The following is a 51,473-nucleotide window of genomic DNA, read 5'->3' as shown; positions in this document are numbered from 1 at the left end:
AGGAAGCTGACAGGTTGGTTTTGAGAGACTCATCGCCAGCAGGCTGGCGATGCTGTCAGATCAGAATGAACACCGCCAGCAAACCGCCGAAGATCGCCCACTTTTCCATGTAGTAACGCGTGCGATTGCGCTTTTTCAGCTCTTTGCCACGCAGTCGGACTTTGTAGATTTTGGTAAACAGTCGGTTGATCCCACCGACACGATCGCCCGCATCGTTTGGCGCACCTGCCGCCGACATCACGGTGCGGCTGAACCAGGCATTGAACGCCGCTGCCCAGCGATACTTCATCGGCCGCTCGATGTCGCAGAACAGAATAATGCGGTTTTTGTCGGTGGTGTTTTCGGCGTAGTGAATGTAGGTCTCATCGAACATCACCGCCTCACCGTCGCGCCAGTGATAGCTCTCACCGTCGACATTGATGTAGCAACCCGCGTCGTTCGGCGTGTCGAGACCCAGATGGTAGCGATACGAACCGGCGTAAGGATCACGGTGACGGACCAGTTTCGAACCCGGCGGCAGCTCGGCGAACATCGCTGCCTTGATCGAACCGATGCTCTGCACCAGCTCGGTGGTGCGCGGGCACAACTTCATGGCCGACGGATGGCTCTCGCCATACCACTTGAGGTAGAAACGCTTCCAGCCACTTTTGAAGAACGAGTTGAAACCGACGTCATCGTATTGATTCGAGCGTTTGATCTCACCGGCGCGTAGCAGATTCTGCCCTTCCTGGCGAATTTCTTCCCAGTGCGCCTGCAAAGGGCTCAGATCAGGAAATTCGGAAGGATCGAGATACGGCTTGTTCGGCTTCTTCGAAAACAGGTACAGGAAGCAGTTGATCGGCGCCAGGAACGTCGAGTGATCGCTCAACTGACGGCCCAGTTTGTGACGCACGCGCCCACGAAGGTGAACGTATGCAATCGAAATGACATAAATAGCAGCAATGATGAGTTTCACGGAAATCGTCACACGTCAAAAGTGAACAAACTGCGCGCCTGCCGGCCGGTGGCCCAGGGTCTGATGCAGTGGCATGAATACAAATACTATCCCGGTGGCACTTCCTTGAGCCCTTGCCGTTAGCGGCTATTGGGTAACTGGCTGGCATTTTAGCCATACTTTGTAACCAATGGTGAACCTGATCTGTGAAAAACTGTCCGCTGAATCTGCCAAACGACAGACGCGGCGTCATCGCCCTATCGTTTAAAGAGCCAGACCAGTACAATCGCCGCCAAACTTTACGCGCCCCCTTGGTTGATGACGGGAATGTCCCGCCTCAGCGCACTTTGACTCGGGCCAAGCGCTCCAGCCGCACCCTCGCTACTCAGAATGCTTCGCAGGAAAAACCTTTGATTTCTACAGCTAACATCACGATGCAGTATTGATCGGGGTTTTCTGAGGGTTAAAGCCAGCATTTACAGGGGGTTGCGCCCGCACCAACCCCCATCATTTCGCACTATTGGCCCAAAAATTGGCCCAAGCCTCCGGCGTTCTGCCGAACTAAAATACCATCCCTGCTAATCTGGGGTCTTCCACTGAGGACGCCAAATGCAAAACTCTGATCTGCTCCCTTCCCTGCTCTTCAAGATCAACGAAAACCAGCTCGCCCTCGAAGCCGCCATCATGGAGCTGTCCAACTGGGTCGAGCAGCGCGGATCGGCAGATGTCGCCGAGAACGTGCGCGGAGCACTCTGGACGATCGACAAGAACGAGGAGTTCATCAAGATGACCTTGGCCGTTTTGATGGCGCCCGAGTGACCGCTTTCGGCCAATAGCCGCCATTCATGAAAAGCCGCTTTCGACCACAGCAGATGCTCAACGGTGTCCAGGAAATCCGGAGCGATTCAGCTGGCGTATTAGCGGCACCCTAGGCGGTTATGCCGCGAAAGCGATCAGTGCTCGTAATTCTGAGATATCGGGGGCCATCCCATTTGGCAGATAGATCATTAGTACAGACAGTGAAGAAGGTTCTCTGGCCAATTAGGACTCTGTGATTCGTTATAGGGTGTACTATCAAAGATTACCCATCAGAAATCAGCTAGCCATGTCCGCGCAAAACGAAGAGAGCCGCCAGATCGTAGCTGCTCTGGCGCACCGGGTTGGCCCCAATGCTGATACTGCAAGCATCGCGCAAGCGACTGTCTCGATTTTGGGGACTATGCACGCAGCACTTACCCCCATCATTGGTCAGCAGGGGGTCGCAGCGCTTTATCGACGCAGCCTTCATCTCTGCGCCTCCCGCCAGCCGCACCTGGCCCGCATATCTGATCGTGTGCAAACCGCGCCGGACCTCAACGCTCTTAATTCTGAACTCGTTACAGAAAGCGAAGCAGACGCCTTGTTGTTTGGTGAGGTGATGCTGACCACCTTCTACGAACTGCTCACTACGCTGATCGGGCCCTCGCTCACCGCACGCTTGCTTCGTGACGTGTGGAATCCTTCTTTGAGCGACACATCTGCGCAGGAAAATTCGCCATGAACACCAAAGTGACTATCAACCGCTTGGCCACCGGGGTGCCAGGATTAGACGAGGTGCTGGGCGGGGGGTTGCCGGAGTTTTCGTTCAACCTTATCGCCGGCCCGCCGGGCTGTGGCAAAACCACCCTGGCGCATCAAATGATGTTCGCCCTGGCGACACCCGAGCGTCCGGCATTGTTCTTTACCGTGCTCGGCGAGCCTCCGTTGAAGATGCTGCGTTACCAACAGCAATTCGACTTTTTCGACGACGAAGCAATCAATCAATCGATCCGTTACATCAACCTGGCCAGTGACACCCTGGCGGGGGATTTGGATGAAGTGTTACGTCGAATCGTCGCGGAGGTAGAGGCATACTCTCCGGCGCTGGTGTTCGTCGACTCGTTTCGTTCAGTGGTGCTAGCGAGTCAGACTCAGGACAACCCCAATAACAACTTGCCGCAGTTCGTTCAGCAACTGGGCATGTTGATGACCACTTGGCAAGCAACAACCTTCCTGATTGGCGAATACTTTAGCGAAACTGACACCAACCCAATATTCACCGTAGCCGACGGCCTGATCTGGCTACGCCAGAGCGTGCAGCGCAATTCCATGGTGCGCAAGATGGAAATCATGAAGATGCGCGGCCAGCCCACGCTGCCGGGGCTGCACACCTTCCGTATCTCCACGTCAGGCATAAAGGTTTTCGCGCCGGCACCGCTTAGCCACGTTAAGCCTCTTCCGACGTTACCGATGCAGCGCCTGAAAATGGGTGTGCCACAACTCGACGAAATGCTTGGTGGTGGCTTGCCCCGTGGATACTCTTTACTGGTGGCAGGTCCGTCAGGTTCGGGCAAAAGTATTCTCGCTGCGACGTTCCTCGCCGAGGGGGTGCGCAATGGCGAGACCGGCGTGATTGCGGTATTTGAACAACGTCCCAATCACGCCCAGAACGCCACTCTCGCGAGGTTGATTGAGGATGGAAAAGTCGGTCTGGTTGATAGTCGCGCACCGGACTTGTCCATCGACGAAATCGTCCAGTTGCTGTTGAGCGAGATAAGCCGAGTAAGCGCCACGCGCGTCGTGATCGACTCCCTGTCAGGTTTCGAGTTGGCGCTGGCCCCGACATTTCGTGAAGACTTCCGTGAGTCGCTGTCGAGCATGGTGACGGCTCTCACTAGTGCAGGGGTCAGCGTATTGATGACTTCCGAGCTGGAAGACCGATACACCGACCTGCGCTTCAGTCCTTACGGCACGGCATTTCTTACCGATGCAATCATCGTCCAGCGCTACATTGAAGTACAGAGTCGCTTGTTACGGATCATGGCTGTGGTCAAGGTGCGGGCCAGCGCTCATTCCGATGAGCTGCGGTTGTACCAGATAGACGATGATGGATTGCAAATCGGCGAAATGTTGCCAGATAAGGAAGGACTGTTAGGGGGACGACCTACCCAACAGCGTACGGTCACATTCGAAGGATGAGCGAAATATAATGAGCGAGGCCGACGGCAAGAATGACCAAGCTATAGCTACTGCAGCACGCGAACTGTTCCTTCTCGGCCAGAAAACGGTCGCGGCGCGTGCGGTGCTAGCAGCGGTTCATAAGGAACTCAATCAAGCCAATACTCAACTCGTCGATAGTCTCCATGTCGAGCAATTGATTGAGGCCAACCAGCAGTTGGTGCTGTCAATTCTATCCGCGCAATCGGATGCGGAAAATCCGACAAGCTCCCAGACAGAACAGCAAATGTACCTCGAGATGCGCGAGGCAAATGAGCAATTGGTGATAGCCGCGCTTAGCGCACAAGACCTGCAGGTTGCAGCGGAACATGCGCTGGAGCAGCAACGCAATTTCCTAAACCAGGTGGCCCACGAACTGCGAAATCCTCTGACGCCCATTAGCTTGATTGCTGGCAGGCTGGTACGTGTCCCTCGCGAAGAATTACCCCGCATGCAGATGTTGATTGAGGGCCAGGTGAAGCAGATGTCCCGACTGGTCGAAGACTTACTCGACATTGCACGCGCCAGCACCGGCAAATTTCGTCTTGATTGCCACATTGTCGATATGGCTCAAATCATCCATGAGGCAATAGACATCTGCACCCCGATCATGCTCGCTAATAACCTCCATTTCAGTTCGCAACTGCCGGATTGCACTTTGATGGTTAAGGGCGATCCAGCGCGCCTTACTCAAATCCTTGGCAATCTACTGGGCAACGCAGCGAAGTATACGCCTGCGGATGGTACGGTCATTCTGACAGCAACAACTCAAGCCGAATATTTGGAAATACTTATTCGCGATAACGGTATTGGTATAACTCCCAACGCACTACCGTTTATTTTTGAGCCCTTTGTACAGGACGTTCACGCGGTGGGTTTCAACGGGGCGGGCCTGGGCATTGGTCTGACGGTCGTGCGTGAGTTGATCGAGGCCCATGGTGGTACGGTGACTGGTACTAGTGAGGGAGAAGGGAAGGGAAGCGAGTTTGTAATGAGACTACCCCTAGCAAGCCATTGACGGCGTCCAGACGGAAAAAAGGCTTTCCAAAGGCCTAACTGTAGAGCATTGAATGACTGCTTTTGGCCGAAAGCCGCCGCCCGAGTAATCCAAATCAAACGGCCGCGACCCGCATGGTTAAACCTCTCCAGCAACACGCACTTCGATTTCAGTAATTCCAACCAGGCTGGCCTGCTCTAGAATTTCTACAGCAGTCGAATCGGCTGTCGGCATGATCAAGCTGTTCTCGCCATCTCCAAAATGTAGCTCTAGGAGATGCATAGCAGCATCGTGAACGGCAAGCTCAGACTGGTTCAGCTCAATCTCTTGTGTACGGGACTCGCCGTTGAACAGGTATTGGATCGTGTAGTTGCGCATGAATTGCCCTCGATGAGTTGAGACCTATAGTCAACCTGACTTTCCAGTCAGCTTTTAGTTCAAATAGACGACTGGCGCGCAACTCGTCGCCTCACCCTCGCCCACCTACCTCGCCTCAATTACTGTATATGCAACCAGTAATCAGCAAGGCATGCCCGTGGACTCCCTCTATATAGAAGACACCGACGATTGGCTCGGATGCCCGACGCCGCTCGAAACCTGCCGGCATCAGCTCCGGATGTATGAGAACGAATTCGAAGCGCTTACCCTCAAGCTCGAGCGCGCGCTGGAAAATGTTCAGGGTTTGGTGCGTGACAATGATGCGCTCACGCTCGAGAGGAGTTCTCTCAGGGTCGAGTTGATCGAAGCCAAGGCTGAAGCCGCGGAAGCGAACAGTCGCGCCAGCAACATCGAAATTCTCAGCAACTGGGAGCTGATGGCGAAGAACAGGCACATCAGCGAACTGAACGCGCAGATCTTGGCCCTGCAGGGCAAGAGCGTATTTCAAAAATCACCTGACCCAACACCAATGGACTGAGCGACCTCTATTCGAGATGCATTGGAGTCAACGTTCGGATATAAGCCTGGCACGCCTGCAGCGCGATCAGCCCCCGGTCGCCTTCGTCGGTGATGGCGATAATTCGTTGAGCATGCGCTGGGTCAAGTCGGGCTCGTACGGCTGCATGATCCACGCCGCCGGGGCCGGCGGTGGCTGGCACCCCGCAGCCTTTGGCAGCGTCGGTTGCGTCAAGGAGGACTGACAGCCGCAGATCAGAAGTGGCAAGGCGATCGCGCAGGCGATCTTGGTCACGTTGGGCATCCGTCATTTTCCTGAAGTGGGTTTGCTCACTGGCCGCCAGCCGCTGCTCGAACGCCAGACGCTTGTCCTGCTCGGCCTGCTGCGAGGTTGCCGCAGCCTGAGTCAGTTGATTGAGAGTTTCGGCGTGCTGCCGCGCTTGCTCGGCCAGTTCGCTGCCGTAGCGCCAGTTCTGAAACTGCCAGGCACTGCCGGCGCCGATCAGCATCAGTGCCATCGCGCCCACCGCTTTCCACGGAACGACCATCACGGCACATCCTTGAAGAAGACGTGGCCGCCCAACTTGAGCGTCTGCTTTGCCTTCGCCGCCCAGGCCGGCGCCTTGATGCTGGTGGCGTAGTAGTGCGTGGCGCCGCCAGTTGGATCCTGCACCTTGCCGTCGATCACCTGGTCAGCAGCGATTCGGCATTGCGCCAGCTCGCGGAACGGGATTTCCTTCACGCCGATCAGGAACTGATAGTTCGGATCGGTCTTGTTCCAGCAGCTGAACTGATACGGCTTCTGGCACACGCCGGCGTAGCCCTCGCCCCACCACGAATTGGGCTTGCCGTCGAACACTCGGTTGCGGATCGTCCACGCCACGGCCACTTGGCCAGCCGTGCCTTCGCCGCGGGCTTCGCCCCACAGTGTGCGAGCGAGTATGTCGCGGTCTTTTTCGGTTACAGGCATCACTTTTCTCCAGGCAAAAAAATACCCGCTCGATGGCGGGCTGCGGATGTCACGACAATCAGTGCGGGGTGACAGGCCAGCTGATGTTGCTCGGGTAGCCGGGGTCGTCAGGGAGACGATTCAGCGCAACGCGGTATTTCTTCCACGCTTTCAGCAGTACGACGTCGGCGTCGGTGGCATCGTCGATGTCTACTGCGTCCTGCAGCGGGGCGATTGCTTTGTCAGCAATGACGCGGCGGCGGTCGATTTCTGCCACCACGATAGACAGGGCTTGATCAGCTGCGACTTGTTCTTTCATGGCCTTTGTAATCAGGCGAGACCAGTCGATATTCATGCTTGCGGCTCCTCGCTCACTTGATCGAAGGTGACCGGCACCAAAGGTTCAGGCAATGGCTGCGGTAGCAGAACCGGTCCATCAGGGATATTGACGAGGGGCACCGGGAACGCCTGCTCCTGGCTGTATTTCACCGGATTGGGCAAAAACAGTGTGATCACCAGGTCGCCGTCGACTTTCTCCACGTCACCGGCAAACCATTCGCAATCGATAGCGTCTTTCGGAAGCGTGTCTCCGTCATTCATCGACGAAAAGTCGAAGTCCTCGCCATTGATTGTCAGCACAGCTCCAGCGCGCCCCAAGGTAAGCGTGTCATCACGGCGCTGTGGGCTTAAAAGGATTTTCATCAAAACCACCTCCCTACGGCCATCGCGTAAATCGTCAGTGAACCCGCCGTGCTGAACGGGTGATAGAAAGCAAAGGTGCCATTCGTGAAGTTTGCCGTCAGTGTGCAAACGATCAGTTGGACAGTATTCGCCGTGCTCGCTGTCAGAGCTGGTACCGATCCAACGAACGCGGCCGGGTATGCCCATGCGATCGGCGCGGGCGAGATGAACAAAGCGCCGAACGCCGCCGTCGGTCCAGGACACAGCAATTGGGGAGAAATGCATACCATCGTGCCGTCAGCGAACTTGATAGCCCGACCGTTGGCGTTGACCAGGTTCTCGATTATCGCTCCAGTGGGCACTCCACTCGACTGAGAAACGGTACCCAAGATGTTCGAGCGCTTGTAGTTGACGGCGTCGGCGGCGTATAGCTCGTCGAAGTTGCTCTGGGTTTTTGTAAACGCACTACGGGGCGTATCTCCGCCCACGCCGGTAGGAGCAGTGCCGAGATTGATCGTCTGCTTGGCCATTAAAAAATCCTGATTTTGAGTGAGTAATTGCGCGTGCTCACGCGCTCATCTTGGCAAACACAGCCGGGAGGAAAAACGCGAACGGGTTGTTGGCGGCAACGGTTAAGGCGTAGAGCGTGCCGGTTGAGAAATCCCAAGTGCAATAAAGCTGCCTTGGGATCGCGCCCCCCGAAACCATTGTCATTCCGAAGTTATTGATGAGCATGAATTCGTTTTGGGGAAAGCTGAACGGCACCGAATAATAGTTTCGGTACAGGCCCTGATCAGTCTGATCCGACTTCACATACGTCCAATTCTGGAAAGCTCGCGTGAATGTGGCGTTCGGCGTTCCGGAATCGAAAAGCATTTTTCCCGCGCCGTCCCAAAGCCGCATGCCGTACTTCGCGACAGCTTGTGCTGCGAACGCTCCCACAAAATAGCGTCCGTTCGGCTGAGCAGTGGCGCTGCTATATGTCCGAACGTAGAACCCAGTCCAGTTTCCGGCGGATCCTATCAACCGCATATTGCTCAGACCCGCAATCAGAGTGCTGGTGTCCGGGCGGACAAAAACCAGCGGCGGCTCCTGTGACGTCACCGGTCTTTCGAAGTAGGTCGTTGAGCCCATTCCTGCCTCTTCAGTGGGCGCGTATCTACCACTCGCGATGACCATCAACCGGGAAAATTCCGAATCAATAGTGACCACGTTGCTGTTGTTTGTGAATTGAAGGCCGTATCCCGCCATCAGTTAAACCTCATCACAATCAGTCTCATTGTTCCTGAAGCGATCGTACTGGCGTACCCACGCGTGTGGTTGTAGACCCTCGCCACGTTGTCGACGAGTTCGGTTTCAAACTGCTGTTGTTGATCGGTGTACGCTCCTATCGGCACGACAATCGCGCAACCGTTAGCGGGTCCAACGCCGGGTACCGAAAAGTCCTGGTTGGTCTTTGCCGCGTTACTGAAAGTCACCAGCGTCGAAAGCACTACGCGGATGGTGAAAGAGTTCTCGTCGACCTGGAGCACGCCGTCGGCGCCCCATATCCGCATTCCATGTGCCATTAATCACCCCAAATAACCGAGACGCACACGCAACACATTGTTGGCGTCGTAGACCGAGACGTTCAGCGAGTTGATCACCAGCCGCCCCTGCCCTGGCACGATGCCGTTGATCTCCAGCGTTCCGTCTTTGTTGAGAATCCAGCCTTGCTGGCCGGGGATGTAGTTGGTTGAGCTGATGTAACTGCCGATTTTTGCGTTGGTGATGGTGCCGTCCAGGATGAAAGCCGAATTGAGAAACACCTGACCACCCTGCACCGCGAACGGCACCGACGTAGCTCCGCCTGCAATCGAGTTGACGATGGCGAAGCGATCAGCGCTGACCAGAAACTGGCTCTGCAGGCCGGCGCCGGTGTTTTCAATCCCAAGACCGATGCCGGCGGCGACGTATTGCCCGCCGGCGGTGACCTGCATCTTCACCGACCACATCGTTGAGGCCTTTCCGTCAAGCGTGGCCACAGCCTGGCTGACCGTCTGCACTGTGGCGCTGTTCTTGTTCACGTCCGCCTGTACGGTATCGATCCGCTTGGCAGTGGCCACACCGTCCTCAATGCGAGCCGACTGCTCCGACCACACCCCGACATAAACTTGGTCAGAGCCAGCAAACCCACCAGTGTCCCCCGCCAGTGCGGGATTTACCTGCACGTAGACGCCATCGAGCTTTGACGCTTGCGCGATCAGCTGGTCTCCCTGATGCTCGATATCCAGCGTGTTTTTCGAGACCTGTGCCGCCAGCGCATTGGCCTCCTCCAAGACCTGCCCGATGTCATCCCAGTACGTCGGGTTCGGCGGTGACGTGTTGACTGGAACTGCCTGCGCAGCCTGGTACAAGCGCCGTCCCACTCGAACGGTGTCGCCTTTCAGATAGGTTGACGCAGGGTCGTACTCGAGCGCATCGGCGATATTGTCGATCTGCTCTTGAAGCCCCGGAATCTTGTCGATCTCGTCGAGGATGTCCTGGCCAAGTTCCGTGCGGCCAATCTCTCCAGCGATCATCTCAAGAATGTCGCCAGCGTTCGCGCTCGACTGCCCCTGCACACCCATACCGATCGGATACCAAGGCCCTATGTTGCCGATCTTGTCGACGATGCGACCCCAGAAATAAAAGGTCACACCGGCGCGCAGGCCGAGCATTGAGAAGTCACTTTGCGGATAGGCCAGGTCTGTCAGCTTCGTGGCCGCATCAAGCTGCGTCGTAGGTCCATACCAGATCTCCGTCCGCTGGCTGTCCTCGGCGCCAGCAGGGAATCCCCACTTCAGGTAGATGCCGAACAGCAGCGGCGTGGCCGTCAAGTACGACAATGCTGGCGGCAGCCCCTGCTTACCCTTCAAGTTGGTCAGGATCGAATTGCGCCATTGCGACGAGATATCGAACGCACTCACCGCGCGCACCCGGGCCACGTAGGCGCCAGCGTAAATGCCGACCACGTCCACGTTGGTCATGCCGGTACGCTGGACCTTGATCCAGTTGCCGCTGTCCTTGCGCCATTCCACGTCATAGCCGACTGCGCCATCCACGGCGGGCCAACTGATAGTCATCGTGGCCACCGCCAGCCCCTGCACCACCGACGACGTCGATGTGAGGCTCACGCTCGCCGGCGCCGGTACGACGGTGATCGGGATCACGCTGATCGGCCGCTCTTCCAGGCGCGCACCGGTATCGATGTGAGCGAATTTGCTCGGCTCGAACTGCAGCGCGCTGATCTCGAAGTCGCCTTCGGTCGTGCGCTTGGTGCGCAGCACGCGGTATAGCGGGATCGCCAAATCATCGGCGTCGAGCGCCCATTGCAGCTGCGCGACCGGTGGCTCGCTGTAAGCGACAGTCACGGTAACGGCACGGCCATTGACGCTCTGCACGGTGCGTCCCTCGGCGCGGCCGCCCGGCAGGTTGATGATCAACCGGTCGCCGGCCTTGGCCTGGGTATCGCGATCAAGCGTCACCACGCGGCCAGCCGCTGACGAGATCCGCCCACCGACCTCCCGCCCGGCCAGAAGCGAGTCAGCCACCGGAATGATGTGGCCCGGCAGCGGAATAACGCCCTCCATGCCGGTCTTGAACGAGACGGTGCGGTCTTGGTTGTTGCTCAAGATCGCCCACTTGCCACGGCGCTGGGCCTCGGAGGCGCGGGTGCAGCCAATGGCGCTCAGCTCGGTCGGCCGGTCGCCGTAGCGGCGCTGCAGGTCCAGGTCAGCGAACGGAATGACGTCGGTGTCGTAGTTGTTCGCCGGGTTGTCGTAGCTGACCAGTGCCCGGGTGTACCGGGTCTTTGCCGAGGCGCTGCCGTAAGAAAATTTGCCGTCGATCACGTTGGCCCGGGTGAAGACGTAGTCGAAGTCCTGCGCGCGCGGCATGTCGGCCTGCATCACCAGCTGGCCCTGCGCCCAGTAGGTCATGCCCCGGTAAATCGCCGAGATATCGCGCAGCAGCGACCAGGCATCAGCCTTGCCTTGTAGGTTCATGTCGCAGAGAAAGCGCGGTTCCTGACCGCCCAGCCCGTTCGGCACCAATTGGTCGCAGTACTGGGCAATCCGGTACAGCTCCCACTTGTCGACCATGAACGGCTTGATGCGCTTGCCCAGGCCGAAGCGGTCTTCAGTGCAGATGCCGTAGGTGATCCACGCCGGGTTGTTGGTCCAGGCCGATTTCATCGAGCCGTCCCACGCCCCGGTGTAGGTCCGGGAGATCGGCTCGTAGTTGCTCGGCACCATCCAGCGCCGGGCTTTGCACTTCACCGTCACGGCCGGAATGTTGGTGAACTGCTCGGCGTCGAATTCGATGTAGAGCAGCGCGGTGTTTGGGTAGCGCAGTTTGGCGTCGATCACTTCCGTGTAGCCGGCCACCAGCATGGTGTCGGCGACCTTGTTGCTGTTCTGATTCGGCGTCAGGCGGCGCACGCGGATCTGCCAGCCCGTGGTGGCGGTCGGCAGATCGATACGGCGCGAACGCTCGTAACGCGTAGTGGTCTTGCCGTCGACGGCGTCCACCAGCACCTGCTGATAGGCGCCGCCATCCGTGGCGACGTCGATCGCGTACTCGATACGGTAGCCGCCGACATTTCCTTCATCATCGGACCGTTGCAGCGCCGGCCACGCCAGGCGCATGCGCACCGCCGACAACTGGGTGTTGCTAATCGAGCGCACCCACGGCGCATCACTGCGCAACTCGATGTTCAGCGAAGTCTCGTTCTCCACGGACGGAATGCCAGGGATGTAGGTCTGATCCACCGAGCCCGGGCGCCAGTCCCACTTCACGTTCGGGAAGTTGTAGTTGCCGCTGGCATCGCGGATCGGCGTGTTGTCCAGGTAGATGTCGTAATCGGTCGGGACGCTGTCGAACTCGCCCTCGCCCACGGCGATCAGCAGCTTCGCCAGGTTGGTCGAGCGCAGGCTGTCGCTGGCTTCGACCGGCGACTTCGGCTTGCTGCTGCCGCCCTTCTCGCCGTGGATCTCGATCTGTTGCGCTGCGCCCATGCTTTCCTCCAGGCATAAAAAAACCGCCTCATGGGCGGTGTGGGTGTCCATACAGCGTGGATGAAATGCCAGTAGCGACCACGCGCTGTGGAGTAGTAATTTCCTGACCTCTCACAACCAAGGAGCGGTCATGTCAATCAGAAGTCTTGCGAAGAATTTGCCGAAAGATCCCGACAACTCTGGCTGGGTGCTTGGCTGGGGCGTTATTCAATCAGCGCCTTGGAAGTTCATCGACATTTACGCATCGAAGGACGCTGCTGAGTCTGAAGCCGCGAATCGCGGAACTGGATATCAGGTGGAGTACGGCTCTCACGAACTTGGCACCGACAACTTCATGGGCGGAATTCAGCCATAGCGCCAGGCTGCTGCACGCTGAATTCGATCTTGCAGTTACCAGAAATCAGCGAGGCGGTTAGCCCGGGCTTGCCCCAGTAGTTGCGCGAGAAGCCGTCTGCCGAAGAGCATTTCCCAGCGAACCGAAGGCGGTCGATCTCCTGTCCCTGAGATGTAATGGCGACGATCGCTTCGTCGCCGCAAACAGCCCCATTCTCGATCCGATACAGGTCGCGAACGGTGATCTGGTAGGTCGAATTGTTGGTCATACTTTGTCCTCCGCCAGGATCGAGGCCGAGATGATCATCCCACCCCACCGGCGCTCACCGATGCAGATCGGGACCGGGTTGCCGCTGGCCGTGGTGTTCTTCGCGCTGCCGAAGGCGTAGGACGGGGCGTTTTCAGGGGATGCGCTCTGTTTCAGGCCCGACGCCTGGGGGCTGAGCATTTGGATCACGCCGCCGGCGGTCATTGCCAGACCAGCCGAGAACAGAGATGGACCAGCGCCACCGGCAAAAAATGAAGCGGCAATCAGCACGACGCCGATGATTGTTTGAAGTACGCCAGCGCGCTTGCTTCCTGAAATCACTGGAACAATTCGAATTTCCTGAGCACCCCCGAGTGCAAAATCTTTTTCGCCCACATTTTTCCGATTTCGGAAAATCGCGAATCGCATACCGCGCCGATCCAGATCCTTGATCGCCCCTTCAAACCCGTCGATTGTGCATTTCAATGCCTGGAACGCTTCGCCAACCGATTTACTGTCAAGCTCTCGATAATGCACGCGTCCGAATAGCCTTGCCAGCGGGCCAGATAGGAGAATAGTGGTCATTGATGGTTTAGAAATTGCTGCGGCCGCCATGTGTTATCTCCTGACGAAAAAAAACCGCCAATTGGCGGTTTTGATAAATTGCTCGGTTTACAGACACTCGCGAACTGCTGCCTCAAGTGCCGCGCGGCCCCACATTTTTGACCACGGCAACCGCTGGTACAGTGCGACTTTACTGCCCGTTCCAGCGCTGGAAACTTCAAGCACCTCATCAGTCATCATGTCAGTAGCAACGACCAGCCGATAGCCGTTCTCTGTCTCAGACATGGTCGAAGTCGATCGCTGCTCCTGCCACTTCGGGAATACGCACAGAGCGTACTTCTTGGCTGATTTATTGGTGGATGCGCTGATCGTCGGATCGTTCTTCTTCACATCTCCGGGCGACGAGCACCCCGCCAACAGCGCTACCGCCACAGCCCCTATGAACAGTTTCATATCGTTCCCTCGTTGAGATTTGGCGAAACTTTATCACCAACGGGGGGGGGCAACACGAAAGCCCCGCATAGGCGGGGTTCTTCGGGTTCGTGAGAGGTCAGTTCAATTGAAGCGTGTGCTGGCCATCGTGCTGGATCGCGAGAATCTTTCCTTCAAGGCCGGGCTTCTTGATTTGCCAGCGGCGTAGGGTCTTTCCGGCGAAGCTGGCAATGCCGCGCTCCTGTTGATACTCAAGCATCAGGTGATTACGGAGCTGCTCATAGGAAAGGCTTCTGCTCTGCAACTCCTCAGTCATCCAGTTGAACGCGTCAATGAACGCCTCTTTCCAGATTGCCGCCTTTTCACCCGTGAAGCCCATGACCAAGAACATGCACCTCCGCACACAATGCGCTTGGAGCGCCCGAGCCCTTGGCTTGGATATCAACAAAGTACTGAGAGCCCTCAGTAAATACCGTACATCCGGTGTCGCCCCCCCTATGCAGTTTGCCGCCGTATGGTCAGGATCGCCGCACCGAAACCGATAAATGTCGCCCCTACCACCCGATTGACCCAACGGGACAGCGCAGGCCGGATTAGTAGTCCCTTGGCTCGGGAGGCGAGCGCGGCATAGATGCTCAGAGACGACACCGACAATGCCATGAAGATCGAGGTAAGGATCAGAAACTGCGGCAGCAATGCCGCGCTCTGATCGATGAACTGCGGAAACAGAGCGGTGAAGAACATCGTCGCCTTGGGGTTGGTTACCGCCGTCAGGAAGGCTGATTTGAAAAGCTTGGAACGAGTCGGCCGGCCTTTATTCAAGTCATCTTGAACTCCGTCGGGAAGCATCGGGCTTTTTCTGAACAATTGTCTGAAGCCCAGATAGAACAAATAACCGGCACCGAGTAACTTCACCGCGTTGAACAGCCATTCGGAACTGGCAAGCAGCGCACCAAGCCCTAGCATGGCAGCGGACGATAGGCAGAACAAGCCACTGGCGTTGCCGAGGGATGACCACATGGCGCTGCGCTGCCCATGGGCCAGGCTATTGTTGATCGCCATCAAGATAGCAGGCCCTGGGCTGGCGATGGCAATCGCGGCGACCATTGTAAAAGTGAGAATCGAGTGAGAATCCATTTTCAGAACTCGTGGTAGTGAGGAATGAAATGTTACAGGAACGAAGGGGGCAATTTTCCTGGCTTTGTCATGTCTAGTAGGAGAGCTCTGCTAAGCGCTTCAAATACACCTCCAAGCTATTTTTAGTCGACCACTGCCCTAGAGTTCTCGCAAGCCAATCTCAGCCTCTCATGAGCCCTGGGTTCCATCGGGGCTGTCATCATGGCGCTGTACATCATGCACTCATGAGTATCTGAAACGGACTCGACATGCTGGACAGCGCTCCTACGATCAATTTCATGCAGGTCACTCCTGTGGGAAAGGGGGCAATGTAAAGGACCCAATGAACCGATGCAAAAAGCCCTGCGTTAGACAGGGATCGGCGATGCGCCTCACCTGCGTGCGGTAGGCTCCGACTTTTCTGTCAGCAATGAGTCGATGACTTTGCCTGAAGAATCAAACCGCGCGGTAAAGGCTTGGCTTTTATAGCCGAACCCTAAAAAGCTCGAGCGAATATAGACCCAAGTAACCATGCCGTTTCCGTTCCCGTCCTCGCTATGTAGATATGGTGGCCCCAAGCGATTCAGGAGCTCTTCGCGAGTGGTAACCCCCTTTGTTACTTGATCAGTCTCCGCATGGGATATAGGCCGCCCGACTTTGGTGCAGGCAGATAAGACGCACACCAAAGCAAACACAAGAAACTGACGCATCGACTGCTTTCCGATTACTGAAGATAGTCTTCCATCATACCGGTAAAGCTTGCCTTGGCCATTGCCACTGTCCGGGCATCCAGCGTGGATGGAATGCCAGTGGCAAAATTGGATCCAGAAGTAGTAGCGTTATGCCTTATTTCTTTTGAAGGATCCGGTATGGATCTCGCTACTGATTTACCTAGCTACAAAGATCTGTATCTCCCTGTTCTTGTCGCTCTGGCTTTTTGGGGCTTCAAAAAAGCTTTCGTTCCCGCACAGCGCTTCGTAGGGAAAGCCCTTCGAAAGTCTCGCAGCAAAGAGCTGAAAAAGGCGAAAGCGATTCGTGTCGATGCCTTCGCTGTACAGCGACAGCTTCAGAAAGAAGGCGCGCTTTTCGGAGCGTTTATGTTGTCAGCAATCGTATCGATGGGAGTCATGCTAATAGCGCTTCAGACAACTTCTTCAACAAGTCGAGTCATTTACCAACTTGTTTACATGGCTCCGCCGCTCGCGCTAGAAGTGTGGTGGTTATCCCAGAAAACGTTTGTTGAGACGCTCCTTCAAGAAGCCAGTCGCCTTGGACATGGTTTCACGAGAACCATCCCCTCCAGATATCGCTCGCCGAGGCGAGCAAAAGATCGTGAAGTTCGGCAAGAACAAATCAGGATCGTGAAGAAAACGAAGACCACTTGGAGGCAAATCAAACAGTGCTGATTGCCTTTAAATACCCAGTCCCTTGCCTGCAAGCCCAAGGACTGGGATTGCGCCAATTTCGGCGCGGATAACGCAAGGAAAGTGAGAATGAGCGATACCAGAACCGCTGATCAACGCCTGAGCGACCTCGAGACGGTCGTGAGAACCTTGATCGTCTTCAACACAAACGCCATCTCCACATTGGGGAGAAGAGTTTCTGAGGGAAATCCTGAAATCGCAAGCGTGATTGCTGCCGAATTGGCCGAATTGAAATCCCACAACTACACCAATATCGACAAGGGGCTGCATGATAGCTACGTCGATAACCTAATCGCAGGTATTACTGGGAAAGCTTGAATCCTGAAGCGATGAGTTGGCCCTGCGAATCCCTAGTCATCGAGACCTGCCAGTGATAAGCAAGCCTTGACTCGCATTTTTCAGGCAGCGCATTGTCGCGAATCTTAGCTCCGACAATGCGCACTTTCCCTTCTTCAGTTACGTCAAACAGCTGACTCATAAAGCCTCCTGCGGACACGCCGCATCATTTGCTGGTTGTGCATCTTTGTGCCTGAGAATCAGGCGTGTGCGGTCAAGCCAGGGACCGCCGAACACAATCACTTCCGATGGCCTGCCGTACAGGTGGTGCAGCAGAAACGGCCCGGGTCCGAACGTCGCCGCGTCCTCACCTGGCAGCGCCGGATCGGCGCCGAGAAAAATCCCGGCATGGTTCGGGTAAACCGTGCGCCCCACTTCCATCACGATCATGTCGCCGCGTTGTGGCTGGTCGACTCGGTAGAAGCCGGCGGCCTCGTAGTTCGCCTCGTACAGGCTTGTGTTGTCCTTACTTTCCCACCAGCCGTCGGCGCGCTTGAATGCTTCGAATTCCAGCCCCCATTCGCGCTTGTACCAGTCCGCGCAGGCCTGCCAGCAGTCCCATGCGCCGTGGACGAAAGGCCGTTTGAGCAGCGGCACCTCACCGGCCGGCATGACCGTCCGAAGATCGCCTTCGGGCCAGCTCAGGATGTGCCAGGGCAATGCAGTCGCTTCGCACATAGCGAGATCGCGCGGCGAAGGCCGGCTGGTGGCGTCCGGATGCGAATGAACTACGCCGATTACTTCGCCGATATCTTCGGCTTGGGCGTACTCCTCCGGGTCGATTCGAAACTCCTCGTTCGGCTCGGTCGAGATGTTGCGGCACGGGTAGTACTGCTGTTTGCGGCCCACAGCCAGCAGCAGGCCACAGCACTCTTTCGGGTACTCGGCTGCCGCGTGCGCCTGGATCGCGTTCAAAATGTGTTTACGCATATCAGCTCCTTGCAATCAGGGATACGGCCGGGAAGCCGCCGAATGGCAGCGGGTTTCCCTCGCCGAAGCGCGGGACGCAGCCCTTGCCCAGGGTGGCATCACACTCGTCCAGTTCAGGGTTGTCGGTGACAACACCGTCCTTGGTCACGTACGGGCCGGTGTACCCACAGTTCGGCCCGCGATAGCCGCCGGTGAGGCACCAGTGGCACAGCGTCGTGGCCTGCCGGCCGATGGACTCGTTGCCGACGTCGCCCGGACTGGCCAGCTCCCAACTGACGTTTTCCCCATCCTCATTCGTTTTCTGGTCGATGTACCAGACCTCGATCGTCTCCTGGGTGGGATCTGCCATCGGATTGCCGTCCGGGAAGTTCGCCGCATCGAGGTAGCTGCCGAGCGTGTGCCGCATCGTCAGTTTGAACTCGAGCAGATCCTCGAACGCCAAACACAGCGCAGTGATGCGCCCATTGACGTTGCCGACCGACAGCGTGGGCCGCACCGCCGTGCCGTCTCCATTCGCCTCGATGCCGTCGATCTGCATTGGCCAGGCGCTGTACTCGTTGCCCTGCCAGTAGATGGCCTTCGCCGGTAGCTGATCTGCATTGTCGCCGGCGGCGATCAGCTCAGCCGGTGTATGCGGTATCGCGTGCCCGTGGAAACGCAGCACATCCGCGCCATAGTCCGTGCCGTCCAATTCAAAGAGCAGCACTTCGCTACCAGGCTCAAGCGCCTGGATGTCACTGATCAGCGGCATGATTGCCCCTTATGGTTGGAATGCCCGCTCGAACGTGGCGGTGAGTTTGAAGACTCCGCCGCCCATTGGTGTGGGAGCGGGATTTTTGCAGGTGAACAGCCCGAGCTCGCCGAGCGGCGTTGTCCAGAGAAACGCCTTTGCCCCGGCGTGTCGGTCGAGGAACTTCATGATCTGCTGCACCATGGCCTTCTGGCCGACGCAGGTAACTGGATAGGAGTCCTCTTTGTTGTTCGGGCCGTCGCCGACGTTCTGCGCGTAGCCGTTACCAAACTTCGAGGTGCGCACCCGATAATTGATATCGGGTGTTTCCCCGCGCTCGGTTGGCCAGGTGAATTTCTCGATGGCCATCAGGACCTCCCATTTGTCAGGCGCCAGATCGAACCGCCCGGCTGCAGCGCTCGGGCAATCGCAGTTTCCGCTTCGGTTTTCGCAGCCTGCTGGATGCTCTTGCCAAGTTGGTTGGTTGTCTCTTGCGAAACACCCGCTCCGTCGCTCCCAGAAGTCTGCACCGAGACCGCTACCGGAAAGTTGTACGTGTTGCCGCCACCGCCGGACATTGCGGCCAGAGCAGGGCCGCCGCCGGTGGTCAACGGCGTGACGCTGCCGCCGTTGGCACCGGTCATCAGGAACGACCGGCCGCCCTCGTTGTAGAGCTCCGGCCCCAGTTCGTTGACTTCGTACAGAGAGTTCGGCGCAACAGGCCCGCCTGCTGCGCGGAAACCGGCAAACGAAACAGAGCCAGCACTCGCGTCAAACTGGCTGGCAAAACTGTTGGCACCTGCTTGAGTTGCACCAGAGGTTGCTGCGCCTGTAGCGCCGCTCCCACCAGTGAAATAGCTGGTTGCAGCTCCGACGAGGCTGCCCAGAAGTGCCGAGCTGGCCTGCCGGGTCGCGATCCGCGCCATATCCGCCAGAATCGATTTGGTGAAGTCGGCAAAGGACAGCTTCCCGGTCATGGCGAAGTTGACGACCGCGTCTTCCATCGAGCTGAAGGCGTTGCCGAACAGGGTTTTCGTCTGGCCGGCAATGTTGCTCGCCGAATCCAGGTAGTTGGCCCAGGCTGATGTCGCGCCTTTGGTCCAATCACCCTGCGCCGCTTCGACGTCGGCATAGTTCTGCCGGATCTGGTCGGTCGCTGCTTTGTTCGCATCTGCGAGCGCCTGCGACTTCTGCTTGAACTCTTCCGGGTCCATGTTTCTGGATGGATCGGAGCGCTGGTTTTCCAGCTCCAGAGACTGCTGCGCAAACCGGTCTTGCTGGCTGTTCAGCTCATTGCTGAGCGCGTTTTGCCGATCACCTTGGCCTACGCCATTGACGGCACGCTGCCCGGCAAGCGCGAGCGCCTTCTGCTGCTGCCCGAGAGCGGAAACGTACTGACTGATCGCGTACGTCTGTTTGTCCAAACGCCCCTGCTCGGCGGTGGCCAGCACCTGCTGTTGGCTTTCGGCATCCTTCTGGGCCTTGACCATCGCCGTGCGAGCATCGGCAATCTTCTGGTCCAGTTGGATGCGCTGAGCTGCCGTGGTGCTGGACTTGCTCTTCACCGCCTCCAGCGCCGCGATCTCGGCCTCGTAGGCTGCCGTGACCTCATCTCGTTCATTGCCGATCAGGCCGTCACGCTTTTGCACATATTCGGCTTGGGAGATGAGACCAGCCTTCTGCGCTGCATCCAGTTGCTTCTGGGCGTTGCTGTACTCGGCCAGAATTGTCGTGAGCTGGTTTTTGGCATCGTTGAAGTCGGTCAGGTCGACTGCGGAGCCTGCCTTCTTGGGCTCCTTGAACTTGTCATTGATCGCCTGAAGGGATACCGCATATTCGCGATTGATCCGATCAGCATCGACGTTGTTGCCGCCTAATGCCTTGGCTCTATTGCGATCAAGCTCTGCTATTTCGAGCTTTTTCTTCTGCTCCTTGTCGAGGCCCGCCAGGTAACTGGAGTGCAGCGACTTGCCCGCCTCTATTGCATCGTCTTCAGCCTTTCTTCGATCACCTTCGGCTTTGGCGTTCGCCTCGACTTCAGCCTTCTGCCTTTTCAGCGCGGCAATCTGTTCTTCGATGAACTTGGTGGAGCTGCTTCCGCTACCGAGGTCATCCGGGAATAGATTTGCCAAGAAGCCCGTTTTTCGGTCATTGAGGATTTTTTGATAGTTAGCAATCTGGGCGTCGAATGACTGGGTTCGACCAACATCAAGCGTGGCATCCAGCGCTTCAGAAGCCGCAGACTTAACAGCCTTCCAGCCTTTTTCGATCAGGCCAAGGTTCTGAGTTATCTCCCCGGCCCGCGACTTCACAGCATCTGCGTAGGTGTCGGTGAGGAGCTTGACTGCGCCAACCTCATCGCCCTGCTCTTTGAGCGCCACGATCTGCGAATACACGGACGCCGTTAGGAAGTGGTACTGATCATTGAGCGACTTCGCTGCTTCAACCGGGTCATCGGCGATTTTCACGAACTCAGCAACGGTCGTATCAATGGACTTACCGGTTGCCTTCTCCATGGAAAGAGCAGCTTCAGCAATCTCAATAAAACTGCCGCTGGCCAGCTTGCCGTTACCAGCCAAACTCGCAAGGACATCCGCAGCGGCCCCCGTGGTACCGACAACAGAGCTGATCTGACGCGCCATATCAGTGAGCTGATTTGCGCTGGTCCCAGCAGCATTCCCGGTGAGGAGCAGTCCATCGCTGTATGCGTTCTGCTCCTGGCTACCTTTGTAATAGGCGTATGCCAACCCGCCGATTGCGGCTGTTACAAGAGCAATAGGTGCGGCGAGCGCGAAAAAGCTGGAAGCACTTGCACCAGCACCAGCTCCGAGCTGAGCAATCGCCCGCGCACCACTCCCCCAATCCCCAGACTGCAGGGCATTGGTCAGCTGCATCACGTTTTCTTGCGCTTGGCGAGTGCCGAGCTTCAGCTTGTCGAATGCAGTTTCTGTCGCGGTGAGACCGGAGCGCTCCTTTCCAATTTTTGCCAATGCTTCGTTGTAACGAACAGCGTCATACTCACCGATCTTGTGCAGTTCGTTGAGAGCCCGCTCACGAGCCTCAAGCTTGGCCAGCTTGTCCGTGACCGGATCAATGCCATTTACAGTCCGTTTCAGCGCTTCGATCCGGCGGTTTTCAGCCTCGATCAGCCGTTGCTTCTGCGCCACCTCCTTGGTTTCAGCTTTCTCGATCTTATCGAAGGATTTTCCGAGCCGGTCCTGATAAGCCTCCTGCTGTTCAATCGTGACAAGACCGCCCTTGCGAGCGCGCTCCAGCAAGCCTTCAGCCTGGATCAGTTGCTCCATGCTCCCGATGTTGCCGGACATCGCCTTGTCGAGCTGGCTGATGATCGCGATTTCACTGGCCGCGCTGGCACCTGCCTTGCGGCTGGCATCGACCTGGCGCTCTTTGGCGCCCGTGGCCTTGTCGATGCCCTGAGCGGCCTCGTTCTCGGCCTGGCTGATCTTCTTGCCGGTGTTGGCCAGGCCCTCGCCCGACTTGCCGAGATCATCAATCGCCTTTTCGGCATCGACCGCCGAGTCGACCAACTTGTCGAGATCGTCAGCCGCCGTGGATGCCGACGAGGAGTTCACCTCGATGCCGAGGGACGCGAAAGTGGTGCTCATTTACTGTCCCTCTGTTCCGCCATCACCCGCAAGGCTTCGGCTTCCATGACGCGGATATCTGGAAAGACGTCGGCGACCTCTGAGCGGGTAAGTCCGAGGAATCCGGCGACATGGCGAATTGACGTGTAATCGAGTCCGGTAGCGCCGCACGCGCCTGTACGCCACTGAGTGCCCATGGCCTCGAAGACCTTGAAGGCTTGCCATACATCAGGCCAGACCTCACAGATCTCATCGGGTATGTCACGAAGAGAAAGGCCGAAGGCCGCCAGCGATTCGGCTGACGGCCCCGGCTCGTACAGCTTGCGGGAGACGCTTAGGAGTTTCCCAGGCGTGCGTTGCTGAAGGCATCGGAATAAGCGGCCAGTACCGCGCCGGGAGTGGTGGCGATGGATTTGACGAGGATGCGCAGGTTCTCGTCGGTGAACTCTTCGGCGATATCCCAGCCGGCGACGATCGCCTTCAACTGTTCGACCTGCAGATCAATCAGCAAAGCCGTGAACTGCTCAATGCCGGCCTCTTCCGCTTTCTCCTTGAGCGCCTTATGACGCTCACCCCACTCTGCGTAGAGGCCAGCCAGTTCAGTCCGATCGCGATATTTGAATTCGAACTCAACGCTAACCGGATCGCCGCCGACCGTTGGCAGCATGACGACGTGCTTGAAGGTTGGATTCCGGGCGAGTGTGAACTTTGCCATGTGCCTTCCTTACGCCGAGGCGCTATAGCGGGTTGGGCGGCCGGTCAGCGCGATGCTGATAACGCGGGTCATCAGGTTGTTGCGCGACATGGTCGGGGTCGAGGTGATCGAGACGTAGCCGTTGTAGATGATCCGGCTGCCGCCCGGCAGGTTCAGGCGCAGAACGCGGGCCTGTTTGTCGTCGTCAGCCTCCTCGCAAACATCGACATAGGGCTGCGACGGATCGTCGGCGACCGTGATGGTCAGCGTGATCGGGTTCTTGGTCGTGGGCATCTGTCGGTCATCGTCGTCAGCCAGGAAGCCGAACGTCAGAAACTGCTGGTCGCCGCCGCTCGACCCGAGCTCGGTGATTTTCGAGATCTCGGTGAAGGTCGTCACCTCGCGCGCGGCACCGACGCCCGAGCCGGCCGGATACTGCTGAATGTTCGTGGTGTTCACGCCATCGAGCGCAAAGGTGCCGCTGGCAATCTCGCCGACTTGCACGGCGCGGCCGTCCAGACGGGTCCAGCCAGAGCTGAGAGCGACAATGTCGCCTTCGGCCAGTCCGTGCGCTGCAGCGGTCGCCACTGCCGGATTGGCATTGGTCAGGGCGGTGAATGGGATTGCAGCGCCATAGGCGGAAGCAATTTCGAACGTCGCGCCGTTGGGCATTTGAATGCCGGCCATGGGGTTTTCCTCTCTTCAGAAATGACAAAACCCGCTCAATGGCGGGTTCTGGGTTTGCCCAATGGGCGGATTAGTTGGTGTCGGCGCGGTACGCGAACGAAACCGGAACGGTGTAGGTCGTGTCGTCTGGGATACCTGGCCCTTGATCGACTGGCGTCATGGTCACCACGGTCAGTGCCTTCTTCGTGATTCGCTCGTACAGCGGAAACAGCGCGGCGATCTGGTCAGCCAGCGCGCCCGCCGCGCCGCGATACTTGCCCGCCGGCGTCACGATGCTGACCTGAAAAACGCCGGTGAAAAGCTTGTGATCGCCGGCAAGCGTGTCGCTCGCGGTATCGCCCGGCAGAGTGAAAGCTCGCAGGTAGGTGACGCCATTACCGGGTTCATAAGCCTCATTCTCGACGACAACCTTGAGGGGTGTCGGCAAAGCCTTCGCCCAGGCGATCAGCCTGGCCTCGTAGATCGAAGCGATGATGTTGTGGCTCATACCTGGTTGTTCCTGATGGCTTCGTCGACGATCTGCTGGAACCGCGCGAGCGTGATGCGCACCATGCCGCCCGGTGCCTGTTTGGAATGGCCGTACTCGAGCGGTACCGCATATGGCAGGTTGTTAACGATGTACGCCGTTTGCCCGATGGTCAGTTGCTCGACCTGAAGCCTGATCTTCGCCAGCGTTACGCCGCCAGCCGGATCGACCTGATCAAGCTCACCTTCAGCAGGCGCCCCGATCGAGAATTGCCAGTTGCCGCGGAATCGGCCACCGACGTAATCCTTGCCGGCAACCAGTCCATTCACGTTGAAGTTCTGGTCGCGCTCGGTTTTTGTCAGCGGCTTCGCATACTTCACGCCGCGCTTCAGTTTGCCGGCTTTGGTGAAATTACTCTCGTCAAGATTGATGATCGTGTTGCGCACGGCGACTTTGAAGTCATAGGCATCGGCGGCGCGGGTGTTGGTTGCGCGATGCGCCACGTTCGCGGCCCAGATCTCGGGGTTACCCACCGGTGACATGCGGATGACGCTGCTACCGATCTCGATCACGATTTCGCGGAAGGTGGCGTCGAGCCCTGCCTGGGCCTGCTCGGCAAACTGGCGGATGTTCTCGGCAAAGCTGCCGTTGAGGCCTGAGTATTTGCTCACGACCGCACCTGCAACTCATAAAGGATCGGCGTCCCGGCGGGATTCACCTCTTTCAGCGGAGGTACAATTGACCAAGCGCGCCCCTGAATGATCACTTTGTTCAGCAAGTCCGGCACCCACTCCAGGCCCTGCGCGGCGATCTTGAGCTTCTTGTCGCCCTGCTTGATGAGGCTGTTGTTCTGGAATTCCTGACCGGTGAAGTCGAGCAGGATGCCTTGGGCGGTCTGTTCAATGGTGGCGCCCGGTGAATCGCCACCTGTTTCAGGATCGTACTCGCCCGGCTGCGTCTTGCTAATGGTCACTGACTGGCCGAACTCTGTGATCATCTCCAGAGCCATCACGGCCATTTCGTCGTAGAAGGCCATGGTGGCTCCGCTTCAGCTATGCGCGCACTGCGAACAGTCCGCGCTTCTGTAGATAGTCGGCAAACTGAGTTGCGCTCGGTCGGTCCGGCGCCGCCGGTAACAGTCGGCCGCTGGTGTTTGGGATAGTCGCGTATTCGCGGGTTACCGCGCCCTCGACACGCTCAAGCGTTACCGCGCCTTTGCGCTTCTCGATCGGGTCGACGTCGTCAGTGTGGATCTCGGCAGCCAGCGCCATCTGGCCGTATTGGATTCGCGCCGGTAGGTAGTTGTCAGGCTTGATCTCGCGGTCCAGCTCAACGCCCCGGCGCGGCCAGCACAGTGCCTGCTCGCTATTGGTCTTCCGCCCTTTCCACGTCATGCCATCCATTGCCAGCGCAGCCCGGCGCAACAGCGCTTCCTGCGCTGGCACCTCCGCCGGGATGGTCACGCCGAACTTCACGGCGTACATGGCCAGGTCTTCGGCGGATGCGTAGCTTTCGGCGTCAGGCTTGCCAGTACCGTCCTCGATGATGAGAGTCATGAATCAGCTCGCTGTGGTGTTCTGGACCGGATGCCACGTTATCGGGCACCCGGGTTATTACGCCTGCTGCAGGTCAGCAACTGCCTTTTCCAGCGATTCTACCGAAGCATTCGCCCGATACGTCACGTTGGCGGCGTCGAGTTGCGCTTTGAGGTTCGCGATCTTCTCGCCATTGTCGACCGGTTCCGCTGCCGCCTTCAGGCGTTCGACTTCAGCGCGGAGAGATTCCACCTCGCCGGCCAAATTGTCACGTTCACCCGTGAGGGTTTCGAAACCCTCGTGAATCGCTTTCAGCGCACTGAACAAGCGGATTGGCAGTTCGCCGGCGCCCGGGTGTTCTAGTTCGGACAGACCTTCAGCGGCTTCGATCAGTCGCAGGATGCCGTCGCGCTCGGCATTCAGCGTGGCGTTGTCCTGCTCCAGGCTGGCAATGACCGCAGCGCCACCTAAATCAACCGGCTCGTTGATCAAAGGTTTCGTCACCGATACTTCGACGCCAAGCGCCTCATAAGCGTCGACCACTTTAGGCCAGTCGCCAATCACCACCGCGTGCGTCACACCCGCTTCAGGCCGATCAAAGTGCGCCGGATTGCGGTAACGCTTTTCCGGATCGAAGTCCGAATTTTGAGTGGAGTAAACCAGTTCCATAAAAGTCTCCGTAGCGGCCATTGCTGGCCGCTGTCAGGGCCAGTATCAGCCGCCGGCTGGTGGCGTGGTGGTCAGGGTGATCAGCACGCCAGCAGTCACCTTGTTGCTGTTGGAATGCTTGACCCAGTTCGCAGCCGAACCCACAGCCGCCAGCGTAGGGTTCGCGCCGCCGGCGGCTTCCTTCCAGCTGTAGCCGAGCACATCGATGTTGACGGTGCCTTCAGCGCGGTAGCCGATACCCAGGTTCTCTTCGTCGTTCACCGCGTAAGAACGGAAGCCGGGCGCCTGGGATTCAGTGATCACAACAGCGTTTGGCAGCAGGCCGAAGATCACATCTGCGGGCGCGGTGTCGGTGACCAGCACCGGCTTGCCGAGAGTGCCTGGCAGGCCGCCGTAGATGACGACACCGGCCTCTTCGTAAACCTTGTTCGCGATCGCCTCGTCGACAATGTCGAAGTAAGCACTGGAGTGCATGACCCACAGCGCGATGCGGCCGAACTTGTCACCGAACTTGCGCATGCCGCGGGTCAGGGTCTTCTTGCCGTCGTTCTCGATGTTGGCCGATACCACCATGTCAGCGTTGGAGCTGATGGAGGCGCGCAGCGCAGCAGTGGCGTACTGGATGAAACCTTCCAGAGTGGCGTCAGCAACGTCGGCGCCGATGATCTGGGAGAACTCGTCGACCGGACGACCACGGCGCTTGAATGCCTCTTCGGTGGTCTGGTACGGACCGTACTTCCACGGCGCCTTGACGCCAACGGCTTCGCCCGTGCCGATCTTCTTCGCGGTCACCTTGCCGGTGGAGTTGACGTCGCGATGCTCCAGCGAGCCGCCGATCTTGTAGAACGAGCGCTTGCGGAAGTCGCCTTCGATCAGCTCGTTGTCGAGCACGATCGCGCCGTTGGACGATGCGTTGAACACATCCAGGTTGTCCTGGACGCGCTCCAGGTATGCGGTTTGCGCCTCATCGTTGTAGATGATCAGGTCGCTGTTCACAGTTGTTGGCATGGGTGGATCCCCTTACTTGGGCAATTGCAGATATGCGGTTTGGCCGTGCTTGCGCTGGTAGTCGCGCTTTTGCTCGGCAGTCATTTCGGAGCGCTTGAATGCAGCCTGGCCGCCACCCCCGCCCGGGGCTTGTGTCCCTGAAGCCCTTGGCCACAGATGAGGTGCGCTTTCGCGCAAGGATTCCGCCCATTCGAGCGGAGTCAGAGGGGTCTTGCCGTCTTTACCGAGGATCACCTGGCCGGATTCATCAACGGCAACCGCTTCGCCCTCTTCGTTCAGCGAGAACACGCCTTTGGCGCGCAGGATGATGTCGTCGGTTGCTTCAGGAAGTGCGCCGGCTTTGAGTGCTGCACCGCGTACCGAATCGCCCAGGACTTTGCCCTGGAACTTGGCGGCGAATGCTTCGGCCTTTTCGGCCCGCGCGGTGACAGTCTTCAACTGCTTGTCGTAGTCGCCACGCAGGCGCTCGGTGCGACGATTGAACACCTCGTCCACCTTACCCTCAGTCAGCAGCTTGGTTTCCTCGTCTTGGCCGGCGCGGCTGAGCAGGCCTTTGACGGCGTCAATGTCGATGCCCTCAAATTGCGTTTCGAACTGGGTCAGCTTGCCGGTGGTTTCCTTCAGCTTGCCCAGCAATTCGGAGTTCTTGGTTTTCAGACCAGATACGGAGGCCTCAACGGCAGTCGCGATAGCGGCCTTGATTGCCGGATTGTCCAGGTCGATTTCGTTTTCTTCTGCCACGTTGATGCACCCCTTGGGTATGTGTTGCCCGCTTTGCAGGCATAAAAAACCCCGGCTAATGCCAGGGCTGTTGATTCAGCGGGACGGTTATGGAGTGATGCCAGAGCAACGAATCCTTCCCCCCGTCGTTAGCGTGAGTTCAACCCACGGGTAGCTTCCCTGCAGCCGTTTTTTCACCAGCTGGTAGATTTCTTCTTTGCGATCAACTGGCCCTTCAATCGGAAAATCATCAAAGCCGCCCGTTCCACTTGGGTAGCTAGCCAGTAGCTTGAAAAAAGACTCAATCAGATCACCAGTCACCCTTACACCCTGTTCGAACTTCATACCCATGTATCACCTCACTGTTGATTCAGGTGCCATGGTAAGGGCATTTTCAAGGGTCAAAACTTGGTGGTTTGCATGGTGTCTAGAGCCCTGCTCGCTCAAATGCCAGCGGCTCAAGTCCCTTCATTTGCGCTAGGGTCAGCGGCGCGAAATTGCGATCTAGCTGTAGTTCGGCAAAGCGCTCGACGCTCAGTCCCCCCTCGCGGAACAGCTTGGCCCGCACCGGCCCAAGAGCCACGTCCTGAAACGACGCCGGCTGCTGCTGTAGCCAGTGGTAATAATCGAGGCTCGCACTGACCTGCCCCGCTCCACCTGCGCCCACCGCCGCCCGCGTGGCGCCCTTGGCGAACATCTCGCTGAACTTGGTCAGCAGGATGAACGTAGTACGGCAATTCGGGTGGAACGGTGGACGCGGCCCGGAATCGACCGGGAATCGTCGCTTATCCATCGACCGACACTGCTGGCTGGTCCTGCTGTCCAGCGTGGCGACCATCTCGACTTCGGACACGATGTCCGTATTGGCCTTGGCCACCTCCATGCGCGCCTGAGACGACACATGCTGAATCGCGGTGTGCACAACCGTGCTGGCATTGCGGTTGGTGGTAGCAAGAATGCCGTCCTTGTAGCCGGCTGCCTTGGTGCCGCGAATGTTGCGGATGATCTGGAAGTTCGTTTGACCTTCGAAGAAGCCCTGCCGGATCGTACCGGTGACGCGCTCGCGCTCAGCACTAGTCCAACCCTTGATGAACGACTTCAGCAGCTTACCGCCGCCGGTGCCGCGCACACTCAGGGGATTGGTCAGCACCGCGGTGCGGATAGCCGCTGCCGTAGGCGCGACCACATCCAACGAAACACCCACCGGCGCCGACCGGGCCAAGCTCGACGCTTCAAACTCAGCCTCGTAATTGGCGATGTCGATTAGGTCGAGGTTCAGTTGCGCGCTGTAGCGGTCGAAGATGCCTAGCAGCAAGCTGTCGACCTCTTTCAACAGCGCCTCCAGCCGCTTCACGTTGTACTCGGTCAGATTCGATTGAGTGAGCCTGTCGCGAATAGAGCGGTCGATCTCCTTCAGGAAGGGGGCGAACTTGCCGACCTCCCCTGCCTTCAGCTTTTCGAGGAAGACCGCGTGACGAATCGTGGCGTCAAGGATTGCTTGGTTTGCCGCCATCTACTTTGTCCTCGTCATCCAGACCCAAGCCGTCGCCCTGCTCTGCTAGCTCACCGTCGATTTGCTGGTCTGTGCGCTCGGGCGCGATCAGGCCCAACTTACGCAGATAGGCTCGAAGATCCGCTTTGGCGAAGCCGCCGTTCTGCCAGAGGCCGACCAATGCGGTGATCATTTGCGGATCAGCCGTCAGTTCCACGAACTCCTGATTGATCTGGTAGGCGACCTTCGCGTCATCGACGCCCATGTAGGTGCAGCACCACATGATCGCCCGGGTATACGCCTCGCTTACGTTCGCCACACACCCGGCAAGCACCGAAGTCGATGCAGACTGATCACCACGGGCTTCGGTAGCCGTCTTGGACGAGAGAGAAGCCACCACCATTCGGGCGCCAAGTTCGATCATCATCTGGTTCTTATCGGCCATGGCCTCCTTCACCAGCGTGTTCGGCAGCGGCTGGGCATATCCGAACTGACCACCAGTTGGTAGCATCATCGGAGCGCGGGAGCCGACGTAAACGCCGTTCTTCTCCATCCAGTCGCGCCACTGCTCATCCAGACCGGAAATCCAAGGCTGGGCTTGGCCGCACCAGAAGACGCTGTCTTCATAGTCAGCGCTGTTCCGGTAGTGGCCCAGGTTGATCATTGCAATGTCGTATAGCGGTGACTCGTCAATGCTTGGGTCATTGTTCTGTGCGCCTACGAAGGTGAACGGGATCTCTTTCAAGCGCCCGGCGGCTCCTGTGGGCTTGAACTCCTGAACAACGGCCAACGGCCCGCCACCTTTCGGCCCGGATCGGCGCCAAACGCGGCAGACAAAGCCATCATCCTCGAGAGCCAGTTCCCGGTATTGTTCGACCACCTTGAAACCGAAGCCGTCTTCGATCTCCGGCGACTCGCGCAACACCACCAGGGTCAGCACGCAGTGTCCGTTCACCATGCCTGTGCGCCAGTTGATGATGTCTTCGGCGCAGTACGACAGGATCACGGAGTGCCCACCGGTGCCGCTGTCTTGGTGATAGTCGACGTACAGACCATGCCGCCCAGCCTCAAGCACCTTTTCGAGCGTGCCCTGCGAGTGCTGGTAAATGCTCACCCCGGAGCCGTTGGCGTTGTCCTGCAGATACTCCATCTTCTTCGCAACGACCAACGTCGGGTCTTTGTGAAACGCCAAACCGAGCAAGCCATTGCGCGTGTGACCGGTGGCGTTCTTGAACACCGCCCGTTCGCGATAGGCCTTGTTTCGGTCTACGTTCTCCGGCGACTTGTCGTGAGCATTGATGTACGGCAGTCGGTGAACAACGCGGTGCTGACCGGCGCAAACATCGCGCACGGTTGCCCAGCGATCCAGCACTTCGATGTAGTCCGCCCGTTTGAAGGAGACGTCGTTGCTCATCGGGCGTATCCCATTTTGATGGCGGTGACCGGTTTGATGATCGGGTACTCGCGGTGAATGAAGTAACCGCCGCCGTCGTTGGCGTGGTCGTTGCCTTGGCTCTTGTCAGGTTCGCCGTTGGGCGCCCAGATCTGCTGTTCCAGGCCGTCGGCGTAGGTCGGGCATGTAAACGGGTTGACCAGGTACCGCCGCTCGCCCTGCGCGTTGCAGAACATGGCGTTCATGGCGTTGATCCGATCCTTCACCGGCGGGTTGGCAGCCGGCGCGATGACCGTGAAGCCGGCCTGCTTGAGCATGGCGATATCGGTGAGGCTGGCATTGACCGACTTGCGCGAATCGCCGGACGCGTCCGGGTAAATCCGTATCTCGCAGGTCTTCTTGTAGTCGTTGCCGGTGTGTTCCCAGTACCGCTCCTTGATCCGGCGGATCATGTCCGGCGTGTCGTAGCCGTCCATCAGCTCGTCCACGGCGCGCGGCAGGCCCTGATCACGTTTGACATGGGTGATCGCCGCCATCTTGCCGACGTTGAAGTCCATGCCGATGAACAGCGGCTCGCCGGGCTGGACCGTGTCGAGGCACTGGTTCAGCTTGCGGTCGTAGGCGTGGTAGATCGACCCGGATGTCAGGTTGACGAACTGGCCGTTCAGGTAAGCGCGGATCAGTTGCTCGGGGTACGACTCCATCAACGATGCGATGTAGTCGTCAGGCAGGTTCAGTTCGTTGTCGAAGGTGCTGGCCTGGATCAGCCCATACATTTCCTTCAGCGCCGGCTTGTCGCGCAACTGCTTCACGAACTGGAGAAAGACGAACTTGAAGCCTTCCGGCGTTGTGGTCACGTCCACGCCGTTTTTCAGCCCGGGCATGTTGTACCGCATCCGAGCAATAATCTTGCGCCAGGCCTGCTGCGCCTTGATCGACGTCAATACGTCCAGCTCGTCGACCAGAGCGTGACCGATCTTGAAGCCCACGATGGTCTGCGGCTTCTCCATCGAACGGCAAATCACAGTGCCGCGATACTGCCGGCCGCTGTAAATGTGAACCTCATGGTTCGCCTGGTTGATCTTGGTCTTCAGCCCCCAGTCGTTAGCCACCTCCTCAATCGTGGGATAGAAGATGTCGCGGATCTGCGGGTAAGTTGGTGCGAAGTAACCAGCGTTGACGCCCGGCCACTCCATGAAGTGCTTGCTGAGCGCCGAGCATCCCACCCAGGTCTTTCCGGAGCCGAATCCAGCAACGAATGCGCGAAACTTGTGGGGTAACAGGAGGAACTGCGACTGCGGAACGTTAAGGCTCGGCATTCGGCTTCCTCGCATCCACTACGTCGACTTGAATGCGCGTCGGGATCGCTGGCTCATCGTCTGGCTCATCCTTGCGATGGCGATTGACGTAGACGTCGCCGACTTCCTTAGCTGCCTGCTCGAGGATCTGCATTGCGAGGCCGATATTCTTCATCGTCTCGGCCCGCTCGACAAACCGGTTCATGGCGCGCAAGCGGTATGCACGATTCGCGATAGGGATCTCAGCGGTTTCTTCGCGGAAGCGCTTGCGGGCGTCTTCAAACATCGTCACCCAGCGCTTGGCCAGGCCTTTCCCTGATGTCTTCGTGGGGTCGTGTGTCTCCACCTGCTGGCGGGTCACCGATATCCCGTATTCCTTTTGGACGGCTTCAACAACCTGTGAAGGCGTGTCGAAGCACGCCAAGGCCTGAACGATAAAGGCCTTCACGTCGTTTTGAAGGGCTGCCATAGATTTTCATCCGTCCAGAGCCTGTCCAGAATCAGGCCGACTTGAGCAGACAGGTTCCGCAGGCCCTCGCAATGTTCATTTTCCCTACCTCGGCAGGTTTGTTTGCAGCGTCCACCAGCTCTCGAACCGCCGGGCTTGCACCGTAGCGACGGACAACACCGACGAACTCTTCAACGTCGTGTCCGCGCATCTCAAGCTTTGGCAGGCCTTCCTGGGTGAACTTGGGTGCGCCGTACTGATCCTTCGCTTGGGCGATGTGATACAGCTCATGTTCGACCAGAGCGCAGAAGTCAGCGTCGCTGCACTGGGCGCAGTAGTCGGCGGCCAGAGTGACGATGAAAGCCGGCACGTCGCCAAACCAATCACGCATCTGCTGTTCCATCCGGGCCTTCTGCCAGCCGCCGGCGCGGAACGCTACCTGCTCAGCCTGGCCAACAACAGTGCGACCCTTCTTCGTGAAGGCAGCAGACGCCCACATCACACGAATGTCCGCATCGATCAGATGGGCGTGCTCTTCGTTGTGGATGCTTCCGGTGTCAGCGAGGATCTCGGCTTGGAGCCACTCCCACACCTCGGGAGCAGGAGTCAGGCGGATACCAAAGTCAGATAGGTCAGACAGATCAAGCACTGAGCTAGGTGGCGTGGGCCTTTCCATCTCGCCTCCTCATTGGCATCCAAGAAAACTTCGATCAGTGCAGTTCCGATAACCACCCGAACAATTCCAACTATCATCTTCGGAAGCCACACCATGGGAATGCGCCTGCAAGGAGACTGCTCGAATTGGATATCTTTTACTCGAAGCTGTTATTTATAGCCCTCCCCGCACTCCTTCTCCTTCTGTACATAGGTTTTGGCCTGTTCGACCAAATCAGACCTAAGGGAGTCGTCTGGGGAGCTTGGAAAACGCATTCCTACTCAGGAGCTTTGGGCTTTGGAGCTGGAATATCTTTAGTTTTTGTCGTTACGTTTTTACTGAGAAAGACCTACCCAGGCAGGTTGGAAATTTACGTATTCAGCGTGTCGCTTTTGAATGCGTATCTGTATACCGCTACTGCTTTGATCGTGAACGTTCGCTACTTCGTGAATCGCCGACAAAAGCGCGCTGAAGCCCTCAGCGCGTCGGACACGCCTCAGCCAAACGATCGCCCATCCCGGTAGGCTCGTTCGATCGCCTCCCAGTCGGGTTGCTTGGTCGTCATGGGGAATCCTTATTGCGTGTCGCGACACAATTAGCTGATTCGCGAAACGTGTCGCGACCTACTTGGCTCGACGCTCGATCCCGCCCGGCGCCTTGTCACATCGCAGGCAGTGCTCACAGTTCAGCGTTCGGCACAGCCAGGCTTTCACCCGCTGCCAACAGATGACCATGAAGATGTGGCGCATACCGGCAAGGGCCAGCGAGACGTGCAACGTGATACCGGCAGTGGTTGGGCCGATGATGAAAATGTTCTGGTTGCGGCTCATCACCACAAACCCGCTGATGGCGATCGCTGAATAGATCAGCTTGCCGAGGATTCCGTCCCGCACTCGACCGCTCAGAACACACCAGGTCGCCCAGAAGGCAATCAAGCCGCAGGAGATGGAGTTGATCAGTTCAAGATTCATGGGTTGCCTCCCCCGAACCGCTGGCGAATGAGCGCCCAGAGGTCAGCGGCTTTGATGGCTCGATTGATGGCTGCGAGCAGTGATCCGCCGAATGTGCCCAGCAGGAAGCCAATACCCGCGACGATCTTCGGCTCTGTCACACCCAAGTAGGTGCTGACCATGCTCGTCAGGTACAGCGAACAGGCGATGCCCGTGATCAGGAAGATCAGCCAGGCGCGCCAGTCGGCCAGATCGTCTTTGTGCCACCAACTCGCGACGACAGCGCCGACCAGTCCTGCGATCAGCAATTCAAACCTGTCGATCTTGTCGAGCAGGCGCTGCAATAACTCCATGCGCTCGACTCCGTGGGGTGCATGTTGAATAGGTCGGCGTCCTCTGCACTCCCAGCTCGGAGCAATGGGTGTGGGGAGCCGAAAACGAAAAAGCCTCGACCTCTGTCAAGGCCATGAATTAGCGGCGTTTAAGCCATTCGATGTGGATGAGAGCGCCAATGCCAAACAGTATTACGGCTCCCGCGGCGACCAAAAAAATAAGCAGTGGCCACCCAGTTAGATCTCCGCGGCCGCATGCTGCACTGGCAGCGGTGCTGGCAGCCACTACTGGGAGGGTCGCAAGCGCCATATCAAACTCCAGATGCAAAAAAGCCCCTGCAAGTGCAGAGGCCCTGAATAGGTGCGCTCGTCTTTCCGAGCTGTCGGCCAAAGACCTTCTCAACGTCGACGCCCCTTTGCATCGATCTCGCTGATCCAGTCTCGCGCCACCCTGCAGCATTGGTGAGGTCAGGGTACGCGGGCTGCCGGTGTTGATTCCGTACGTCGCACTATCCGGCTATCGACGTCCAGGCATCCCCCGAAGGGCCACCCTGGCTGTGGCGAACCTGAATCAGAAATGAAAAAGCCCAGCGCGACGGCTGGGCTCTGTTACGCAGGGAGATAGAAGATCATGGAGTCCAGTAAGCAATCTTGCCGCTTGCACCAACAGCTACAAAATTGCCTTTGCCGTAGGCAACGCTCCGGATATCGGTTCCTGCAAAAGTGTTGGCTTGCTGAACCCAGCCGATCCCATCCTCGGAAACGGCTGTCTTGCCGCCGTCGCCGACAGCTACATACTTGCCATTACCGTAAGCAATGTCGCGGATGATGGTTCCACCGAAACTGGTATCTTCAACAGCAGTCCAGCTAAGCCCATCGGATGAATATGCCATCTTGCCATCCGCACCAACGATAAACATTTTCCCGTTGCAAAGCTTCATGGAAAGGATGGTGCTATAGCCGAAGGTGCTGGTTCTGGTCGTGAATGTTTGCGGATTATCCGTCGCCATCTTCACAGCGCTAAGCAGCTTCCCATTCGATCCCGCAATCAACACAAAACTGCCAATGACGTTGACGCAGTGCACAGTCTCGCTAGAAGTGAAGGTCGTAGTGCGCTCCACCTGGCCTGACCAATCGCCATAACGGGAAAAGACTTTACCGTTAGACCCAACCAGTATCCAGGTGTAGTTCTCGCCGTAAATTGGCTGATAAAAGACAATGCCTTGCAAGTCTGCGGACGCGCGAACAGTTGCCGTAAGGTCTGTCCAAACCCTTTCAGGGTGGTCTGTGCTGCCGAAGAACAGATTGCCGGATTGAGAAAGGGCTTGAAGCGATGACCCAATACCGTTCCAGTACAGCTCGTTGAGGACCTTTCCGCTATCAGAGGTGAGGGCGCCCTTAAGCTTGGTCCACGCTGTACCAGTTGCGCCTCCGCTGACAACCTGAGTGGTTGTGGGAAGACCGTTGCCACCAACCGCATAAAACTTGCCTTGCGCAAAAAGCACGCGCCTAAGCATGCCAGTGTTATCCACCGGTTGTACTTGAGTCCAAAGATCTTCCAAGGTTTGAGACGCTGAGTTTGCGTTTTCCATTTTAAACTCCGTTACTGAGCTGATTTAAGTTCAGGCCTCTATATTGGGCGTATGGCGCTCATGGGCGATTGCTCGAGGCTCGCGGCCTTCACATGATTCAGCGTCCCGCATCGGGAACATTTGATCTGGAGCTCGGTAAACTCACCCACCCGGGCGAGAAGTCTGTTGCATTTTCCGCATCTGCATTCTTTTAACATCTGCAAGTCCATTTGGTTTTCTGCTAGGCTCCGTCCCGCTCGCGCGAGCAGTGAGGGCCTTGGCTGGCTTGCAGGCTCTATCTGCGATCTGGCGTCTCTTCTGGGTGTTACCGCACCCTTTGGAGTCGCCCTCTCTTTTTCTCCGCGCATAAAAAAGCCCCGAACTTGTCGGAGCTTTTTGCTATCTGGCGGGCATAAAAAGCCCGACTCAGTGGGCGGGCTTTTTTGCTTCACTCCTACACACGCAGGAATGACAGGATGGGATTAATTTCGCTCATTCGCTCACTGATGTCAACAGGTAATCACGCAGCCTGTTCAATCAGCAAGCCTTCTGCCTCCAGAATGTCAGCAGCGTGCGCCAGAGCCTCGTCGACCAAGACGTCAGCAGCCTTGCCGATATCCTGCCGCCACCGGCGTCGAGTCGACTCCGGGGTGCCGTCGTTGTCCCAGGTGTTCATGTCGTAGAAGCTGTCCTTCAGCACGATCATGTCGGCCGATCGCGATTCGTCTCTCTTCGCCTTGGCTTGGCCTGCTGCCAGCGCAGCCTTCACTACTGCTTCGCGACGCCACTCCGGTGCATCGAGCGGGATCTCGACGGATACGGACGTGGCCACCTTCGGCCGCGCCCCCTTCAACTGCGGGATAGCCCAGGCAGTGGTCGCCTTGAACAGGAACAGCTTCGGGGCCGGGGTGTTGATGAGGGTCTGCAACGCAGAGATGGCCTGCACCTTGCGCCCCTTGTGGGTGCTGTACTTCGCCACCAGCGCATCCCAGTGCTTCTGCTCGAGCGCACTGTGCAAACGAGCAGACACCCAGCAGTCCACCTGCGTGCGGTCGATGGTGTCGGCACCACGGGAGCGAACCAGTGTAGCCAGATCACCGCCCTCCTCCTCGTCGGCAGAGTTGTACAGCTTCTGCCATGCCTGTTTGCTGGTGTTGTCGATCGCCTCGGCCGCGAGGGCGGAGACAACTGCGTTCAGAACACCTGGATAGATCATGCTACAGCCCTCTTCAGTTCGCGGGTCTTGGCCCGGTATTCGGCGGTGATCGCCTTAAGTTCTTCTACGGTGTGTTTGCGTGGTTCGTGGTCGGCTTCAAGCGCTTCGACTTCCGCAAGGCCGATGCGGGCGATCAAGCCGGCGCGGAAGCTTTGCGAAACCGTCTGGCCCTTTCGGGCGAACTTGGATGAGCCGGCGTTGCAGCTCTTGCACTGCAACCAGATGTTGTTCGGTACCAGTCGCAGCTCTGGCCGAGCGCCCTTGCCGAGATAGTGGCCCGCGTCGAACGCGCCTCCAGTCTTCCAGCCTTGCGCCGCCAGAATCGATTCCTGCGATTCGCCGCAGCTGATGCAGCCACTACCGATGCTCAACTCGTAGGTTCGCCGGTAGTCGCGCACAGCCTTCTCGGCATCCTTGAGGTGATCGGCGCGACTTTTCAGGGCCTCTTTGCGGACTTTGATCTCGCGGCGCCCGAGCTGGGCGATGGCCTTGCGGGCTTTCTCGCTGTTCGCCGGCGCCATCGCGAGCGCGCACTTCGGACTGCACACCGCCTGCCCCAAGCGCTGCGGCGGGAAGCTGATGGCGCACGCCGGGTTCTTGCACTTCTTCGGCTTAGGCCTCTTGATTGGGGGCTCGGCTCTCATCAGAGAAAGTCCTCCGAATTGACGCGCTTTCCCGTGCGACGGAAGTATTCAGCGCTTTTTGCATTGGCCAGCAGCTTGCAGCGGTTGCAACATGAGCCTTTAGCTCCGGACTTAATGGCCTTCGCCGTTCTCAGGACGTAGTAGCCGCAAACACACTTACAAACCCACCGAGCCTTTGTTTCGGCCGATATGCCAAGCGCGATCAGTCGACCGAACTTAATCCCTGCGAGGTTCAAGAAACCTGGCAAGCACAGCTCAAGATCGGTCGGCTGCCGGATCGAAAGCGGAAGCTCCGAGTCGGCGTGCTTCTCATCTACGTGATAATCAAACGACTCACCGCGCGACACGACTCGCGCCGCCACGGAATTCACCGGGCGATCATTTCCATTTTTCATGCAGCCTCCTGGCTCAGCAGATCATCGAAGTACACACCCTGCTGTGCGAAGCGCGCGACGATGCGGTCGGTGTAGGCAACGCCTTGGGCGCGATTGAACAGGCTGGTCACCGGGAACCCGTCAGGGCCGAAGAGCTTGCACTCCCCCATCAGGGCGAGCTTCGCCTCGTATGACAGGTGCCTCATCACCCGATACCACTCAGCCTGAAAACCGGCGTCCTCGTTCAGTAGGATCTGCACGCCGATGTGCAGCTTGCAGTAGCAGCGGGCGTCGGCCGGGTCGCCGATCTGGGTCATCTCGGAGATGCGCTTGTACATCGCGAACCAGAGACGGTTCTGGTCGAGCGTGCGGTCTTTGCCCGGGCGCAGCGACACCACGACGAACTTCTGGTCGCGATACATGGCGCTGAGCCGGGTGATCGCCTCGGAGAGCTTGGTCTGGCAGTTCACGGAGATTTTGTCAGCCATGATCCACCCCCTTGTTCATGCTTTTTTCGTTGCATAAAATCTGCTCACCAGCCTCATGCGCGCGCGAACCTTTCGGAAGTCTGAGCGAAAGCGAGAGGCTGGATTCTGTTCCTTCCCCGCCCGCTCGACTGTTAGCGGAATGCTCAAGATCTCCCACAACCTCGCACGCGATGGCAAACGCCGGGTCGCCCAAGCGAGTCGATTGCATGATGCGTGTCATGCCTTCGAGCAAAGCGTCGTTCTGTTCCTGAAACTGGCCGGCACCACGCTGCAGCGCTTGCACCTGCCCACGTAGCGCAGCGTTCTCCGCGTTGACGTGGCTGAACTGCGTGGCGATGTGTTCTTCCAGCGACACCTGGTCACGCTGCCAGTCGATCTCATCGTGGTAGTAACCGAAGCGCTCGCAGAGGCTACGGTGGAAGTTTTTGAAAGCCTCGTCGAGACGGTTTCGCTCAGCCTGGACGGTTCTGAAATCCGTTCTCAGTGAATTGATGGCGCGCATGCTTGCACCCTCACTCAGCCCTCTCACCTCGGCCAAAAGGTGCAAAACTGCAGCTGGATTGGCGGCAGCGATGAACGCCTGATTCGAGAAGTTTTGCGTGATGTCGTTCGGTCGACGGGCATACATTGAAACCATCCCAATATGACGGTCAGCGGAGTTGATGCTTCCTTCGTGATGCGAGTTATCAGCAGTCCACGGTCCAGGTGTCGCAGCCTCGGCCAGCCGTTTAAGTTCGGTGTAATCAGTCATGTCCGTTGCTCCGTGTTCTTCCTGCCAAACTTGGCCAGCAGTTGCGCCCGAGCTGCGGCGCCTGTGGTTGGTACACCCTGAGTGGCCAGCAGTCGTGCTTGGCGCTGGCTGGCGAATTCCTCGGCCAGTTCCAATTCGCTTTTCTGGCTGTCGTGCCCGATGCCCGCGGCGATCTTCCCGTCCAGTGGCTGTTTGGTCTGCGCGCGGCGCAGGATCACTTCGTAGTTCCGGTCGAATCTGGCTCGCAGGCCCTTGTCTTCATGCTTTGCCGCTCGCAGGTCGAACAGGCCGGTGGCTTCCGCCGCGAGCTTCACCGCTTCGTGGCTGGAGGTGCCCATCAGCGCCTCAAGCCAGGCGTCGGCCGGCGCAGGCATGCCGAAATCCTCAGGGCTGGGCACGCACATGGCGATGAACTCACCAACGCTCGGCGCGAAAGGCTTCTTGAGCTTCCGGCACTTCTGGATACCGAACTCAATCTGTTCCAGGGAGCGAATACCAGCGTCGGCGAACTCCTTGATCCATTCGGCCTTGGCAGAATCCAGTGCTTCGGTGGAAGGCCACGCTTGACGCCATGCAGGGAAGATCCCGCGCAGCCGGCGGAACAGGTCGTTCACCACCTCGGCCGTCTGCGGAGTTACTTGCAGCGGCTGAACGTGATTGGTCGGCGGCAGGTTGCCCATCGTCGCCATCAGTTGGTTCACCGGTTTCATGGGCTCACCACAAGGTCACAGGCCCACTCAGTGCTATCGAAGTCAGGCTCAGCACTTGGGCGCATCGGGAATGGCTTCACATTCGAGGCCGCCGCGCGATTGCGGTCGTTCAGCACCCACTTCACCAGCATCTGCACCCATTCGGCCTGAGTATTCACCTGACCGCGAGGCTCGTAGTGAGCGGTGAAAGCGCGTCGAGCCTCTTCGGTGAACAGGTTCGGTGCTACGCCTGAGTGCATCGAATAGGTCTTGAGGAGCTTTTGATCAGGATGCCAGTCGAGGGTCATTTCGCTGGGCATGCGAGGATCGACAGCCTCGTGCGTAGAGAGAGGTTCTTTATTCTTCTCTTCTCTAGGTAACGCACCGCTAACGCTGGCGGCGTTACCTTTTGCGTTACCAGATTTGTGTTCTGCAACTCGGCGAGCAGTCAAAGCCCTGTTTTTGGCGGTCTTGCCGTTGTGGCGCTCGAAATGAGGCAGGCTGATAAGGCCGTCAACCTCAACCATCCAGTCGACCAGCTTCATGTATTCGCAGAAGTCGCTAACACCAACGAGGCGGTCGAGTAACTTTTTGGTAACGCTTGGTGCGTTACCTGTTTCGGTTTGCTGATCGAACCAACCCCATACACGCATCAGTTTGCCGACTACCGCATCAGGGTCGATGTTGGCCCACTCCGCGATCTGGCAAACCTCTGGCTTATCCATGGTGCTGAGTTCAAATTTGATCCAGTCCCCGGCCATTACGCGGCCCTCAGTGCTTTGTCGTGAGTGAACAGGCCGTCCCAGTTCTTCTTCATGGGCAGCGCGCCAGCAAGGTACAGGTCGTAGAGGCGCACGGCGCCTTTCTTGAGCAGGACCGGCGTGAAGGCAATGAACGGTTCTTTTCCATGTGGGGCGACTTCGTTCTGGTGCTCGGTCATGTACTTGTCGCGGGCGTAGGACGCCACACGGAAGCGCAGGCCGGATTTGCTCTCGTTGTAGAGCCAGTTGCGGCCCTCAAGGTATTTGCCCACCTGCATGACGTTGACCCCATTGAGGCCCTTGCAGAATTGGGTATGGGTCATCCCCTCCTTGAACAGGTTCTCCATGGAGTGGATTTTCGAGGCCTGGGCCTCGACCTGGATCGTCAGTTGCAGGCGCTGCTGCTCCGCTTCGAAGGCGAGCTGAATAAGGTCCATGCGGGAAAGTTCGCGGGGCTGGGCGATCTGCCCTTCCAGCTCCTGCCAGCGGTCAACCAGCGCTGCGGTGAATTCAGGACTGAGCTGAGCCACGACAACGAAGCTGTCGCGCTTGCAGACAAGGTATTCAGAGGCCTTTCGACCAAGGCTATCGAGGTATTCCCCCACTGGGGGAAGAGCGATCACAGGGTTTCCATTTGCGTCGGTGCGCGCGGCAAGTCGTTCGATGGATTGCTTGACCTTGTCGTGGCGCGAGCCGACCAGGTCGGCGATCTCGCGAGAGGACATAGTGGTACGCGACACGTTTTCAGAATTCGAAAAACGTGTCGCGACACTTTGGGGGGTATTGCTTGAATTGGGTTGGCTCTGCATAATCGGGCCTCTCTAGTTTTGCGAATCAGCCGACCTTCTACGTCGGCTTTTTTGTGCCCGGAATTCAGGCGGCCTTCACTGAGGCATCCATCACGTCTAGGCTCTGCCGAACGTGGTTGATCTCCTGGCGGATCAAGTTTTTCTCGAAAGAACTGACGTGGTTGTCATCCAGCGCCTGGTGCACCGCGATGGTCAGATCGGCGACCTCTTTGCCGACGTTGATCAGTGATTTGGTCAATGCTTGCGGCTCCGGCGCAGCTTTCGCAACGAGGTCGAAACCAAATTCACTCGCCAGTGCAGCCAGAGGGCGCATGTCGCCGGTGTGCAACAGAATCCCGAACAAATGCTCCACGGTCAGGTGGTGTGCGTCGTTGTCCGGATTGGCGCGCTGAAGCAGGCCAACGTGAGGAACGCCCATCTTTGCAGCAAGGGTCTTGGCTTCGTTGTCGAGGACAGCGCTCTGGCAGGCCCGCAGAAAATCTTCCATTCGTAAAACCTCAAATTTGTTTCCGTGGCGCCCTGCCAGTGCGTGGGCGATCATTTGTTCGGGCAGTAAGCAATGACTGCCTTAGGCTGCTGTGCGCTTGGGGCGCGCCGGGATCGGACGAATCTCATTCGCCTCAATACGGCCGTCGTCATAAAGGGTGATTTCGATGCTTCTGCCGGCTCGAACCATTTGCGAGATCGCGCTCTGGTTCACGCCGAGAGCAGCAGCAAGCGCGGCTTGAGTGCCGTGCTCTCCTAGGTATTTGCTCAAAGGGATCTTTTTCATGGAATTTCCACGGCTTGATGTCTGCCATGGATAGTAGCAGCGCTGCTTTTTATCAGCAACAAAATACTAGCAGCGCTGTTTGCTTGGATATCAGCTCTGCTAATACTCTTATTCGTATGAAAATACGTCGCCCCCTCACCCCCGAAGAAGTCGCCGAGAGCGCCAGGCTCAAAGCTATCTACGAACAGCGGAAATCAGCTGCTAAAGCGGCCGGGCGCAGCCTGACGCAGGCGGACGTTGCCGAAGCATGCGGATGGTCCGGGCAAAGCGCATTCAGCCAATACGCCACCGGGAAGGTGCCACTAAATGTTGAAGCGCTGCTGAAGCTCGCAAAGGCGCTCAACTTCGATGCAAGCGAAGTCAGCTCTCGACTGTTATCCACTGTTGCCAGCGTGCAGCAGGACCGCATACAGCCAAGCGTAAAATTAGGAAGCATCGAGACTTGGGACGACGAAACCCCGCTCGATGACGATGAGGTCTACGTCCCCTTCCTTCATGAAGTCGAACTGGCGGCCGGATCTGGCAGGTTTGCGATTGAGGAAAGCGCTAACTCACGCCTCCGCTTCAACAAGAAGGATCTACGCCACAACGGCGTTCAGTTCAGCAACGCGAAATGCGTGAAGGTTGGCGGGAACAGCATGATGCCCGTGCTGCGCGACGGCGCCACAGTTGGCGTAAACGTGGGGAAAAACTCACTGAGCGATATCGTCGACGGCGAGATGTACGCAATCAACCACAACGGTCAACTTCGCGTGAAGCAGGTCTACCGGATCCCGATCGGTATTCGCCTCCGCAGCTTCAACCGTGACGAACATCCGGACGAGGACTATACGTTTCAGCAGATCCAAGAGCAGCAGATCTCGATTCTGGGGCATGTGTTTTGGTGGGCGATGTACTCGCGCTGACATGTCCGTGACATATTAACGGGCTGAAAAAGATAAAAGTATAAAAACGAAAAACACAACCAACACATTACTAAAGCGATAGCCAGGGCTAAAAATGGACAACCAAATCCAAACGGAATTTACGATTTCTTACGATGCCTCCGGCGATCTTGAAAGTCATAAGATAAACGCCAAAGACCTTGGAAACGCAATTGTCGGCATGCACGACTTAATTACCAAGGCTGCGTCTATCGTAAGCAATGGTTCTTCCGAAGCGGAGTTGAAGGTGATTGCACCTGCTAAGGAAGGCTCCCTGGAAATCGTTTTTGCTATTGTGGCTGATCCTCTTACTACAATAACCGTGATGAAGAGTATCGGCATCGGTGTTGCAGGGGCCGTTGCAAGCACTGCCACTGCCATAGGAATAATTGATCGACTGAAAGACACAAAAATTGACAGCGTAATTATAAACGCCCAAACAAAAGAAGCGACTTTAATAACGAAAGACGGACCGATCAAAACAAATTCAAATGTCGCCCAACTTGTGTCCAGCAAGGAAATTCGCCAAGCATTACACAAAATAGTGCAGGCACCGTTACAAGGAAGGGAAGCAGCAACAATCTCATTTATCTCCGACGACACCGAAGTAGTCCTTGCAGAGCCAGAGATAAAAAACTTCACTCCTATTCGATCTGACGTCACCGAGAAAGAAAACAAGGAAGTACTACAAAAAGTAGTCCAATTCACGAAACTTAATTTCAAAAGCCGTCGCAGCTGGACAATACAAAGCACGGACGGGCTGGAGACATCAGTTACTATTAGAGATGACAACTTCATGGCAAAAGTATCTGCCAATGAAGAGGCGTTTCAGAAGGACAAGCTATACACTGTAGAACTCGAAAAAACTGAAACAACAAATATTAGCGGCACAAAAACAAAATATGATATAGTCCGAGTAATTAACGAACTCAACTAACCGCAGGGATTAACATGTGGTCTCCGTTACTGATAGCTCAAGCAACTGGATGGCTTGTTCTTATCTTGAGCTCGCCGCTAATATTTATTTTCACGAGAAAACTCGTAAGGCACCTCGCTTACACTTGGTTCCCTCGCGACACTATAATTCAGTATCAAACAAATGGATTTGTAACAGAAGCGTACTATGTCAAGCATTCAATTATTAAAGGCTCATCCTTTAGAAAGCTTTCATATGAAGAACTGAACAAGCTGGAGGCCGCGCAATGAATAACAATATGTTCATGGCTCTTTCGACCTCCGTAGTAAATGGTGCCGCATTGGCTGCAACATCTGTCATTGGCATACCGGAAGTAACTCAGGGAATAATGGCGTCGAGCGGGATAATTTCACCGTTTTTGTCTCTGTGGTTGTTGAAGATTTATATCCGAATTGATGATCCCGCAGAGCTTACTAGAATTATTGCCAGCTTGAAGTCTTCCATTAAAGTGTGTAAAAAACACCTCAAGGACAAATCAAGCAGCGACGAATTCAAGCAAAGAACCCGACTTCAGCTTGAAGACTTCCAAACCAAGCTACAAAATGCTCGTACCGATTTTGAAAAGGGGCGTACCCATACTGTCACCCCTATTTCCATAGCAGAATAATTGAAGGAGGTAGCCCGGCCTAGCGCCGGGCTTTTTCATGCCTACCCTTCCCTGCTATGTACCACCCTCCAGACCTTCGACCGAGTGCGCGTAGAAGGCGGTCGCCTCCTCCACCAGCTCCCGCCAGTCATCACCGTCGATTATGCTGGCGCGTTTGTACTCGTCCGCCAGCTTCAGCAGTTCGTCGTATTGCTCCTCGGCGTCCATTCGGATTTCTGGCTCTTCGAGTAATTTTCGCCAGGCTGACAGGGCCTGTACTTTCCGGTCGTCGTTCATGGTGAGTACCTAGTGGGCGCGTGCACCGGTAGATATCTCCCACAGCGCTGCCGTTCAGTGAAGGTGACTGACGGCGCGGCAGATGGTGGCGTAGGGCCACGAATGGTAAAATACGAGTCTCACTCAATGGATCAGGTTTTACGATATGGATAGTGGAAGTCCTATGGCTGGCTGTCTTTTTCTGGTGGTTGGCTTCTTCATCTACTTCCTGCCCACATTTGTCGCCTCCAGTCGGAAGCACCTCAACGGAACGTCGATTTTTCTAGTAAATCTTTTTCTTGGATGGACGTTTCTCGGATGGGTCGTCGCATTGGTCTGGGCTTCATCCGCGAATACAGAAGTACCGGCAAGGAATTTGGCGTCAGGAGTTGGCGCGTCCGCCGAACGGCCCTGCCCTTTCTGCGCTGAAACGATCAAAAGCGCAGCTATCAAGTGCAAGCACTGCGGCGCTGATGTTGAAGCCATTCAAGCGCCGCGACTCAAGAATGGGTGGGTCGCATCTGTTCCGTGCAAGTCTGGGGCAGAACAGGCGAATACCATCGAGGCGATAAAAGCGCTCGGTCTACCAGTTGTTCCAATGATTGGTGCAGCAGTCGGCGCCGGGCCCTTTGAAACGAAAGATGAAGCCAAGCAAGCCTTAGCGCTCCTGCGAAATGAGCCAAGACTCTTCAGCGAAGTCATGTATCGGGATTCTGTGAGCGGGAAATATCCACCAATTCTCGACTGAACCCCATTTTTCCAAAGCCCGCCAATCGCGGGTTTTTTTGTGCCCGCAGAAAATATTATTAGCAGCGCTATTTACTTTAAATAGCAGCGCTGCTACTTTTATTCGCAAGCCAGACAACACCGGCTCAGCAGCGAAAGCCGCGCCGCTCTTTAACAGTCAGGAATCTTCGCGGATCGATCCCCGGAAACGGGCACAGCGCGAAACACAAACTTCGATCCCCATGCAGGCTCTGGAACCTGCCGGACTCCCCATATGGGAGGACGCCAAACCATGCAAGCCAGCCGGCGAAGAACACCGAACACGAAATGTGTGACGCCGGCCAGGTGGGGAAACCGCGGCGCCGAGCATGGGGCGGACAGCAACACGGAATTTTTCACTGATGCACCTGGTGACGGGTGCATTGGGAAAACAACCGGAGAATCACGATGACGCGCAATGAACATGAAGAAGTCGAAAGCTACGCACTCGCTGCGATGATCGGCCTTATTTCTGCCAAGGATGACCGGCCCGAGTTGGTCGCGGCCAAGGCCTTCGATATCGCCGAAGCATTCCAGCAAGAGAAGCTAAAGCGCATCGGCGAAAAACCTCCATACGACTGCTGAACAACCAGCGCCACGACAGCCTGTCGTTAACTGCCCAATGCCCTGGTACTCCCCAGCACCAGGCCGCATCGGAGTGTGATCTGAATGAAAACGCTGTGGCTGAGTGCACAAATGGCCGGTGTGGTGCCGGTAGCCGCAAACAGAAGCCAGCAGTAGTCACAGATCACACCCCGATGCGGACGAAACTGCGGCCTATAACCGCCCACCTGCATCAACGCGGGGTAGCTTGCGCGCAATCAAGCCAGCAACAAGCACCACGGCGGTGAAGCCCGCGCCGGAGACGTAACCGGCACCTCCTCCCCGACAAACGCATTCAGCCTCACGGCAGGAGGGCGTATGCGCCTTAAAGAACACCAGCTCGCCGAATACTTCAGCTACGCCAACGGCCAACTTCATTGGTCGGGCGGATTCAACAAAGGCAAAGAAGCCGGCAGTCCTCGGCCTGATGGCTATCGAGTCGTGAACAAGTTCAAGGTTCAGTACTACGTGCATCGCGTGATCTGGTGTCTTCACCACGGTGAGCTTCTTGATGGGATGCACATTGATCACATCAACGGAAACAGGCTGGACAACCGAATTGAAAATCTTCGGGCTGTCACGGCCGCAGAGAACAACAAAAACCTCGCGCTGAGTGATGCGAATCGAATCGGCGTGCTTGGGATTCAGTTCAATAAGAAGCACGGCAATTTCACCGCTCGCATTCGCGCAAATCGAATCCTGATCACCCTCGGAACATTCGAAACTTTGCTGGATGCAGTCGCTGCGCGGAAGTCTGCCGAGCTGAGCTTCGGCTTTCATCCAAATCACGGGCGCCAGCCGCGCGCCGCCTAACCCAAAACACTGGAGGTCGTCATGCACAACTGCACCGACACACAAGCAGTTTGCCGAGGTTGCGGGCTGAAGCTGCGCGGCTCGCCATCGTGGAAAGGCGGCCTCGCCTATCACCCAGAGCCGAAAGGCGAAGTCCACCAATGCCACTACGGCGGCTGGGTCTGCTCGCGGCGCTGCGACATCCGCGCCTGTGTCGAGCTGGAAGGAACCATGCCTGGCTGCGGTGGCGTGAACAGTTACGAGCGGCTGTCCATTTACGCAAAACAGAGCATTGAGCGCCATTGGCCGGAGGCAGCATGAGCGGCTGGATTGATTGCAATGAGCAAATGCCTATGCCGGATCAGCTGGTCGCAGTCTGGCGCAACTGGGGCGAAGGCTTCGGCTATTACCTCGACTCGATCTACGAAGGCTGCTGGTACGACGTCGAGGAGTGCTGTCAGCACGCTGAGTGCGTCGGCCACCCGATACGCCCGCCCGTTACATCCCATTGGGCGCCACTGCCCGAACCGCCCGCCGAATAACACCTCGCCACTCTGGAGACGACCATGTCAGCTCTACGCAAGCCCATCCCGGAAGACGACTTTCTCGACACGGAGGCTGGTCAGGAATGGCTGAACGAGTCGGTCGACGATCTGCTTTATCGGCGAAACGTCGAGGCTCCAAATCCGGTAGGTCGCAGCAAGGTCCTGGTCAACGCTGACCACTTACCGGAGGCGCTGGCCGATCACATGGCCGCGACCCCTGACCCCGATCGGTACATCGAGAAGATTTTGATCGAGCTGATCTGTCGCGGGGATGGCGGTGTACTGCAAAAGTGGGCCGTCGAAGCCGTCGGCGGTGATCCGCAGATCGTTCGGTCGCTCGCCAGCGACCTGGTCGCGGTGCACGCCAACGAGTACCGAGATGCCAAGCGCGAAAGCGATCGCGTTGAGCGGGAGTGTGGGTTTTGAGCCCTCACATTCTGATCGATCAAGCCCTTGATGGTGTGTCGGCGCCCGCCGGCGAGGAAGACATCAGCCTGCTGGTGCAGGCGCTGATCACCCGCCTCTTCACCGACGGCGCAATCACCACCGACGAGTTCAACCACTACTGCAAACGCCTGCGTGACACCTGTCAGCGGCGCAAGGAGGACGCATGAGTACGGCACCGGTTAAATCACTGATCGACGAGCAGCTCGAGGACATCGAACACAAGATCGCCCTGCTCGGCTTCGGCCTTCCGTTCAACGAGGTGATCGGTCGCAAGCGAGAGGATCTGGTCGCCAGTCTCCCGCAGCGCCTGGCGCCTTCCATGAAGGGTAAGCGCATCGCCGTGAGAGTTCGGCCGTGACCGGCCGCCAATGGGCGCGTCGCCTGATCATCTGGCGTGGCGCGTTCTCTTCCCTCGGCGTCTTCACCTTCCTGATGCTGCTCAGCGCCCTCGCCGATCACATCACTCAATAAACCCCATCTTTCAAAGCCGCGCACACGCGCGGCGGGAGATCGTCATGCCTGCACCAAACCTCGCCCTCTGGGAGGAGGTCGAAAAGACCGACCCTAAGTTCACCAAGGAATACACCGGCCCCGGCGGTTTTACAGGTACCGCGGTGAACGCCCAATACCTGGCTAAGCGTGCCACTGAGCAGTTCGGGCCTTGCGGTACCGGCTGGGGGTATGACGTGATCGAAGAGCGCTTTGATATCGGCGGACCGCTGCTGAGCAAGGACGGAGCAGTTTTGGCCAACGCCCAGGTTCACACACTCAAAGTCGCGCTGTGGTACCTCGGCGGCGACGGTGAGCGCAAGACGATCACGCACTATGGACACACGCCTTTCATCACACAGAACCGGTTTGGTATCAGTACTGACTTCGACGCACCAAAGAAATCTCTCACAGATGCGATCGGCAAATGCCTGAGCCAGCTCGGCTTCTCCGCCGACGTTCGCCTGGGTCTTTACGACGACATTCACTACGTCAACGAACGCCTGGGTGAAGCCGAAATCGAGCGCGCCGAGGACAAGATCGAAGCGAAGGAGCGTCTGGCAGCTGAATACCGCGAATGGCTGGCTGAAACACTCCACTTGATCGGTACCGCGCAATCACTCAACGAGTTGGAGCAGCTCTACAAATCGGCGATGCGCAAGATGGCACTGCGCCAGAGCGACCCAGAACGCGAAGCCCACAAACTTAAATTCACCCGCGCCAAGGACGCCCGCAAAGCGGACCTTGAGGACGCTATGGAGGGTGCAGCATGACTGATCTCTACAAGCTGAATCGACAGATGACCGAACTCGCGGCACTGGCTGACACTGACGACGAAGGGCTGCGCCAAGCCATCCAAGACACCATGGACGGCATAAAAGGTGAGTTTGAAGTAAAGGCCGACAGCGTCGTCATGCTGCGCCGGAACATCGAAGGTGACATTGACGCAATCGACAAGGAAGTCGACCGCCTCAACGAACTCAAACGCATCAAGAAAAACACCGTGGGCCAACTCAGCGATTACCTGCGCCGGAACATGGAGGCCGCAGACATCAAGTCGATCAAGCGACCACTGTTCACTATCACACTGGCGCTCTCGCCCGAGAAGGTCATCGTCGACAACGAGCAAGCCGTGCCAGATGAATTCGTCACGCTGAAGAGCGTGATCACCCCGGATAAGAAAACCATCGCCATCAAGCTCAAGGAAATTCGCGATCACAACGACGCTGTGCGCAAGCGCATCGAAGCCGGCGAAGACGCGGAACACGAACTGCTACCGGAACCGGTCTGGGCTCACCTTGAGCGCGGCGAAAGCTCGATACGGATCAAGTGAGGCCAGCATGATCAGCAACCACCTCAACCTGATCGAGCAGCAGCGGCAGCACGCGGAATCCATCAATGACCAAGTCGCCCAGTACCTGGCCGCCGGCGGGCGGATCGATCAACTGAAAAGCCCGCCGCGCAATCCGCTGCCACCGCCCCGCTCGAAGAAAATAGACCCTGAAACGGTCCTCAAGCGGCGCCCTAAGCCGATTTCGGCTGCCGACCGGCAGGCGCTGCGCAAAATGGCGGACTCGATATGAGCAAGCGCAAACCATGCAATCGTCGGGTGCAGATCGAGCGCAGCATGCGCGCCCTGGTCAACACCCACCACGCAGCTGTGATCAACATCGATCCAAGCGGCCTTCAGGTCATGATCAACTGGAAGAGCGGTAAGCAGATCCTGTCGAGAGCGGTTTCCGACGCACTCTGCGATGTCGCGCACCGCTGGACGATCTACATCGCGGGCATCTGCGTTCGTCAGGACGGCGCCCAATACATCAAGTCGATAGACATCAAGCCCGACGGCGTGCACCTGGTGGAAAGGCTCTCGGATGTCCTTGAGCATTTCTACGAAGAGGTGATGGCCGACTGCAACCCCAATCACCGCGTCGGCATGGGCTGGCTGGCCGTGCCCGGTGACACGCCGGTGCCCGAAGCACGTTTATCGGCGCTGCTGGCATCGGTCGGCGCCTGGCATCAGGTGAAGGTTGCAGCGTGAAACGAACCATCAACCCGGCGGCCACGCGCCGCCGACAGACCTGGCTGGACTTGCCGGCCAGCGGAATTGAAGAGGTAGGCCATGGCCGAAGAACAGGAACTTGCGCCGGTCGAGCCGCAGCTGACAGCGGAAGCCATCAAGCAGCGCAAGAAGCGCGAGAAGGCAGCAGCGAAGGATGCTGCATTGGGCGTCGAAAAGTTTACGGTTGAGGTCGCCGGTGTGTTCAAGCCTGACCTCAAGCGGGTCATGGCCGCCCACGGCTTCAACAACCAGCAGGAGGTGTATCAGAACCTGCTGCGCAACTTGATCGCGGCCGACTTCGAAACGCAGGCTCAGATGCTCAAGTGTGTCACGACACCTTTTGTTGTTACTGAAAAGGTGTCGC

At 57.5% G+C, this 51,473-nt stretch carries 75 protein-coding genes (1 of these 75 running past the window's edge); 24 read left to right on the top strand and 51 right to left on the bottom strand.

The window, feature by feature from the left end:
* Nucleotides 1-55: 55 nt before the first annotated feature.
* Complete coding sequence (gene lpxO / locus JFU48_RS21350) at nt 56-955, bottom strand: lipid A hydroxylase LpxO (protein ID WP_045122779.1); 900 nt, start codon at nt 953-955, stop codon at nt 56-58.
* A gap of 588 nt (nt 956-1,543) precedes the next feature.
* On the opposite strand from lpxO, the gene JFU48_RS21345 reads away from it, so the two are divergent.
* The 4 genes from JFU48_RS21345 to JFU48_RS21330 all read left to right on the top strand — a co-directional run bounded on the left by JFU48_RS21345 (nt 1,544) and on the right by JFU48_RS21330 (nt 4,967).
* The gene (locus tag JFU48_RS21345) at nt 1,544-1,753 is read left to right on the top strand and encodes a hypothetical protein (RefSeq protein ID WP_201137575.1); all 210 of its coding nucleotides are present in this window, start codon (nt 1,544-1,546) and stop codon (nt 1,751-1,753) included.
* A 286-nt stretch (nt 1,754-2,039) separates the two neighbouring features.
* Nucleotides 2,040-2,474: a hypothetical protein gene (locus tag JFU48_RS21340; protein ID WP_201137574.1), complete on the top strand. Its 435-nt coding sequence runs from the start codon at nt 2,040-2,042 to the stop codon at nt 2,472-2,474.
* Entirely contained in the window at nt 2,471-3,931 is a 1,461-nt protein-coding gene (locus tag JFU48_RS21335) for an ATPase domain-containing protein (protein ID WP_201137573.1), read from the top strand. Before JFU48_RS21340 ends, JFU48_RS21335 begins: the two co-directional genes overlap by 4 nt.
* A gap of 10 nt (nt 3,932-3,941) precedes the next feature.
* On the top strand, nt 3,942-4,967 hold the full coding sequence (locus tag JFU48_RS21330) for a sensor histidine kinase (RefSeq protein WP_201137572.1): 1,026 nt from the start codon (nt 3,942-3,944) through the stop codon (nt 4,965-4,967).
* Nucleotides 4,968-5,084: 117 nt separating this feature from the next.
* On the opposite strand, the gene JFU48_RS21325 is transcribed toward JFU48_RS21330, so the two are convergent.
* The gene (locus JFU48_RS21325; RefSeq protein WP_201137571.1) at nt 5,085-5,324 is read right to left on the bottom strand and encodes a hypothetical protein; all 240 of its coding nucleotides are present in this window, start codon (nt 5,322-5,324) and stop codon (nt 5,085-5,087) included.
* 157 nt (nt 5,325-5,481) lie between these two features.
* Here JFU48_RS21325 and JFU48_RS21320 point away from each other — a divergent pair, with 157 nt between their 5' ends.
* Nucleotides 5,482-5,862 (top strand): hypothetical protein, encoded by a 381-nt coding sequence (locus JFU48_RS21320; RefSeq protein WP_446739779.1) that lies wholly within the window; start codon nt 5,482-5,484, stop codon nt 5,860-5,862.
* A 7-nt stretch (nt 5,863-5,869) separates the two neighbouring features.
* On the opposite strand, the gene JFU48_RS21315 is transcribed toward JFU48_RS21320, so the two are convergent.
* From JFU48_RS21315 to JFU48_RS21285, 8 genes are read right to left on the bottom strand one after another with little or no spacing between them, the layout of a single operon-like run.
* Complete coding sequence (locus JFU48_RS21315) at nt 5,870-6,388, bottom strand: lysis system i-spanin subunit Rz (RefSeq protein ID WP_201137569.1); 519 nt, start codon at nt 6,386-6,388, stop codon at nt 5,870-5,872.
* Nucleotides 6,388-6,810 (bottom strand): cell wall hydrolase, encoded by a 423-nt coding sequence (locus JFU48_RS21310; RefSeq protein WP_201137568.1) that lies wholly within the window; start codon nt 6,808-6,810, stop codon nt 6,388-6,390. The genes JFU48_RS21315 and JFU48_RS21310 overlap by 1 nt, the downstream gene beginning before the upstream one ends.
* A 58-nt stretch (nt 6,811-6,868) precedes the next feature.
* The gene (locus JFU48_RS30200) at nt 6,869-7,144 is read right to left on the bottom strand and encodes a tail fiber assembly protein (protein WP_201137567.1); all 276 of its coding nucleotides are present in this window, start codon (nt 7,142-7,144) and stop codon (nt 6,869-6,871) included.
* Complete coding sequence (locus JFU48_RS21300; RefSeq protein ID WP_201137566.1) at nt 7,141-7,491, bottom strand: hypothetical protein; 351 nt, start codon at nt 7,489-7,491, stop codon at nt 7,141-7,143. The genes JFU48_RS30200 and JFU48_RS21300 overlap by 4 nt, the downstream gene beginning before the upstream one ends.
* On the bottom strand, nt 7,491-8,000 hold the full coding sequence (locus JFU48_RS30035; protein WP_242486693.1) for a hypothetical protein: 510 nt from the start codon (nt 7,998-8,000) through the stop codon (nt 7,491-7,493). The genes JFU48_RS21300 and JFU48_RS30035 overlap by 1 nt, the downstream gene beginning before the upstream one ends.
* A 37-nt stretch (nt 8,001-8,037) precedes the next feature.
* Complete coding sequence (locus tag JFU48_RS21290) at nt 8,038-8,724, bottom strand: hypothetical protein (RefSeq protein ID WP_201138506.1); 687 nt, start codon at nt 8,722-8,724, stop codon at nt 8,038-8,040.
* A complete protein-coding gene (locus JFU48_RS30030) occupies nt 8,721-9,026 on the bottom strand; it encodes a hypothetical protein (RefSeq protein WP_242486735.1) in 306 nt (101 codons plus the stop codon). Before JFU48_RS30030 ends, JFU48_RS21290 begins: the two co-directional genes overlap by 4 nt.
* A gap of 15 nt (nt 9,027-9,041) precedes the next feature.
* A complete protein-coding gene (locus JFU48_RS21285; protein WP_201137565.1) occupies nt 9,042-12,506 on the bottom strand; it encodes a host specificity protein J in 3,465 nt (1,154 codons plus the stop codon).
* Between the two features lie 130 nt (nt 12,507-12,636).
* Between JFU48_RS21285 and JFU48_RS21280 the strand changes: the two genes are divergently transcribed.
* Nucleotides 12,637-12,861 carry a hypothetical protein gene (locus JFU48_RS21280; RefSeq protein ID WP_003225208.1) on the top strand — a complete coding sequence of 75 codons (225 nt, stop codon included), beginning with the start codon at nt 12,637-12,639 and terminating at the stop codon, nt 12,859-12,861.
* Here JFU48_RS21280 and JFU48_RS21275 read toward each other — a convergent pair.
* From JFU48_RS21275 to JFU48_RS21255, 5 genes are all read right to left on the bottom strand, one after another.
* Nucleotides 12,839-13,108 carry a hypothetical protein gene (locus JFU48_RS21275; protein WP_201137564.1) on the bottom strand — a complete coding sequence of 90 codons (270 nt, stop codon included), beginning with the start codon at nt 13,106-13,108 and terminating at the stop codon, nt 12,839-12,841. The two genes, JFU48_RS21280 and JFU48_RS21275, sit on opposite strands and share 23 nt — an antisense overlap.
* Nucleotides 13,105-13,701 carry a tail assembly protein gene (locus JFU48_RS21270; protein WP_025110072.1) on the bottom strand — a complete coding sequence of 199 codons (597 nt, stop codon included), beginning with the start codon at nt 13,699-13,701 and terminating at the stop codon, nt 13,105-13,107. The genes JFU48_RS21275 and JFU48_RS21270 overlap by 4 nt, the downstream gene beginning before the upstream one ends.
* Nucleotides 13,702-13,758: 57 nt before the next feature.
* Nucleotides 13,759-14,103 (bottom strand): hypothetical protein, encoded by a 345-nt coding sequence (locus tag JFU48_RS21265; protein WP_201137563.1) that lies wholly within the window; start codon nt 14,101-14,103, stop codon nt 13,759-13,761.
* Nucleotides 14,104-14,200: 97 nt separating this feature from the next.
* On the bottom strand, nt 14,201-14,473 hold the full coding sequence (locus tag JFU48_RS21260; RefSeq protein ID WP_201137562.1) for a Rha family transcriptional regulator: 273 nt from the start codon (nt 14,471-14,473) through the stop codon (nt 14,201-14,203).
* Between the two features lie 104 nt (nt 14,474-14,577).
* Nucleotides 14,578-15,219 (bottom strand): LysE family translocator, encoded by a 642-nt coding sequence (locus tag JFU48_RS21255; RefSeq protein ID WP_201137561.1) that lies wholly within the window; start codon nt 15,217-15,219, stop codon nt 14,578-14,580.
* A 743-nt stretch (nt 15,220-15,962) separates the two neighbouring features.
* Between JFU48_RS21255 and JFU48_RS21250 the strand changes: the two genes are divergently transcribed.
* Nucleotides 15,963-16,604, top strand: coding sequence for a hypothetical protein (locus JFU48_RS21250; RefSeq protein WP_201137560.1), 642 nt, complete (start codon nt 15,963-15,965; stop codon nt 16,602-16,604).
* Between the two features lie 87 nt (nt 16,605-16,691).
* Nucleotides 16,692-16,940 carry a hypothetical protein gene (locus JFU48_RS21245; protein ID WP_201137559.1) on the top strand — a complete coding sequence of 83 codons (249 nt, stop codon included), beginning with the start codon at nt 16,692-16,694 and terminating at the stop codon, nt 16,938-16,940.
* Here JFU48_RS21245 and JFU48_RS21240 read toward each other — a convergent pair.
* From JFU48_RS21240 to JFU48_RS21070, 35 genes are all read right to left on the bottom strand, one after another.
* Entirely contained in the window at nt 16,924-17,100 is a 177-nt protein-coding gene (locus JFU48_RS21240) for a hypothetical protein (protein WP_201137558.1), read from the bottom strand. The two genes, JFU48_RS21245 and JFU48_RS21240, sit on opposite strands and share 17 nt — an antisense overlap.
* Nucleotides 17,097-17,888: a C40 family peptidase gene (locus tag JFU48_RS21235; protein ID WP_201137557.1), complete on the bottom strand. Its 792-nt coding sequence runs from the start codon at nt 17,886-17,888 to the stop codon at nt 17,097-17,099. The genes JFU48_RS21240 and JFU48_RS21235 overlap by 4 nt, the downstream gene beginning before the upstream one ends.
* 1 nt (nt 17,889) lies before the next feature.
* Nucleotides 17,890-18,639, bottom strand: a complete 750-nt coding sequence (locus JFU48_RS21230) for a phage minor tail protein L (protein ID WP_201137556.1) — start codon at nt 18,637-18,639, stop codon at nt 17,890-17,892.
* Between the two features lie 9 nt (nt 18,640-18,648).
* Nucleotides 18,649-18,987, bottom strand: coding sequence for a phage tail protein (locus JFU48_RS21225; RefSeq protein WP_201137555.1), 339 nt, complete (start codon nt 18,985-18,987; stop codon nt 18,649-18,651).
* The gene (locus JFU48_RS21220; RefSeq protein WP_201137554.1) at nt 18,987-22,244 is read right to left on the bottom strand and encodes a phage tail tape measure protein; all 3,258 of its coding nucleotides are present in this window, start codon (nt 22,242-22,244) and stop codon (nt 18,987-18,989) included. The genes JFU48_RS21225 and JFU48_RS21220 overlap by 1 nt, the downstream gene beginning before the upstream one ends.
* Nucleotides 22,241-22,543, bottom strand: coding sequence for a DUF1799 domain-containing protein (locus JFU48_RS21215; RefSeq protein ID WP_052026396.1), 303 nt, complete (start codon nt 22,541-22,543; stop codon nt 22,241-22,243). The genes JFU48_RS21220 and JFU48_RS21215 overlap by 4 nt, the downstream gene beginning before the upstream one ends.
* Before the next feature lie 14 nt (nt 22,544-22,557).
* A complete protein-coding gene (locus JFU48_RS21210; protein WP_201137553.1) occupies nt 22,558-22,938 on the bottom strand; it encodes a phage tail assembly chaperone in 381 nt (126 codons plus the stop codon).
* Nucleotides 22,939-22,947: 9 nt separating this feature from the next.
* On the bottom strand, nt 22,948-23,604 hold the full coding sequence (locus tag JFU48_RS21205; protein ID WP_003225230.1) for a phage tail protein: 657 nt from the start codon (nt 23,602-23,604) through the stop codon (nt 22,948-22,950).
* A 70-nt stretch (nt 23,605-23,674) separates the two neighbouring features.
* Nucleotides 23,675-24,091: a phage tail terminator-like protein gene (locus tag JFU48_RS21200; protein ID WP_201137552.1), complete on the bottom strand. Its 417-nt coding sequence runs from the start codon at nt 24,089-24,091 to the stop codon at nt 23,675-23,677.
* Nucleotides 24,088-24,741 carry a hypothetical protein gene (locus JFU48_RS21195; RefSeq protein WP_201137551.1) on the bottom strand — a complete coding sequence of 218 codons (654 nt, stop codon included), beginning with the start codon at nt 24,739-24,741 and terminating at the stop codon, nt 24,088-24,090. Before JFU48_RS21195 ends, JFU48_RS21200 begins: the two co-directional genes overlap by 4 nt.
* On the bottom strand, nt 24,738-25,106 hold the full coding sequence (locus JFU48_RS21190) for a hypothetical protein (RefSeq protein WP_201137550.1): 369 nt from the start codon (nt 25,104-25,106) through the stop codon (nt 24,738-24,740). Before JFU48_RS21190 ends, JFU48_RS21195 begins: the two co-directional genes overlap by 4 nt.
* A gap of 16 nt (nt 25,107-25,122) precedes the next feature.
* Entirely contained in the window at nt 25,123-25,626 is a 504-nt protein-coding gene (locus JFU48_RS21185; RefSeq protein WP_201137549.1) for a DnaT-like ssDNA-binding protein, read from the bottom strand.
* Nucleotides 25,627-25,683: 57 nt separating this feature from the next.
* On the bottom strand, nt 25,684-26,274 hold the full coding sequence (locus JFU48_RS21180; protein ID WP_201137548.1) for a hypothetical protein: 591 nt from the start codon (nt 26,272-26,274) through the stop codon (nt 25,684-25,686).
* A gap of 45 nt (nt 26,275-26,319) precedes the next feature.
* Nucleotides 26,320-27,282 carry a major capsid protein gene (locus tag JFU48_RS21175; RefSeq protein WP_201137547.1) on the bottom strand — a complete coding sequence of 321 codons (963 nt, stop codon included), beginning with the start codon at nt 27,280-27,282 and terminating at the stop codon, nt 26,320-26,322.
* Nucleotides 27,283-27,294: 12 nt separating this feature from the next.
* A complete protein-coding gene (locus JFU48_RS21170) occupies nt 27,295-28,023 on the bottom strand; it encodes a hypothetical protein (protein ID WP_201137546.1) in 729 nt (242 codons plus the stop codon).
* 87 nt (nt 28,024-28,110) lie between these two features.
* Nucleotides 28,111-28,347, bottom strand: coding sequence for a hypothetical protein (locus JFU48_RS21165; protein WP_201137545.1), 237 nt, complete (start codon nt 28,345-28,347; stop codon nt 28,111-28,113).
* 82 nt (nt 28,348-28,429) lie between these two features.
* Nucleotides 28,430-29,515 carry a minor capsid protein gene (locus tag JFU48_RS21160; protein WP_201137544.1) on the bottom strand — a complete coding sequence of 362 codons (1,086 nt, stop codon included), beginning with the start codon at nt 29,513-29,515 and terminating at the stop codon, nt 28,430-28,432.
* Nucleotides 29,490-30,908 carry a DUF4055 domain-containing protein gene (locus JFU48_RS21155; RefSeq protein ID WP_201137543.1) on the bottom strand — a complete coding sequence of 473 codons (1,419 nt, stop codon included), beginning with the start codon at nt 30,906-30,908 and terminating at the stop codon, nt 29,490-29,492. The genes JFU48_RS21160 and JFU48_RS21155 overlap by 26 nt, the downstream gene beginning before the upstream one ends.
* Nucleotides 30,905-32,206 carry a terminase large subunit domain-containing protein gene (locus JFU48_RS21150; RefSeq protein ID WP_201137542.1) on the bottom strand — a complete coding sequence of 434 codons (1,302 nt, stop codon included), beginning with the start codon at nt 32,204-32,206 and terminating at the stop codon, nt 30,905-30,907. Before JFU48_RS21150 ends, JFU48_RS21155 begins: the two co-directional genes overlap by 4 nt.
* Nucleotides 32,193-32,654: a DUF2280 domain-containing protein gene (locus JFU48_RS21145; RefSeq protein ID WP_201137541.1), complete on the bottom strand. Its 462-nt coding sequence runs from the start codon at nt 32,652-32,654 to the stop codon at nt 32,193-32,195. Before JFU48_RS21145 ends, JFU48_RS21150 begins: the two co-directional genes overlap by 14 nt.
* A 31-nt stretch (nt 32,655-32,685) precedes the next feature.
* A complete protein-coding gene (locus JFU48_RS21140) occupies nt 32,686-33,309 on the bottom strand; it encodes a putative metallopeptidase (RefSeq protein WP_201137540.1) in 624 nt (207 codons plus the stop codon).
* Nucleotides 33,310-33,911: 602 nt separating this feature from the next.
* Nucleotides 33,912-34,259, bottom strand: a complete 348-nt coding sequence (locus tag JFU48_RS21135; RefSeq protein WP_201137539.1) for a hypothetical protein — start codon at nt 34,257-34,259, stop codon at nt 33,912-33,914.
* Nucleotides 34,256-34,591: an MFS transporter gene (locus JFU48_RS21130; protein WP_197867910.1), complete on the bottom strand. Its 336-nt coding sequence runs from the start codon at nt 34,589-34,591 to the stop codon at nt 34,256-34,258. Before JFU48_RS21130 ends, JFU48_RS21135 begins: the two co-directional genes overlap by 4 nt.
* Before the next feature lie 608 nt (nt 34,592-35,199).
* Nucleotides 35,200-36,162, bottom strand: a complete 963-nt coding sequence (locus tag JFU48_RS21125) for a hypothetical protein (protein WP_201137538.1) — start codon at nt 36,160-36,162, stop codon at nt 35,200-35,202.
* A gap of 38 nt (nt 36,163-36,200) precedes the next feature.
* Complete coding sequence (locus JFU48_RS21120; protein ID WP_081794866.1) at nt 36,201-36,359, bottom strand: Com family DNA-binding transcriptional regulator; 159 nt, start codon at nt 36,357-36,359, stop codon at nt 36,201-36,203.
* Between the two features lie 302 nt (nt 36,360-36,661).
* A complete protein-coding gene (locus JFU48_RS21115) occupies nt 36,662-37,357 on the bottom strand; it encodes a hypothetical protein (protein WP_201137537.1) in 696 nt (231 codons plus the stop codon).
* Entirely contained in the window at nt 37,354-38,001 is a 648-nt protein-coding gene (locus tag JFU48_RS21110) for a recombination protein NinG (RefSeq protein ID WP_201137536.1), read from the bottom strand. Before JFU48_RS21110 ends, JFU48_RS21115 begins: the two co-directional genes overlap by 4 nt.
* Nucleotides 38,001-38,396, bottom strand: coding sequence for a hypothetical protein (locus JFU48_RS21105; protein ID WP_201137535.1), 396 nt, complete (start codon nt 38,394-38,396; stop codon nt 38,001-38,003). Before JFU48_RS21105 ends, JFU48_RS21110 begins: the two co-directional genes overlap by 1 nt.
* Entirely contained in the window at nt 38,393-38,863 is a 471-nt protein-coding gene (locus JFU48_RS21100) for a hypothetical protein (protein ID WP_201137534.1), read from the bottom strand. Before JFU48_RS21100 ends, JFU48_RS21105 begins: the two co-directional genes overlap by 4 nt.
* Complete coding sequence (locus tag JFU48_RS21095) at nt 38,856-39,614, bottom strand: hypothetical protein (RefSeq protein WP_201137533.1); 759 nt, start codon at nt 39,612-39,614, stop codon at nt 38,856-38,858. Before JFU48_RS21095 ends, JFU48_RS21100 begins: the two co-directional genes overlap by 8 nt.
* Nucleotides 39,611-40,324, bottom strand: a complete 714-nt coding sequence (locus JFU48_RS21090) for a replication protein P (protein ID WP_201137532.1) — start codon at nt 40,322-40,324, stop codon at nt 39,611-39,613. Before JFU48_RS21090 ends, JFU48_RS21095 begins: the two co-directional genes overlap by 4 nt.
* Nucleotides 40,321-41,064 (bottom strand): DnaT-like ssDNA-binding domain-containing protein, encoded by a 744-nt coding sequence (locus tag JFU48_RS21085; protein WP_201137531.1) that lies wholly within the window; start codon nt 41,062-41,064, stop codon nt 40,321-40,323. Before JFU48_RS21085 ends, JFU48_RS21090 begins: the two co-directional genes overlap by 4 nt.
* The gene (locus tag JFU48_RS21080) at nt 41,064-41,873 is read right to left on the bottom strand and encodes a Rha family transcriptional regulator (RefSeq protein WP_201137530.1); all 810 of its coding nucleotides are present in this window, start codon (nt 41,871-41,873) and stop codon (nt 41,064-41,066) included. The genes JFU48_RS21085 and JFU48_RS21080 overlap by 1 nt, the downstream gene beginning before the upstream one ends.
* Nucleotides 41,874-41,937: 64 nt before the next feature.
* Nucleotides 41,938-42,360 carry a phage regulatory CII family protein gene (locus tag JFU48_RS21075; RefSeq protein WP_201137529.1) on the bottom strand — a complete coding sequence of 141 codons (423 nt, stop codon included), beginning with the start codon at nt 42,358-42,360 and terminating at the stop codon, nt 41,938-41,940.
* Between the two features lie 81 nt (nt 42,361-42,441).
* Nucleotides 42,442-42,645: a Cro/CI family transcriptional regulator gene (locus JFU48_RS21070; protein WP_201137528.1), complete on the bottom strand. Its 204-nt coding sequence runs from the start codon at nt 42,643-42,645 to the stop codon at nt 42,442-42,444.
* 116 nt (nt 42,646-42,761) lie between these two features.
* On the opposite strand from JFU48_RS21070, the gene JFU48_RS21065 reads away from it, so the two are divergent.
* The 3 genes from JFU48_RS21065 (at nt 42,762) to JFU48_RS21055 (ending at nt 45,151) form a co-directional block, all read left to right on the top strand.
* Nucleotides 42,762-43,550 carry a LexA family transcriptional regulator gene (locus JFU48_RS21065; RefSeq protein ID WP_150648252.1) on the top strand — a complete coding sequence of 263 codons (789 nt, stop codon included), beginning with the start codon at nt 42,762-42,764 and terminating at the stop codon, nt 43,548-43,550.
* A 94-nt stretch (nt 43,551-43,644) separates the two neighbouring features.
* Nucleotides 43,645-44,505: a DUF7946 domain-containing protein gene (locus JFU48_RS21060; protein WP_201137527.1), complete on the top strand. Its 861-nt coding sequence runs from the start codon at nt 43,645-43,647 to the stop codon at nt 44,503-44,505.
* Between the two features lie 265 nt (nt 44,506-44,770).
* Nucleotides 44,771-45,151, top strand: coding sequence for a hypothetical protein (locus JFU48_RS21055; protein ID WP_201137526.1), 381 nt, complete (start codon nt 44,771-44,773; stop codon nt 45,149-45,151).
* Nucleotides 45,152-45,205: 54 nt separating this feature from the next.
* On the opposite strand, the gene JFU48_RS21050 is transcribed toward JFU48_RS21055, so the two are convergent.
* On the bottom strand, nt 45,206-45,427 hold the full coding sequence (locus JFU48_RS21050) for a hypothetical protein (RefSeq protein WP_201137525.1): 222 nt from the start codon (nt 45,425-45,427) through the stop codon (nt 45,206-45,208).
* Nucleotides 45,428-45,590: 163 nt separating this feature from the next.
* Here JFU48_RS21050 and JFU48_RS21045 point away from each other — a divergent pair, with 163 nt between their 5' ends.
* From JFU48_RS21045 to JFU48_RS20985, 13 genes are all read left to right on the top strand, one after another.
* Nucleotides 45,591-46,154 (top strand): superinfection immunity protein, encoded by a 564-nt coding sequence (locus tag JFU48_RS21045; protein WP_201137524.1) that lies wholly within the window; start codon nt 45,591-45,593, stop codon nt 46,152-46,154.
* 425 nt (nt 46,155-46,579) lie between these two features.
* Nucleotides 46,580-46,756, top strand: coding sequence for a hypothetical protein (locus JFU48_RS21040; protein ID WP_201137523.1), 177 nt, complete (start codon nt 46,580-46,582; stop codon nt 46,754-46,756).
* A 336-nt stretch (nt 46,757-47,092) separates the two neighbouring features.
* Nucleotides 47,093-47,587, top strand: a complete 495-nt coding sequence (locus JFU48_RS21035) for an HNH endonuclease signature motif containing protein (RefSeq protein ID WP_201137522.1) — start codon at nt 47,093-47,095, stop codon at nt 47,585-47,587.
* Between the two features lie 21 nt (nt 47,588-47,608).
* Nucleotides 47,609-47,887, top strand: a complete 279-nt coding sequence (locus tag JFU48_RS21030) for a hypothetical protein (protein ID WP_201137521.1) — start codon at nt 47,609-47,611, stop codon at nt 47,885-47,887.
* A complete protein-coding gene (locus JFU48_RS21025) occupies nt 47,884-48,108 on the top strand; it encodes a DUF551 domain-containing protein (RefSeq protein WP_201137520.1) in 225 nt (74 codons plus the stop codon). Before JFU48_RS21030 ends, JFU48_RS21025 begins: the two co-directional genes overlap by 4 nt.
* Before the next feature lie 24 nt (nt 48,109-48,132).
* The gene (locus JFU48_RS21020; protein ID WP_201137519.1) at nt 48,133-48,537 is read left to right on the top strand and encodes a hypothetical protein; all 405 of its coding nucleotides are present in this window, start codon (nt 48,133-48,135) and stop codon (nt 48,535-48,537) included.
* Entirely contained in the window at nt 48,534-48,725 is a 192-nt protein-coding gene (locus tag JFU48_RS21015; protein ID WP_007965048.1) for a hypothetical protein, read from the top strand. The genes JFU48_RS21020 and JFU48_RS21015 overlap by 4 nt, the downstream gene beginning before the upstream one ends.
* A complete protein-coding gene (locus JFU48_RS21010; protein ID WP_095135460.1) occupies nt 48,722-48,916 on the top strand; it encodes a hypothetical protein in 195 nt (64 codons plus the stop codon). The genes JFU48_RS21015 and JFU48_RS21010 overlap by 4 nt, the downstream gene beginning before the upstream one ends.
* A 157-nt stretch (nt 48,917-49,073) precedes the next feature.
* Entirely contained in the window at nt 49,074-49,820 is a 747-nt protein-coding gene (locus JFU48_RS21005) for a hypothetical protein (protein WP_201137518.1), read from the top strand.
* Nucleotides 49,817-50,380 carry a siphovirus Gp157 family protein gene (locus JFU48_RS21000; protein ID WP_201137517.1) on the top strand — a complete coding sequence of 188 codons (564 nt, stop codon included), beginning with the start codon at nt 49,817-49,819 and terminating at the stop codon, nt 50,378-50,380. The genes JFU48_RS21005 and JFU48_RS21000 overlap by 4 nt, the downstream gene beginning before the upstream one ends.
* Nucleotides 50,381-50,387: 7 nt before the next feature.
* Entirely contained in the window at nt 50,388-50,630 is a 243-nt protein-coding gene (locus JFU48_RS20995; RefSeq protein ID WP_201137516.1) for a hypothetical protein, read from the top strand.
* Complete coding sequence (locus tag JFU48_RS20990) at nt 50,627-51,088, top strand: hypothetical protein (RefSeq protein WP_201137515.1); 462 nt, start codon at nt 50,627-50,629, stop codon at nt 51,086-51,088. Before JFU48_RS20995 ends, JFU48_RS20990 begins: the two co-directional genes overlap by 4 nt.
* A gap of 81 nt (nt 51,089-51,169) precedes the next feature.
* A protein-coding gene (locus tag JFU48_RS20985; protein ID WP_201137514.1) for a hypothetical protein crosses the window boundary here: on the top strand, nt 51,170-51,473 show its 5' portion. Its footprint extends 89 nt past the window's final position; only the first 304 of its 393 coding nucleotides appear in the window; its start codon is at nt 51,170-51,172; its stop codon lies beyond the right edge, outside the window.

Origin of the sequence: Pseudomonas sp. TH49, from assembly GCF_016650625.1 — a bacterium.
GTDB classification, from domain to species: Bacteria; Pseudomonadota; Gammaproteobacteria; order Pseudomonadales; family Pseudomonadaceae; genus Aquipseudomonas; species Aquipseudomonas fluorescens_H.
The sequence above is the reverse complement of the archived record's forward strand: the minus strand, read 5'-3'. Positions and strand labels throughout refer to the sequence as shown.

What these genes read in the sequence shown, in the direction of transcription:
- JFU48_RS21345 (WP_201137575.1), top strand. Translation starts at nt 1,544, where the DNA reads ATGCAAAACTCTGATCTGCTCCCTTCCCTGCTCTTCAAGATCAACGAA.
- JFU48_RS21340 (WP_201137574.1), top strand. Translation starts at nt 2,040, where the DNA reads ATGTCCGCGCAAAACGAAGAGAGCCGCCAGATCGTAGCTGCTCTGGCG.
- JFU48_RS21335 (WP_201137573.1), top strand. Translation starts at nt 2,471, where the DNA reads ATGAACACCAAAGTGACTATCAACCGCTTGGCCACCGGGGTGCCAGGA.
- JFU48_RS21330 (WP_201137572.1), top strand. Translation starts at nt 3,942, where the DNA reads ATGAGCGAGGCCGACGGCAAGAATGACCAAGCTATAGCTACTGCAGCA.
- JFU48_RS21325 (WP_201137571.1), bottom strand. Translation starts at nt 5,324, where the DNA reads ATGCGCAACTACACGATCCAATACCTGTTCAACGGCGAGTCCCGTACA.
- JFU48_RS21315 (WP_201137569.1), bottom strand. Translation starts at nt 6,388, where the DNA reads ATGGTCGTTCCGTGGAAAGCGGTGGGCGCGATGGCACTGATGCTGATC.
- JFU48_RS21310 (WP_201137568.1), bottom strand. Translation starts at nt 6,810, where the DNA reads ATGCCTGTAACCGAAAAAGACCGCGACATACTCGCTCGCACACTGTGG.
- JFU48_RS30200 (WP_201137567.1), bottom strand. Translation starts at nt 7,144, where the DNA reads ATGAATATCGACTGGTCTCGCCTGATTACAAAGGCCATGAAAGAACAA.
- JFU48_RS21300 (WP_201137566.1), bottom strand. Translation starts at nt 7,491, where the DNA reads ATGAAAATCCTTTTAAGCCCACAGCGCCGTGATGACACGCTTACCTTG.
- JFU48_RS30035 (WP_242486693.1), bottom strand. Translation starts at nt 8,000, where the DNA reads ATGGCCAAGCAGACGATCAATCTCGGCACTGCTCCTACCGGCGTGGGC.
- JFU48_RS30030 (WP_242486735.1), bottom strand. Translation starts at nt 9,026, where the DNA reads ATGCGGATATGGGGCGCCGACGGCGTGCTCCAGGTCGACGAGAACTCT.
- JFU48_RS21285 (WP_201137565.1), bottom strand. Translation starts at nt 12,506, where the DNA reads ATGGGCGCAGCGCAACAGATCGAGATCCACGGCGAGAAGGGCGGCAGC.
- JFU48_RS21280 (WP_003225208.1), top strand. Translation starts at nt 12,637, where the DNA reads ATGTCAATCAGAAGTCTTGCGAAGAATTTGCCGAAAGATCCCGACAAC.
- JFU48_RS21275 (WP_201137564.1), bottom strand. Translation starts at nt 13,108, where the DNA reads ATGACCAACAATTCGACCTACCAGATCACCGTTCGCGACCTGTATCGG.
- JFU48_RS21270 (WP_025110072.1), bottom strand. Translation starts at nt 13,701, where the DNA reads ATGGCGGCCGCAGCAATTTCTAAACCATCAATGACCACTATTCTCCTA.
- JFU48_RS21265 (WP_201137563.1), bottom strand. Translation starts at nt 14,103, where the DNA reads ATGAAACTGTTCATAGGGGCTGTGGCGGTAGCGCTGTTGGCGGGGTGC.
- JFU48_RS21260 (WP_201137562.1), bottom strand. Translation starts at nt 14,473, where the DNA reads ATGTTCTTGGTCATGGGCTTCACGGGTGAAAAGGCGGCAATCTGGAAA.
- JFU48_RS21255 (WP_201137561.1), bottom strand. Translation starts at nt 15,219, where the DNA reads ATGGATTCTCACTCGATTCTCACTTTTACAATGGTCGCCGCGATTGCC.
- JFU48_RS21245 (WP_201137559.1), top strand. Translation starts at nt 16,692, where the DNA reads ATGAGCGATACCAGAACCGCTGATCAACGCCTGAGCGACCTCGAGACG.
- JFU48_RS21240 (WP_201137558.1), bottom strand. Translation starts at nt 17,100, where the DNA reads ATGAGTCAGCTGTTTGACGTAACTGAAGAAGGGAAAGTGCGCATTGTC.
- JFU48_RS21235 (WP_201137557.1), bottom strand. Translation starts at nt 17,888, where the DNA reads ATGCGTAAACACATTTTGAACGCGATCCAGGCGCACGCGGCAGCCGAG.
- JFU48_RS21230 (WP_201137556.1), bottom strand. Translation starts at nt 18,639, where the DNA reads ATGCCGCTGATCAGTGACATCCAGGCGCTTGAGCCTGGTAGCGAAGTG.
- JFU48_RS21225 (WP_201137555.1), bottom strand. Translation starts at nt 18,987, where the DNA reads ATGGCCATCGAGAAATTCACCTGGCCAACCGAGCGCGGGGAAACACCC.
- JFU48_RS21220 (WP_201137554.1), bottom strand. Translation starts at nt 22,244, where the DNA reads ATGAGCACCACTTTCGCGTCCCTCGGCATCGAGGTGAACTCCTCGTCG.
- JFU48_RS21210 (WP_201137553.1), bottom strand. Translation starts at nt 22,938, where the DNA reads ATGGCAAAGTTCACACTCGCCCGGAATCCAACCTTCAAGCACGTCGTC.
- JFU48_RS21205 (WP_003225230.1), bottom strand. Translation starts at nt 23,604, where the DNA reads ATGGCCGGCATTCAAATGCCCAACGGCGCGACGTTCGAAATTGCTTCC.
- JFU48_RS21200 (WP_201137552.1), bottom strand. Translation starts at nt 24,091, where the DNA reads ATGAGCCACAACATCATCGCTTCGATCTACGAGGCCAGGCTGATCGCC.
- JFU48_RS21190 (WP_201137550.1), bottom strand. Translation starts at nt 25,106, where the DNA reads ATGGCCTTCTACGACGAAATGGCCGTGATGGCTCTGGAGATGATCACA.
- JFU48_RS21185 (WP_201137549.1), bottom strand. Translation starts at nt 25,626, where the DNA reads ATGACTCTCATCATCGAGGACGGTACTGGCAAGCCTGACGCCGAAAGC.
- JFU48_RS21180 (WP_201137548.1), bottom strand. Translation starts at nt 26,274, where the DNA reads ATGGAACTGGTTTACTCCACTCAAAATTCGGACTTCGATCCGGAAAAG.
- JFU48_RS21175 (WP_201137547.1), bottom strand. Translation starts at nt 27,282, where the DNA reads ATGCCAACAACTGTGAACAGCGACCTGATCATCTACAACGATGAGGCG.
- JFU48_RS21165 (WP_201137545.1), bottom strand. Translation starts at nt 28,347, where the DNA reads ATGAAGTTCGAACAGGGTGTAAGGGTGACTGGTGATCTGATTGAGTCT.
- JFU48_RS21160 (WP_201137544.1), bottom strand. Translation starts at nt 29,515, where the DNA reads ATGGCGGCAAACCAAGCAATCCTTGACGCCACGATTCGTCACGCGGTC.
- JFU48_RS21155 (WP_201137543.1), bottom strand. Translation starts at nt 30,908, where the DNA reads ATGAGCAACGACGTCTCCTTCAAACGGGCGGACTACATCGAAGTGCTG.
- JFU48_RS21150 (WP_201137542.1), bottom strand. Translation starts at nt 32,206, where the DNA reads ATGCCGAGCCTTAACGTTCCGCAGTCGCAGTTCCTCCTGTTACCCCAC.
- JFU48_RS21145 (WP_201137541.1), bottom strand. Translation starts at nt 32,654, where the DNA reads ATGGCAGCCCTTCAAAACGACGTGAAGGCCTTTATCGTTCAGGCCTTG.
- JFU48_RS21140 (WP_201137540.1), bottom strand. Translation starts at nt 33,309, where the DNA reads ATGGAAAGGCCCACGCCACCTAGCTCAGTGCTTGATCTGTCTGACCTA.
- JFU48_RS21135 (WP_201137539.1), bottom strand. Translation starts at nt 34,259, where the DNA reads ATGAATCTTGAACTGATCAACTCCATCTCCTGCGGCTTGATTGCCTTC.
- JFU48_RS21130 (WP_197867910.1), bottom strand. Translation starts at nt 34,591, where the DNA reads ATGGAGTTATTGCAGCGCCTGCTCGACAAGATCGACAGGTTTGAATTG.
- JFU48_RS21125 (WP_201137538.1), bottom strand. Translation starts at nt 36,162, where the DNA reads ATGGAAAACGCAAACTCAGCGTCTCAAACCTTGGAAGATCTTTGGACT.
- JFU48_RS21120 (WP_081794866.1), bottom strand. Translation starts at nt 36,359, where the DNA reads ATGTTAAAAGAATGCAGATGCGGAAAATGCAACAGACTTCTCGCCCGG.
- JFU48_RS21115 (WP_201137537.1), bottom strand. Translation starts at nt 37,357, where the DNA reads ATGATCTATCCAGGTGTTCTGAACGCAGTTGTCTCCGCCCTCGCGGCC.
- JFU48_RS21110 (WP_201137536.1), bottom strand. Translation starts at nt 38,001, where the DNA reads ATGAGAGCCGAGCCCCCAATCAAGAGGCCTAAGCCGAAGAAGTGCAAG.
- JFU48_RS21105 (WP_201137535.1), bottom strand. Translation starts at nt 38,396, where the DNA reads ATGAAAAATGGAAATGATCGCCCGGTGAATTCCGTGGCGGCGCGAGTC.
- JFU48_RS21100 (WP_201137534.1), bottom strand. Translation starts at nt 38,863, where the DNA reads ATGGCTGACAAAATCTCCGTGAACTGCCAGACCAAGCTCTCCGAGGCG.
- JFU48_RS21095 (WP_201137533.1), bottom strand. Translation starts at nt 39,614, where the DNA reads ATGACTGATTACACCGAACTTAAACGGCTGGCCGAGGCTGCGACACCT.
- JFU48_RS21090 (WP_201137532.1), bottom strand. Translation starts at nt 40,324, where the DNA reads ATGAAACCGGTGAACCAACTGATGGCGACGATGGGCAACCTGCCGCCG.
- JFU48_RS21085 (WP_201137531.1), bottom strand. Translation starts at nt 41,064, where the DNA reads ATGGCCGGGGACTGGATCAAATTTGAACTCAGCACCATGGATAAGCCA.
- JFU48_RS21080 (WP_201137530.1), bottom strand. Translation starts at nt 41,873, where the DNA reads ATGCAGAGCCAACCCAATTCAAGCAATACCCCCCAAAGTGTCGCGACA.
- JFU48_RS21075 (WP_201137529.1), bottom strand. Translation starts at nt 42,360, where the DNA reads ATGGAAGATTTTCTGCGGGCCTGCCAGAGCGCTGTCCTCGACAACGAA.
- JFU48_RS21070 (WP_201137528.1), bottom strand. Translation starts at nt 42,645, where the DNA reads ATGAAAAAGATCCCTTTGAGCAAATACCTAGGAGAGCACGGCACTCAA.
- JFU48_RS21065 (WP_150648252.1), top strand. Translation starts at nt 42,762, where the DNA reads ATGAAAATACGTCGCCCCCTCACCCCCGAAGAAGTCGCCGAGAGCGCC.
- JFU48_RS21060 (WP_201137527.1), top strand. Translation starts at nt 43,645, where the DNA reads ATGGACAACCAAATCCAAACGGAATTTACGATTTCTTACGATGCCTCC.
- JFU48_RS21055 (WP_201137526.1), top strand. Translation starts at nt 44,771, where the DNA reads ATGAATAACAATATGTTCATGGCTCTTTCGACCTCCGTAGTAAATGGT.
- JFU48_RS21050 (WP_201137525.1), bottom strand. Translation starts at nt 45,427, where the DNA reads ATGAACGACGACCGGAAAGTACAGGCCCTGTCAGCCTGGCGAAAATTA.
- JFU48_RS21045 (WP_201137524.1), top strand. Translation starts at nt 45,591, where the DNA reads ATGGCTGGCTGTCTTTTTCTGGTGGTTGGCTTCTTCATCTACTTCCTG.
- JFU48_RS21040 (WP_201137523.1), top strand. Translation starts at nt 46,580, where the DNA reads ATGACGCGCAATGAACATGAAGAAGTCGAAAGCTACGCACTCGCTGCG.
- JFU48_RS21035 (WP_201137522.1), top strand. Translation starts at nt 47,093, where the DNA reads ATGCGCCTTAAAGAACACCAGCTCGCCGAATACTTCAGCTACGCCAAC.
- JFU48_RS21030 (WP_201137521.1), top strand. Translation starts at nt 47,609, where the DNA reads ATGCACAACTGCACCGACACACAAGCAGTTTGCCGAGGTTGCGGGCTG.
- JFU48_RS21025 (WP_201137520.1), top strand. Translation starts at nt 47,884, where the DNA reads ATGAGCGGCTGGATTGATTGCAATGAGCAAATGCCTATGCCGGATCAG.
- JFU48_RS21020 (WP_201137519.1), top strand. Translation starts at nt 48,133, where the DNA reads ATGTCAGCTCTACGCAAGCCCATCCCGGAAGACGACTTTCTCGACACG.
- JFU48_RS21010 (WP_095135460.1), top strand. Translation starts at nt 48,722, where the DNA reads ATGAGTACGGCACCGGTTAAATCACTGATCGACGAGCAGCTCGAGGAC.
- JFU48_RS21005 (WP_201137518.1), top strand. Translation starts at nt 49,074, where the DNA reads ATGCCTGCACCAAACCTCGCCCTCTGGGAGGAGGTCGAAAAGACCGAC.
- JFU48_RS21000 (WP_201137517.1), top strand. Translation starts at nt 49,817, where the DNA reads ATGACTGATCTCTACAAGCTGAATCGACAGATGACCGAACTCGCGGCA.
- JFU48_RS20995 (WP_201137516.1), top strand. Translation starts at nt 50,388, where the DNA reads ATGATCAGCAACCACCTCAACCTGATCGAGCAGCAGCGGCAGCACGCG.
- JFU48_RS20990 (WP_201137515.1), top strand. Translation starts at nt 50,627, where the DNA reads ATGAGCAAGCGCAAACCATGCAATCGTCGGGTGCAGATCGAGCGCAGC.